Raw genomic sequence first — 57,671 nt, forward strand, 5'->3', positions numbered from 1 at the left:
GTACGGGAGTCATGGTGTTGGTAGTCACGAGCTCTTCCTCCAAAGTTGGTCGTTCTGCGCGTCTCTTTTCGAATTTTCACCAACGCGTTCGAACATCTATTTCGAATATATCTTCGAAGCTTCGAATGCACAACTCTGATATTCGACTTCTTTCGAGCGACACTCGAACACATGTTTGCCGGATATGTCTTTGCAAGTTAGGGTTTCGAAACAACACCCCCACCCAAACACCCACCACCGACATTCCAACTTTTGCCCCGAGTTGCGGGCTTTGTTCGAAGTCGAGAGGAACGGATTCACCATGGCCGATGGCACTGCACGCACCAAGCCCCTCACTGAGAAGCAGCGCGCAATCCTCGAGTTCATTTGCCGTTCGGTTGAAGGCCGGGGGTACCCGCCGAGCATGCGTGAGATCGGCGACGCTGTTGGCCTATCCTCGTTGTCGAGCGTGACGCATCAGCTCAGCCGCCTCGAGGTTGCCGGCTACATTCGGCGCGATCCAAACCGCCCACGCGCGCTCGAGATCTTGATCGAACTTACGGAAACCCGCAACGCTTTGAGTGATGAGCAACCAACCGAGGTTGCAGAGACGAGTTTTGTTCCACTTGTCGGCCAGATCGCCGCAGGTGTACCAATTACCGCAGACCAGCAGGTAGAAGAAGTCTTCCCGCTCCCCCGCCAGCTGGTGGGGGATGGAAACTTGTTCATGCTGAAGGTGGTCGGTGACTCAATGATCGACGCAGCTATCTGTGACGGCGACTTCGTCGTCGTCCGCCAGCAGCGCGAGGCCCAGAATGGCGACATGGTCGCTGCAATGCTCGATGGCGAAGCGACCGTCAAGGTCTTCCGTCGACGCGATGGTCACACCTGGCTACTCCCCCGCAACAGCGCGTTCGAGCCGATTCTTGGCGACCACGCTGAAGTCCTCGGCAAGGTGGTCTCAGTGTTCCGTTCGGTGTGATCCGGCCACCGAACCAGCAAGCAACAGGCGCGGCTCTGCATCATGCAAAGCCGCGCCTGTTGCTTGTCTGCTAGCCAAGCGGATCGCGGAGGAGAAGTCCGAGTTCACGCAGCACCGCGAGCACCTGTTCGTGTCGGTTGAACGTATAGAGGTGGATCGACGGCGCGCCACCAGCGATGAGTTCCTGTGCGAGTTCAACGGTGTGCCTAACGCCGAGCTCCGGAGCAAAACCGCCTGCCTCATGCATAGCTCGTTCGAGGCTGGCGGGAGCTGGTTGCCCCGCCAGCTCGGCAACTTTTCGAAGCTGTGCGCTCGTAGAAACCGGCATGAGTCCCGGCAGGATCGGCAGCCGAACGCCCTGCGCACCCGCATCCGCAACGAAACTCAGGTACTCCTCTGCGTGAAAGAACAATTGCGTGATACCGAGAGATGCACCCGCCTCCTGTTTTGCGAGTAACCATTCAATGTCAGCATTTCGACCGTGTGAGTGTGGGTGCCCATTCGGGTATACCGCGACTGCAGTTCGGCCAACACTCGTGAGCGCAGGTCGCTCTGAGCGCGCCTGAGCGGCGAGCTCAACGAGATCGCGTGCAGACAGCGAGCCGGCAACCTCTGGTGAGGACTCCGTCATGCCGCGCGGCGGATCGCCACGTAGCGCTAAGAAGTCATGAATACCAGCGTCCATGAGTTCGTGAATGATCCGCAAGAGCGACTCACGGTTTTCACGCACCGTTGTGAGATGCGCGAGCGGCAACACATCTGTGTGGCTGCGAAGGTACTTCAGCAGATCAACAGATTCGTCTCGGTGCGATCCGTTCGCCCCATAGGTGACTGAAACAAAGTCTGGGTTTGCTGCAGCAAGGTGTTGCACGGCGTGGCCGAGCGCGAGCGCGGCCGCTCCGGTGCGCGCTGGAAACACCTCAAACGAGAACCTCGTCTTGGTGGGTGCGGATCCCGTGAGCAGTGTCGTGTGATCCGCACTCATTGTGCTCCCCCAGACAGCCGCTCACTTGCCATGTGCGTTCCACGCACGCGGGCAGCAATCTTCGCGAACGCAACGTCACGGGCGTAGTCAGGTGAACCGTGACGAGGCTTTTCATCAATGAGGTACGGTGAAAAGCCGCAGTCATCGGTAGAGCCGAGCAGCTCTGCAGGGATGAAGCGCGCGGCGTTCACCAGTTGATCGCGAACATGTTCAGCAGTCTCGAGGCGTGGGCTCGTCGGGTCGGTCACACCGAGCAGTACCCGCGGGAGCTCACGACCCGCCTCGGCAAGGACGTCGAGTTCGTGACCAACAAGTCGCGCTACGCGGCCAGGGTCCTTCTCACTCGCTGCTTGCATGAGGAAGTAGCCAGCCTCAATCTGGAAGAGTTCGGGAATGAGCGCCGCATAGTCGATATCGGCGCTGTGGGCTGAATCGTTCGCGTTTCCCGGGCAGGTGTGCACGCCAGTTGCCGCTCGCTGCGCCGGTGTCAGCCGATCAAGTACCGCGTTGATGAGATCAATGAAGCCGCCAAGTGCCGCTGGGCCTGCCCATGGTGCCCGGAGATCCCGACGGAGCGCGAGTCGACCCTCGGTAAAGTCGATCGATACGCGACTTGCGCCAGCGGCAAAACAGCGTTGGATGTCTTCGGTGCAGCCAGCAACGATGTCTTCCAGGAGCGCTGAGCGCGCCGATCGGTCAACATGTTCAGCTGGCACCATCAGTGACAGCATTGATGGCGAAATGACCGCTTGCTTCACTGGCAGTTGGGTCAGCGGGCGGATCGCAGACACGTCGTCAGCAGCCCACCCTTGGAAGCGAAACGGTGGTGACGAGATCGCGGGCACCACGCGGTGATGTCCGTCCGCGAAGACCGCAAACACCGGCCCCTCCTCCAGGTCCTCCGCTCCGAGGGGATAGCTTGCAAAGCTCTGCCGTCGCTGCTCACCGTCCGACACAATGGGCGAGCCAGTTTCAACGAGTCGAGCGAGTGTGTCTGCGACGGCGGTGTCCTGGATCCGCGCGAATTCTTCGCGCGCGAGGACCCCGATCTCGAGGTCAAGGACTGCTGCTTGCAGCGCAGCCGGTCGCGGCAGGGAGCCCACCTGTTCGGTTGGGAGTACCCCGACTTCCCAGGGAACCCCTGGGAAGTCGGGGGCGGCTACTGCCCCATCAGAACTAGTGTGCGCGCTCACGTGATGCTCCGCGCACAGCCTTTGCAGCCGCGACAAGGTTACTCAGGCTCGCAACGGTCTCGTCGTACCCTCGGGTTTTCAGACCGCAGTCAGGGTTCACCCACAGCTGCTTACCCGGGATGTGTGCTGCCGCAATGCGAAGAAGTTCGGTCTGCTCTGCAATACTTGGCACTCGTGGCGAGTGGATGTCATACACCCCAGGGCCAATGCCGCGGCTGTAGCCGTGGTCACCGAGTGGCACGACCACGTCCATACGGCTGCGCGCTGCCTCAATCGAGGTGACATCCGCGTCGAGCCCGTCAACCGCATCGATAATCTCACCGAACTCCGAGTAACACAGGTGCGTATGGATTTGAATGTCGGGCGCCGCACCAGCTGTAGCGAGTCGGAACGAGCCGACGGACCAATCGAGGTATTCAGCCTGGCGATCCGCGTCAAGAGGAAGCAGCTCACGCAGCGCTGGCTCATCGACCTGCACGATCTTGATACCCGCTTCGACGAGGTCATCGATCTCATCACGAAGCGCAAGCGCAACCTGGTTCGCCGTGTCAGCGAGCGACTGGTCATCGCGAACGAACGACCATGCGAGGATCGTCACCGGCCCCGTAAGCATGCCCTTCACAAAGTGGTCCGTGAGTGACTGCGCGTAGCTGCTCCATGCAACGGTGATCGGCGCAGGACGTGACACGTCACCCCAGAGAATGGAGGGTCGGGTTGCCCGGGTGCCGTAGGACTGCACCCATCCGTTCTCCGTCACCGAGAAACCATCGAGGTGCTCAGCAAAGTACTGCACCATGTCGTTACGCTCTGCTTCACCGTGCACGAGCACGTCCAGGCCAATTTCTTCCTGAAGCTTCACGACCGTTGCGATCTCCGAACGCAAGAATTCGTTGTATGCCGCACCATCAATCTCGCCCCGCACATACGATGCACGCGCCTGACGGATCTCCGTTGTTTGCGGGAATGATCCAATAGTCGTCGTCGCAAGATCTGGAATGCCAAGTGCTCCCTGCGCCACACGCCGCACGTCCTCAGAAGCCCGGCTCCGGTCTGCATCAGTCACTGCGCCAGTACGGGCGCGGATCGCATCGATGCGGACACCTGGCGCCGAAGCGCGATCAGCAAGTACGCGATCCACTGCAGCGAACTCCGCTTCGATGGCCGCCGCGCCTTCGGTAAGACCTTTCGCAAGGATAACGGTCTGCTCTACCTTTTGGTCTGCGAATGCGAGCCAAGATTTGAGACGAGCATCGAGCTGAACCTCAGCGGCAACGTCGTGCGGGACATGCTGGAGGTTATTCGAGGTGCCAACAACTGTGTCAACACCAGCACGCTGCACCGCCGCCGCTTTCTCGAAGGCCGCGCGAAGATCAGTGCGCCAGATGTTGCGCCCATCAACCACACCGGCAACGAACTGCTTGCCGGCGAATGCCGAGGCGAACGAGCCGTCTGCGATTGCCGCGGTAGGAAGCGATCCGCGCACAAGATCTGCGTGCACGGCCTCGATCGGGAGGTTGCCCAGTGCGACTAGCGCATCAGCAGCGTTGCCGTAGGGGGTAGCAAGAAGAATGCGCGGACGGTTCGACACCTTGCCAAGCTGCGTGTAGGCCTGCTCAACAAGCGCGAGTGTTGCCGCTCGATCGCCTGGCACCGAATCAGAGACGAGCGCGGGCTCGTCAAACTGCACCCAGCTTGCTCCAGCTGCGGCGAGCGCATCAAGCAGGTCAGCATAGACTGCGACGACCTCGGCAAGGCGACTGATGGGTGTGAAGCCTGGAGCTGCGTCGTCAGCGGCCTTAGCGAGAAGCAGGTAGGTGACCGGGCCAACGATGACCGGGCGGGTCTCAACGCCTTCTTCCAACGCTTCACGAACCTGCTCAACGAGCGAAGCTGGGTGTGCTTCGAACGGTGTGTGCTCAGAAATCTCGGGGACGGAGAAGTGATAGTTCGTATCAAACCACTTGGTCATTTCGAGTGGCTGGTGGTCGGCGTTGCCGCGAGCGAGCGTGAAGTAGACGTCGAGGTCGTTGCCTGCGATGTTCCCGAAGCGCGCGGGAATCGCCCCGAGTGCAAGCGTCGCATCGAGCACCTGGTCGTAGAAGCTGAAGCTCTCTGGAACAGCGCCGCCAGCTGCGGAAAGACCAAGCTCAACCAGACGGGCACGGGTTACTGCGCGGAGCGCCGCTGCGCGGCGTCGCAGCTCGACCTGGTCAATAGCACCCTTCCAATAGGCTTCGACAGCGCGCTTGAGCTCGCGATCGCGGCCGATTCGGGGATAGCCGAGAATGGTTGCGGTAGGTAGTGCGTGTGCGGTCATGATGACTTCCTCTAAGTAGAACTCAAGGATCAGACCGCCGCTGCTGCGCGAGGCCTTCCCCGTGGAACGCTTAAAAAGTAACCGCCGAGCATTGCACAACGCACGAATATTTCTTTATATGAATAACGTGAACTTATGCAATAACCCCGCCTTATGAGAAAAGCGGGGTTATTGCGAGACGCGTGGAAGTATCAGCCAGTTACTGGCCGCCACCCTCCAACAAATATGGCTCCAGCTTCGAGTACATTTCATCACTCACGAGCGCGCGGATCTGCGTGCCAGCCTCGACGTACTCCGTTTCGAGCACACGGTTGCGTTCATGCATCTCTGCAACAAGTTCGCCTCGCTCGTACGGAACCACTGCGGTCACTTCACGATCCGAGACCGGAAGCGCGGCGTACACGCGCGCCTTGAGTTCTTCAAGCCCCTCACCAGTACGTGCTGACACGAATACCGCGTCAGGTACGAGTCCGTGCAGGAGCATACGCTGCGCATCATCAAAGAGATCACTCTTGTTGAATGCGACGACCTCAGGAACGTCCTGTGCATCTACTTCCGCAATAACCTCGCGAACGGTCTTTAGCTGCCCCTCCGGGTCAGGGTGCGAACCATCCACCACGTGGAGAATCACATCGGCATCCGCAACTTCCTCGAAGGTAGACCTGAACGCCTCAACGAGCTGATGCGGCAGGTTTCGCACGAAGCCAACGGTGTCGGTGAACGTGAATTCACGACCATCGGTCGTCTCTGATCCGCGCACCGCGGTATCCAGCGTTGCGAAGAGCTGGTTCTGCACGAGCTCTTGAGTTGAAGTCAGGCGGTTCACCAGGCTCGACTTACCAGCGTTCGTATAGCCAGCAATTGCGACCGAGGGAACCTCACCGCGCTTACGATTCGCGCGCTTTGCCTCACGGGCAGGTGCGAACCCAGCAATTTGCTTGCGGAGTTTCGCCATGCGCGTGCGGATCCTGCGACGGTCGAGCTCAATCTTCGTCTCACCTGGACCACGCGAGCCCATGCCAGCGCCACCGGCACCACCAGCGCCAACCTGGCCACCAGCCTGACGAGACATCGATTCGCCCCAGCCACGAAGGCGGGGCATCAGGTATTCAAGCTGCGCGAGCTCGACCTGCGCTTTACCCTCACGGCTCTTTGCATGCTGGCTAAAGATATCCAGAATCACCGTGGTGCGGTCAATCACCTTCACCTTCACGACATCCTCAAGAGCACGCCGCTGGCTCGGTGCAAGCTCGGTATCAGCGATCACGGTGTCCGCACCAGTCGCTGCAACGAGATCTGCGAGTTCACGAGCTTTGCCCTTGCCAAGGTATGTCGCAGGGTCGGGGTTCGGTCGCCGCTGCAGCAAGCCATCAAGCACGTTTGCACCCGCTGTTTCGGCGAGGGCAGCAAGCTCGCGGAGCGAGTTCTCTGCTTCCTCGGAACTCTTCGAGGAGTAAATTCCGATGAGAATAACGTTCTCGAGACGGAGTTGGCGGTACTCCACCTCCGTGACATCCTCAAGCTCGGTTGATAGGCCTGAGATACGCGTGAGCGCAGCTCGGTCTTCTCGCTCCATACGGATGGAGTCATACTCATCGTGCGCAGCGTCGTGCGCGTCATCGCCAAGCGCCTGCGCCTGCAGTCCCGCGCCAAAACGACGCAACGGCTCTTCGCCGAGATCACGGGTGATCTGCGCGGACTCTCGGTCAGCGCGGGCAAGCAAGCGCGCAAGTGGATCTGCTGCGTCAAAACCGGTGTCATCGTTCCCGGCTACATCAGTGTCGGCCTCATTGTCGAACTCGTCGAACTCTGCCGCATCGAAATCGTTGTTCTTCGTCATCTGACTTCCAGTGTAGGCCGCGCGCGGCGTATCTCACACCCCTGTTCACCGCAAGCGCACGGTACCCGGCCAATGATTGCCGCGCAAGTGGGCCGTTTGCCACCGCATGGGGCACTCACCCGTCCCTTACTGAGATACTTAGACCGTGAATCAGCACTACTTCTCCGAAACCCCTACTGGCGAGATGCGTCTGCGCGACATCGAGGTCATCCTCGCGGGTGAGACTCGTACTGTCTCAACAGCCGGTGGCGTTTTCAGCCCCGAACATCTTGACCGGGGCACAGAGATTTTGTTAACCACCCTTCGGGACATTGAGGCTGACGGCACCGGCGATGCTGGTCCGATTCTCGACATTGGCTGTGGCTGGGGGCCCATCGCCCTCGACGCAGCCCTCGCCAACCCGGAAACACCCGTGTGGGCAGTCGACGTAAATGAACGCTCACGAGAACTCACGGCAGCAAACGCTGCCCGGCTCGGGCTCACCAATGTCCACGTTGCTGCCCCAGAAGATGTTCCTGCGGATCTGAAGTTCGCCCAGATCCGCTCAAACCCACCAATTCGCGTTGGCAAGGAGGTCTTGCACGAGATCCTCACCGCCTGGCTCCCTCGTCTCGTGTCTGGCGGATCCGCGTATCTCGTTGTCGCAAAACACCTCGGCGCTGATTCTCTCCAAAAGTGGATCGCCACGTCGTTCGAAGACCTCAGTGTCGAACGCATTGCTCGCAGCAAAGGCTTCCACATCATCGAGGCCATCAACGACTAACGCGCGCACTCGCGATTGCGTCGGTGATCGCTCCAATCTGAGCGCAGGCCGCAGTCCTGCGCTGCTCACACATAGCCCGTTCTCTTGAGGGCTCTCGTTTCATTCACTTGAGCGAGAGCCGTTCGAGGACGGGCTTTTTGTCTCTGTACGCGCGGCATCACCTTCACTCAACTTCGACTCGCTTGACGTACTACGACTGGCGTAGTACGGTTGCTGTAGCGAAAGGAGGCGAAGTGACCCAGCAAATGATTAGCGCTGACGCGATCCGCGGGTATGTCGATCTCATGGTGCTCTCCATCCTGCGTTCAGGGCCCTCATACGCCTACGAGCTCGTACAGCGCATTGGCACCACGAGCGAGGGGAGTTACAGCATCAAACAGACCACGCTCTACACCGCTGTGAAACGCCTTGAACAAGCGGCACTCGTGAGTTCCTATCCTGGCGAATCAGCAACAGGAAAAGCGCGAACCTACTACCAAATCACGCCAGAAGGCCGTGCCCATCTCATCGAGAAGATCGCAGAGTGGGAACAGACCAAGACAGTTGTCGACCGATTCATCGAAGGAGCAACAGCATGAACACGATCATCGCTTACCTCGAGACTATGTTCAGTGCTTACCCGCAGACTCCCAAGCTCCTTGAAGCTAAAGCTGAGCTCCGAACGATGATGGAAGACGCCTACCAGGGCTTCATCGCCGCCGGAATGTCCGAGAACGAAGCTATCGGCGGCGTCATCTCCGAGTTTGGCAACATCGATGAGATCGCCCCAACACTGGGAATCTCAGCCGAGATTCAGTCAAACATCGAGACCCCAGCAGCCAGCACCCCGTCGCCCGAGATGCAGTCGGGAACCGCTCAGTTCGCTGATACTCCTGCCAACTCTCAAGCTACCCAGACGAACACTTTCCCCCAGGTGTCGCTCGACGAGGCCATGGCGTACTCAGAAGCTCGTCAACAGAGCAACGGCCGCCTCGCTGCGGGGATCGCACTCTTCATCTGCTCGCCCGTCGCAGTGATATTCCTCCTCGCGTGGCACAACGCGGTGCCCGATGCAATCACCTCGGGCACCGCTCTCGCCATCGGACTGGTTGCACAGTTCGTGTGTATCGCGCTTGGGGTCGTCGTCATGATTGATGTTGCACGCACGCTGAGTCCGCATCGCAGACTTCGCGAGCTACGATTCTCGCCTGATCACTCAGTGACGGCTTGGGCTGACGCCCGGGCGGAGGCATTTGAGTCGCGTAGGGTGCGCGGACTACAGATCGCGGTGCTGTGTTGGGTGTTTGCGCCGCTTCCCCTGCTCTTGCTCTCGCTTCTTGCAGAGCCTTCAACACGAGGCGCATGGTCACTCGTCGGTGTCGCAATTGTGCTCATCATGGCTGCATCGGGCGTCGCCATTCTGGTGACTGCATCGTGGGCTCGCTCGGTTGCACGACTCCTCAGCGGATCGGGACCGCTCGCCAACCAACGCATCGATGCAGAAGAAGACGGCAACGGTATCGTCGGCGTGATCGCATCCCTGTACTGGCCGATCGTTGTCATCGTGTATCTGCTATGGAGCTTTGCTGGAAACGCTTGGGGGATCTCTTGGATCGTGTTCCCCATTGCGGGACTGCTCTTTGGGGCAATCGCAGCAGGGACAAACTCGATCAGCGCCTACCGGAAGTCACGGGTCCAGTAACAGTCTCAGTGCCCTGGCTTCCGCCACCTACAGCGGCGCCGGCTCCCCCGGCTGCAGCCATGTCACGTCTGAATAGCGCTTGAACCAGCTCACCTGGCGCCTCGCATATCGCCGGGTGAGGAACTGTGTTTCGGCGATCGCCTCCTCTTGCGTCTTCTCACCACGAATCTGCGCGATCGCCTGCGCATAGCCGATGGCGCGGCTCGCGGTGGGCCCGGCTTCAAGACCGAGCGGGAGGAGGCTTTCGACCTCTGCGATCAACCCGTCTGCCCACATCTGCTCAACCCGCTCGTCCAAGCGCGCAACCAGTTCGGCTCGCTCGCAATGCACGCCCAAAATGCGCGTGGGTTCATACCAATACTGTTGCTCAGCGGGGAGCGTGACCTGCGGATCGCCACCGAGTTCTGCAACTTCCAGGGCGCGAATGACCCGCCGAGGGTTTTGCGCGTCAACCGCCGATGCCGTCTCTGGAGACAGCTCAGCAAGTCGGGCAAGCAGGGGTGCTACCCCGTCACGAGCACACTCCGCTTCAAGTCGGGCGCGGATCACCTCATCGCGTGGCGGGAACTGAAAATCAAAGATGACGCTTGAAACGTAGAGGCCCGATCCGCCGATAAGGATCGCATCATTGCCGCGCGCGTGAATCTGTTCGATGAGCGCACGCGCCGTTGGCTGATACCACGCGACCGTCGCTTCCTCGACAGGGTCGAGCGCTGCAAAGAGGTGATGTGGGATACCGCGACGCTCAGACTCTGGCAGCTTCGCTGTACCAATGTTCATCCCGCGATAGAACTGCATCGCATCGACGTTGATAATCTCAGCAGTGACGCCAAGCTCAGCACTGAGCCGAGCCGCCAAGTCAAGGGAGAGGGCGGTTTTGCCGGTGCCGGTAGCGCCAACAACAGCCCACACGTGTGGTCGTCGACTCAACGCATAATCTTCATTCATCGCGGAGGTGCTCACATCTGGGGTGCGCCGACGCGGATGCTCGGGAGCCCAAGATTGACGGTGGCTCCAGCATTGGTTGCGCCTCCCCCACTCACGCTCGGGACGCCGCAACTGTCTGCCTGCCTGCGATCCCATGCGTCGCCTGCGCGGGTGCGTCGAACAGCGTAGGTTTCGGCATCATCAGCGATGAGGAAGTAGGGTGCCGCGTCGCTGACACGTGCGGTCACCATATCGCCAGGCCGTGGGGTCTCTGCGCCTGCGGGTACCAAGAAGTGCACGAGACGATTATCAGCGGCACGACCGTGCAGACGATGCGTGGCTTCACCTTTTCGGCTCGCACCGGCTGAGACGAGAACCTCAACAGTGGTGCCGATGAGCTTCTGGTTCTCTTCCTCTGCGACGCGGTCTTGGAGCGCGATCAGACGTTCGTAGCGTTCTTGGACGATTTCCTTTGGAATCTGGTCGTCCATCTCTGCCGCTGGAGTACCAGGGCGGATTGAGTACTGGAAGGTAAATGCATTCGAGAAACGTGACGCTTCTACGACGCGGAGCGTATCTTCGAAGTCTTCCTCAGTCTCACCAGGAAAACCGACGATGAGGTCAGTGGTAATGGCTGCGCCTGGAATCTGTTCACGAACTGAATCGAGAATGCCGAGGAACTTCTTTGACCGGTAGGACCGGCGCATAGCTTTCAACACGGAGTCTGAACCCGACTGGAGTGGCATGTGAAGCTGCGGCATAACATTGTGGGTCTCTGCCATGGCTGCGATCACGTCTTCAGTGAACGCAGCGGGGTGTGGGCTCGTGAAGCGCACACGTTCCAATCCCTCAATCTCGCCCATCGAGCGAAGGAGCTTGCTGAACGCCTGACGGTCACCGAACTCAACCCCGTACGTGTTGACGTTCTGACCGAGCAATGTCACTTCAATGGCACCGTCATCCACGAGCGCCTGAACCTCAGCAAGGATGTCGCCAGGGCGCCGATCCTTCTCTTTTCCGCGGAGCGATGGCACGATGCAGAACGTACAGGTGTTGTTGCACCCCACCGAGATTGATACCCAACCGCTCGATGCGGAATCACGCTTCGTCGGAAGCGTCGATGGAAAACGCTCGAGAGATTCGAGAATCTCAACCTGAGCTTCTGCGTTATGACGCGCCCGTTCGAGGAGTTGCGGGAGTGAGCCCACGTTATGCGTACCGAACACCACGTCAACCCACGGCGCAGCTTCGATGATCGAGTTCTGGTCCTTTTGCGCAAGGCAGCCGCCTACAGCAATCTGCATTCCCTCACGCGCCAGCTTCGTGCGATTCAATGAGCCAAGTTGGCCGTAGAGCTTGGTGGCCGCGTTTTCACGCACTGCACAAGTATTAATGACGACAACGTCAGCGCTCGCTGGGTCCTCTGCGGGGACGTACCCAGCAGCCTCAAGCGAGCCTGACATACGTTCTGAGTCATGCACGTTCATCTGGCACCCGAGTGTGCGCACGGTATAGCTTCGAGCACTACCGTCAGCGTGTACGGATGCCGGAGAATGGTCAATCGTAACGGGGTCAGAAACTGGGGCGGTCATAACTCACAATTGTACCGAGGAGTTCTACTCGAAGCGTACGTTGCCTGACCGGCTTCCGCTACCACGGCGCTGAGCGCCGCCATCAAGCGCGTCACGCACTGCACTTCGCGCAGCTTCGCCGCCCCAACCGCGCCGGGCGAGGAACCCAAGTAGTCGTCGCTCGGCAGTCGCACGGTCGAGCGAGCCCATCTTTCGTGCGCGATCACGAGCGGTCTCGCGGAGGAGCACGTCTTCATCTGCTTCATCGAGCTCATCAATCACCAACTCGATGACCGAATCAGGAAGGCGGCGGTCACGAAGCTTCTGCCTGATCTGACTGCGACTTGCACCCTTACCGTCACGGAGCTTGGCGCAGAGCGCACGAGCCAGACCTTCGTCATCGACGTACAGAGCTTCAACTGCGCGCGCGACCGCATCCTCGGCATCAAATTCGAGGTGCCCGAGCGCAGTGAGCTCACGTTGAAGCTCGCCGCTCGATCGAGCCTTTCGCGCCATAATTCGGACGACGTCCTCGTCGATATCATTCAACGGAGTCTCGTCTAGCTCGTCGGATTCGACAACCTTGTTCGGTGTAGCGCGGCTGCGGCGGGAGACTGCTGGTTTCGAGACTGGCCCGGTTTCAGGAACACCCTGCGAGTCGGAGGGTGGGCTAGTGCGTGCTCGCCGCTCAGCAAGAGAAACCACAACAGGGGCTTCGAGCTGATCAACCTCATCGCGATGTTGCTCAGCACTGGCACCTGAATCGAGCAGTGCTGCCGCTGAAATCGACGAGCCCGCGACGGGCGTAGAGGCCCCAGAGAATGAGTCCTCCACGTCCGTCTCGCTGTGCAGCTCAGGCTCCGTTACAGGGACGGCCCAGCTTGAGCTGAATCTTGCGCGAAGCTCAACAACCTCAGCGAGATTCTCGCGATCAGGCCGAGCAGGTGCCGGTTCACCATCGGGAACCGGCAAGAACCGAACGACCATGAGCGCTAAGCGCTCTTCTTTGCTGCGGCGGGTGCCTTCTCCGCCGCCGGGGCCTTCGCTGCGGCTGCCTTCGCGGGTTCTCCAACAGCCGATTCTGCACCCCTCGACTCAGCGGCAGGTTCTTCCTTGCGGCCATTGACGCCAAGCTTTGTGAGAATCTTCTCCTCGATTTCAAGAGCTACATCAGCATGTTCGATGAGGAAGCGGCGCGCGTTCTCCATGCCTTGACCGAGCTGGTCACCTACGTAGGTATACCAAGCACCACTCTTCTTAATGAAGCCGTGCTCGACGCCGTAATCGATGAGCGAACCTTCACGCGAAATTCCGTGGCCGTAGAGAATATCGAACTCTGCCTGCTTGAAGGGAGGAGCCATCTTGTTCTTCACAACCTTGACACGTGTGCGGTTACCCACAGCGTCAGTGCCGTCCTTGAGGGTCTGAATTCGACGAATGTCCAGACGAACTGAAGCGTAGAACTTCAGCGCCTTTCCACCAGAAGTCGTCTCGGGGCTGCCGAAGAAGACGCCAACCTTCTCACGAAGCTGGTTAATGAAGATCGCGGTCGTCTTCGTAGCGTTCAAGCTACCCGTAATCTTTCGGAGTGCCTGCGACATCAGACGCGCCTGAAGACCAACGTGACTATCGCCCATCTCACCATCAATCTCGGCCTTGGGAACCAGTGCAGCGACGGAGTCGATAACAACGAGGTCAACCGAACCTGAGCGAATCAGCATGTCGGCAATTTCAAGCGCTTGCTCGCCGGTATCTGGCTGAGCAACGAGCAAGGCGTCGATGTCAACGCCGAGCTTCTGCGCATAGTCGGGATCAAGCGCATGCTCAGCATCGATGAAAGCAGCAATACCGCCCTGCTTCTGTGCATTGGCGATTGCGTGAAGCGTCAGTGTGGTCTTACCTGATGATTCAGGACCGTAGATCTCGATAATTCGACCTCGGGGAAGGCCTCCAATTCCGAGCGCAACATCAAGAGCAACCGAACCAGTCGGAATCACTTCAACAGGGGCGCGTTCTTCACTACCCATGCGCATGATAGCGCCTTTGCCAAACTGACGATCAATCTGCGCAAGGGCGGATTCAAGTGCTTTTTCACGATCTTTTGGTGCGGCCATGTTCCTGCTCCTGGTGTTCTCGGGTTGGACTCTCATGAGCCTCAACTGTTTGCTGCCTACCGACTATCGCTACCCCAGACGGGGCCGACAAGGCATGAATGTCTTCAGAACAGAATCTAAAACCCACCACTGACATTTCAAGATGCCGAGGTGAAGATGTGGATATTTGTCCGATCAGACCTTCGAGAACGACAGTAACAAGTATCGAACACACATTCGAAGAATGTTTTGGCGTGTCGTAGAATTCCGCGCGCATCACGCTCAACCGACAGTCACGACCCACATCAGCTCAACGCACAAGTGGGGCCCTGTCGCATACGACAGGGCCCCACTTGCCACTCACGAGGGCTGCGGATCCGCAAGTCCACGTCCATGTCGACGTGACTCGGGAACATCAAATTCCAGACAAAGCGCCAACCACACATCCCGTGGCGCAACGCCGCGCGTCAACGCCTCTTCTGGTGTCCCGCCGAGGGCTGCCACCCAATAGTCTCGAAACAGCACGCCTGCATGGGCAGCACCGAACTCTTCAGCGGCTGCCGTTCGCAGCGCGCGCATGCGCATCGGTCGGACTAGCTAGCGACGAGCGATGAGCTGAAGTCAGTCACCAGCGCATCGGGAACAGTGTCAGGGAATCGCGACGCGAGGGGCATCGAGATGCCCTCCACCAACGCGAGTCGCTCACTCACTTCTCCAAGGATGACAGACAAGGGCGTATCAAGCGCATCAGCGACAGCGGCGAGAATTTCACTCGACGCTTCCTTCTGGCCGCGCTCAACCTCACTCAGGTAACCAAGTGCTACGCTTGCGTCACCCGCAACCTGACGCAGGGTGCGACCCTTCTGCTGCCGAAAATCACGCAGAACGTCTCCGAGCTCCTGACGCATCAGTACCATCGGTAACCTCCCCTTCGCAGTGGCCTATTGGCCATGTCTTGTAAGAATATCCAGCTTGTGCGCTTCTCGCACTCGCCACGACACAATTGCCGGTCATCGAATACAACTTCGACACTACTGGATATATTCCCAATATTTCTGAAACCTGAGTGCGATGGACTCAAGTTCTAGGATTTCTCTCAGCTGTTACGAAGCTAAAGCTTCGCCTGTGAGCAACTCGAGCACACTTGCTAGAGCGCCGTTGACTGCCGCGGATCGAATCTGTTGGCGAGTTCCCGGATCAATGTCGAGTAAAACGGCTCTCGATTCATCGCGCACACTCACGCCCACCCATACCGTGCCGACTGGTTGGCCGGTCTGCGGGTCAGCATCTGGACCGGCTACACCTGTCGTCGCGACGCCAATGTCGGCGGGCTTTCCATTCACAGCACAGGCTTCGCGCACTCCCGCTGCCATAAGTTTCGCCACTTCAGCATCGACCGGCCCCCGGTCACGAAGCAGCTCGGCATCAACGCCAAGGAGCGAAGCTTTGAGAGCTGTGTCGTAGGCAACCACACCACCGCTCACGACACGGGATGCTCCTGGTACGGACACGAGCTCTGCGCACAGGAGTCCCCCGGTTAGCGACTCCGCAACAGCAAGCCTCAACCCGAGCGTTGCAGCACGCTCAATGACAACAGATGCAAGTGTCAACGCAGTTACTTCGCAGAGTCGTTTGCGCCGCGCCCACGGACGTACGCAACGATGTAATCGATACCACTGGCGATTGTAAGAAATACGGCGACGCTCATTGTCACAATATTGATCCACTGGAAGACCGTGCCTGCAGCTCCAGCAAGCTGCGAAAGCGGTGTCAGCGCCAACGCGATTGCGACCGACTGCGCAACCGTCTTCAGCTTGCCCATCCAGTCAGCTGCTACGACCGCGTCACTCACAATCATGAGCCGGTGAATGGTGATGCCAACCTCACGGATGAGCACGATGATGGTCACCCACCAAGGAAGCTCAGCGATGATCGACAGACAGACAAGCGCGGCGCCCGTGAGCACCTTATCCGCAATCGGGTCGAGGAGTTTTCCGAGGTCCGTGATAAGCCCCCTGGAACGTGCAAGGTAGCCATCGAGGGCGTCAGTCGCGATCGCCACAACAAAGAATGCGGTAGCCCACCAGCGCATGACGCCGGAATCACCGCTCGCAAGGATCAACCACACAAAGAGCGGCGTTGCAAGGATCCGTGCAGCCGTGATGATGTTCGGAGCGTTCCAGTTACTCTGGCGTTCCGTGGGCACATTCGTCATTGCGTTCATCTCGTTTGCTAGTCCCTACCAGTGAGTTGCCAGGCGTCTTCATCGACATCGTCATCGTCATCGTCATCCGAAGAATTCAGGAGCGGGTCGTTGTACCGATCGTCAGTTTGGCCCGCATCCACTGAGCCGCCCCCACGTCCCGCGCCTTCGTCGGCAGCAATGGACTGCTGCCCGTGATCAGTCATCGCCATGCTTGCTGTTGGAGCTGAGGCAGCGGCATTCTGAACGGCTGAAGGAGCAGGCGTTCCATTGATCCGAGCAAGAATCTCAGGCAACTGCTCGGGTGACACGAGTACGTCTCGGGCTTTTGAGCCTTCGGAAGGGCCGACGATTTCACGGGACTCCATGAGATCCATAAGGCGGCCCGCTTTCGCGAAGCCCACTCGAAGCTTTCGCTGCAGCATAGATGTCGAGCCAAACTGTGAGGTCACTACAAGGTCGATAGCTGCGATGAGCACCTCGAGATCGTCGCCAATGTCAGCGTCAATCTCCTTCTTCTCAACGACCTGCGCAACGTCCGCACGGTACTCTGGCCGCGCCTGCGTCTTGACATGCTCGACTACACGCGCGATTTCAACCTCATTCACCCATGCACCCTGCACACGCATGGGGCTTGACTCGCCGTTCAAGAGCAGCAGACCATCGCCCTGGCCAATGAGACGCTCCGCGCCGACTTCATCAAGGATGACTCGCGAGTCAGTACCCGAGGCAACCGCGAAGGCGTAGCGACTCGGAACGTTCGACTTAATCACGCCCGTGACAACGTTGACCGAGGGTCGCTGGGTCGCGAGAACCAGGTGGATGCCAGCCGCACGAGCAAGCTGCGTGATTCGCTGAATTGAGTCTTCAACGTCTCGTGGTGCGACAAGCATGAGGTCCGCGAGCTCGTCGACGACGACGAGGAGGTACGGGTACGGTTTCAGCTTCCGCTCGCTCCCCTCGGGGAGAATGATCTTTCCCTCGCGGATTGCAGCATTGAAGTCATCGATATGACGGAAGCCGAAGCTTGCAAGATCGTCATATCGCATGTCCATCTCTTTCACGACCCACTGGAGGGCTTCAGCAGCCTTCTTTGGGTTAGTGATGATGGGCGTAATCAAATGCGGAACGCCTTGATAGACCGTCAGTTCTACTCGCTTCGGATCGACGAGTACCATTCGAACTTCTTCGGGCTTCGAACGCATCAGGATACTCGTGATCATCGAGTTGATGAAGCTTGACTTACCTGAGCCTGTTGCACCGGCAACGAGAAGGTGAGGCATCTTGGCGAGGTTCGCAATCACGAACCCACCCTTGACGTCTTTGCCGACGCCGATCGTCATGGGATGCGTGGACCGCTGAGCTTTCGCCGAGCGCAACACATCGCCAAGGGCAACATTTTCGCGATCGGTGTTCGGGATCTCAATGCCAATAGCGCTCTTACCCGGAATAGGCGAGAGAATGCGCACCTCGTTCGAGGCAACCGCGTAAGACAAATTGCGTGATAGCGCTGTGACCTTCTCAACCTTGACACCAGGGCCAAGCTCAACTTCATACTGCGTCACCGTCGGGCCGCGCGAGAAACCGGTCACATGGGCATCTACCTTGAATTCTTCAAACACCCGAGCAATTGCTGCCATGATCTGGTCGTTCGCCTCGGTGTGCGTCTTTGGCGTGCTGCCCTCCGAGAGAATTCGAGCGTCAGGCAAGTCATATGCTGTCGCAGCACCCGGATCATGTACGGGAGCTACTTCAAACGTCGGTGCAGATGGCTCCTCGGCATCACTGCCAAAGTCATCAAAATCGAGTACTCGAGTCTCCACCTGAGGTGAGTCGTCACCCAGGCCCGAGCCGCCACGAGCCCCAGTCACGCCAGCACTCAAGGCATCGGAGTCAATTCCGAGTGCTGCAAAGGGATCGCTGGTGGGAAGCGCTGTCGTCTGCGAGTCGTCTGTAGCGACAACATCGGTCTCGTCAGCGTCGTCGGTCGCAAACGCGCTGTCGAATGCCCCGCTGCGACCAGAATCTGCAGGAAGGACTTCGTCAAGCGACTCAGCTGCCTGAACGAAGTCAGGGTCTTCCTCACGGCCAGTGGCGTTACGACGCCACCACGGCAGTGAATCCGGTGAGTCATGGTCGAAGAGCTCCGTCTCGGGCTCGTCATTCTTCCGGCTGCTTCGTTGTACAGGTTCGCTCTGTTCAGGCGCCTGTTCCCCGAACAGGTACGCGTAGCCCTCGCGAATACGTCGGAAGATACGGCCAGGGGGCGTCTTCGTAATAATGAGCACCGAGAACACGAGGAGCAACGATAGGACCGGCACAGCGAACCACTTGGTCAGGAAGCCGAGCGGGGTGCCAACGAGCCAGCCGAGCAAACCACCAGCCGCAGAAAGCGCTGGCATTCCCTGCTTCGGCTGTGGTTCGCCGCCGTACAAGTGCGTCAGGCCAGAAGCGCTCGCGATCGCGAGGAACAGGCCAATTGCGATTCGGCGGTTATCGTTCACACTGAGCGGGTGGTTGAAAAGCCATAGCGCAAAGCAGAACATGATGATCGGGAGACCAAAAGCAATACGGCCAACGAGGCCACCGAACGTGTACGCAGTGATCTGCGCTGCAACATCATTGCCAATGGCAAACCACTCAAGAATGGCACCAATGAGGGCAAGCACCACAAGGAGGAAGGGGAAGCCGTCACGACGGTCAGCTGGGGCGAGTGGCTCAGCACGGAATGTACGAGCTGTCCCGCCAACGGCATGCGCAATGCTCTCCCAAATGCGCACGATGAGCGGAGCCGCGGGCTCGGCTTCCATGAGCACACGGGTGCGCGCGGTTGCCTGAGCGCCCGAAGAGTTACGACTCTTTGCGGGCGACTTTCCGGCTTTGCCGTTCGCTGACGAGTTTTTGGCCATGTGAATACGGTACAAGGCGCCACCGACAAGCGGGAGTTTCAAGTCGGCGCGCCTATGATTCAGCCGCGTACGGCACCCGTACGCGGCTGAATCATAGTGTCATCGTACTGGCTTAGAAGTAGACGCCACGTGCGGCCATGAAGCCACGAGGATCGACTCGGCTCCAGGAGTTTGGCCAAGTCTCGAAGTGCAGGTGTGGACCGGTCGACCAACCAGTGGTGCCGACATGGCCAATCTGCTGGCCCTTCTCAACCCACTGGCCACAGCTCACCGTGATGCCGCCGTAGGGCTGATGTGCGTAACGTGTCATTGATCCATCAGGATGCTGAATATCGACCGCATTGCCGTAGTTACTGAACTCGTAGCAGGCGCTCACGCGTCCAGCCGACACCGCATAGATCGGTGTCCACTCTGCACCGTCGAGATCGATTCCACCGTGGTTACGTGAACCGCCAAACTCTTCGTTGACGTTGTTCCAGGCCAGTGGGTAGCCCCAGCCACCGCCGCCCGTCGGCGGGTTCACTGTGCCACCGCCGTTGTTACCACCACCGCTGTTGCCGCCGTTATTTGCAGCGTTCTCAGCAGCCTTACGGGCGGCCTCTTCAGCTGCCTTCCGAGCTGCTTCTTGGCGCTGGCGCTCTTCCTCAGCTTCTTGGCGGACTCGCTCCTCGTAACCTTCAACAGTCTTTGCTGATTTGTCCTTCAGCGCATCGAGCTGAGCTTGGAGCGTCGCCTGCTGCTCTTCTTGCTTCGTCTGCTTGTCGACTGCAGCTGCTGCAGCCACCGTAGCCATTTCTTTACGCTCTGCCGCTTCATTCTGCAGACGTTCACGTTCGTTCGAAGCAGATTCGGCCTGCTGTCCGAGCGTATCTGCGTTGTTGCGAGCACGTGTCGCGTCATCGGCGACCTTCGAGTTTCGTTCTGAAGCCTTTGACATCACCGCAAGGCGCTCGAGCAACTGGTCGGCAGTAGAAGCGTCGCTCTCCAAGAACAGCTCCATGTTGCGGTCGACACCACCAGAGCGGTACATCTGCGATACGAGCGACGCCGCTTCTCGTGCTGCTGACTCAGCTTCTTTAGCGCTCTCGCTCGCCTTGCTTTCAAGCGCCTCCACGCGCTCATTTGCTGCGAGGAGGTCATCTTCTGCCTGCGCGAGAGCGTTACCAGCAGTAATCGACGCTTGTTTTGTCGTCTCAACTTCTTTTGCCACCTGCACGAGCAGTGCTTCGATCTCGGTGATCTTTGCGTCGGTGGCGTTGACATCTTGCTTCGCCTTCTCTACGTCGTCCCACGTTGGGAGATCAGCGTCGACGGCAAGACCTGGTGTCGACCCGAGCGAGAGACCACCAGCCACGAGGCAAGCCGCAGCAACCAGCCCGACCACGCCCGTCCATCTGCGTCGCGCAGAGCTATTGGCTGAAGTGCGAGATGTCATACGGCCTCCCAGGTCGATGTTTCGGCATACAGTGTTCGAAAACACTACGCATTGAACGCTAGCATCCTCAGCGCGAACGCGCTTTCAGACGAGTCAAAACAAGACGAAGATCTGGCGAACGCGTGATTGCGAGCACCGCAACAAAGACCACTCCGGCAACCACGGTGATGACAACTGAGCGCCAAATTGCGCCAGCCACCGTCGCAAGCCCGAGGTTCATGTCAAAGACCGAGACCATCGCGATGCCCGCAAGTGCTGCGAGCAGGCCAGCTGGAATAGCGCTCGCAAGTGTTCGCAGGATCCGCCTGCCACCGAGCATGCCGACCTTACGGCGCAGCAGAATAGCCGCCAGGATGCACTCGATGATCGTCGATAGCGCCCACGTCACAGTCAAGCCGACAACAGTGAACTGCTTGGGGAGCATAAGTGAGAACAGGCCGCCACCTGAATACAACACAATCTGCACAAGATTGAAATAGAACGGGGTCTTCATATCGGTGAGTGCGAAGAAGCCACGCTGCACCACGTACAAGAAGCTAAAGGCGGCAAGACCGATGAGGTACCCACGAAGCACAAGAGCAAACATCTGCACCTGCGATTCGTCTGTGCCAAAGAGCACAACGCGACTCACGTATGGCGCAACGGCCATCATGAGCGCAGCGGAGAAGAGCATGACGATGCTGATCGCGCGCGTGGCAGATTGGAAGTTTTCACGATATCCAACCATGTCACCCGACTGCCCAGCAGTTGCGAGCCGGGTAAAGAACGCAGTGCCAATCGACATCGCGATAACAGAGTGCGGGAGCATAAAGAGCAGCCAAGCGCTCTGCATAGAAGCCGCAGACGGGCCGCCACCGGAAGCGCTGTTCGCAACGTTCGTCGTGATGATGCTGCCGAGCTGCATTGCGACGACAGAACCGAGACTCCAGCTCGCCACACGTGCGGTCTCGCCGAGGCCCATGTTTCGCCACTGGAAATCAGGACGGTAGCGGATCCCCGACTTCGTCCACGCAATATAGAGAATTGCAGACTGGATCGCAACACCAAGCGTTCCACTCCCAGCAAGCAGCGCGATGCTCCATCCATTCCAGTCAAAGACCGTGCGGAGGCCGTCAGGGTCGGCGCCGAAGATCACAATGAACGCCGCGATACCGGCAATTCCCACAAGGTTATTGATCGCGGGTGCCCAGGAGAAAGGCCCGAAGACACTGCGTGCGTTCAGCACTTCACCGAGCACAGTGAAAAGTCCATAGAGCAGAATTTGAGGCAGGCACCAGTACGCAAACGCAGTCGCAAGCGCCCGCTGATCCGCGCCCCAATCAAGCGTGAAGATGTGCACGAGCCAGGGGGCAGCCGCCATCGCCAGCACAGTCACCGTGCCGAGGATGACCAAGATCAGCGTCATGATCTTGTTGATGTAGGCGGCGCCCCCATCTGGCCCACGCGAGGCTTTGACGATGAGTGGCACGAGCACGGAGCTCAACATGCCACCCACCAGCATGAGGTAGAGGGTGTTCGGAAGCATCGAGCCGTTTGCAAACGCGTCGGCAGAAACCGACTGTGTTTGCCCGATCGCGAATGCGAGCAATGCAGTTTTTACAAAGCCCAGCACACGCGACACCATCGTGCCTGATGCCATCAGCGCGCTTGCGCGCGCGATTCCAGAAGCCACCCTCTGACCTTTCGTTCCCGCTTGGGAGTTAGACGACGACCACAACCGGCACGATCATTGCCTTACGGCGGAGCTTGGTGCCCACCCAACGGCCGATCGTGCGGCGCGTGATCTGCTGCAACTGCTTGTGGTCAGTCACGCCATCCTTCATCGCTGCTTCAAGAGCATCTGCGATCTGCGGCTTGATCTTGTCGAAGACGCGACGATCTTCCGCAACGCCCTTAGCGTGAATGTCCGGTCCGGAAACAATGTGTGCTGTCGTTGGCTCGACGACGGTGATCACCGAGATGAAGCCTTCTTCAGCGAGGGTCATGCGGTCCTTGAGGTCATCCTCAGTTACGCGGCCGACGCTCTTACCGTCAACGTAGATGAACTCCGTGTCGATCTGACCAACCGCGCGTGCAACACCATCAACAAGGTCGACTACCGTGCCGTTCTCGGCGATGACCGTGCGGTTCGCGGGAACACCGGTCTCAATCGCGAGGGCAGCATTTGCCACCAGCATGCGATATTCGCCGTGGATCGGCATAACGTTCTTCGGGCGAACGATGTTGTAGCAGTACAGGAGTTCACCTGCCGCTGCGTGACCTGAAACGTGGACCTTCGCATTGCCCTTGTGAACCACGTTGGCACCAAGCTTGATCAGGCCATCAATCACGCGATACACGGAGGTCTCGTTGCCAGGAATGAGGCTCGACGCGAGAATGACCGTGTCATCCTTGCCAACCTCGACCTGGTGTTCCTGATTCACCATACGGCTGAGCACAGCCATCGGCTCACCCTGTGAACCTGTCGACATGTAGACGATGCGGTGGTCAGGAATGTCGCCGCTCTTCTTCAGGTCGACGAGCACGCCCTCTGGCACATTGAGATACCCGAGGTCTGCCGCAATCTTCATATTGCGCACCATTGAGCGGCCGAGCAGCACGACACGACGACCGTTCGCGTGCGCTGCATCAAGTACCTGCTGCACGCGGTGCACGTGACTCGAGAAGCTCGCGACAACGACCTTGCCAGGGGTGCGCGAGATGACCTGCTCAATCACAGGACCAATGTTCTTCTCGAGCGGCGTGAAGCCTGGCACATCAGCATTCGTTGAGTCGGTCATGAAGAGGTCCACGCCCTCTTCACCGAGACGCGCGAACGCACGGAGGTCGGTGATGCGACCGTCAAGCGGGAGCTGATCCATCTTGAAGTCACCGGTACCAATGACGAGACCTGCATCGGTGCGGATCGCAACCGCGAGCGCATCGGGAATCGAGTGGTTCACCGCAATGAACTCAAGATCGAACGGGCCGTACTTGGTACGCTCCCCCTCGGCCACGACATTCGTAACCGGGCGGATCCGGTGCTCCTTGAGCTTTGCTGACACGAATGCCAGGGTCAGCTGAGAACCAACCAAGGGGATGTCTTCGCGCATCTTGAGGAGATACGGGACGCCACCGATGTGGTCCTCGTGGCCGTGCGTGAGCACGACAGCGACGATGTCCTCGAGACGATCCTCAACCTTCGAGATGTCGGGAAGTATGAGGTCAACGCCGGGGTGCTGCACCTCAGGGAAGAACACACCACAGTCGACGATCAGCAGTTTGCCGTTGATCTCGTAGACAGTCATGTTTCGGCCAACCTCGCCAAGACCACCGAGTGGCGTGATGCGAAGCGTACCCTCTTCGAGGGCTGGCGGAGCGTACGGGGGGTTCGGCACAAAGCCTCCTGTGTTTATCGGGTGGTGCCTGCGATTTTCGGCAGAGCACCGCCGGCAGCCGCATTGCGGTCCGGTCGGAAGTTCGTAAAGTCAACACCGGGCACATCGCGAACCAACGACAGTTCATCTTCGATGACTGCCGCTTCCCACTCTTCAGGTCCAACGAGCGGCAAACGCACACGCGGGCTCGAAATACGACCGAGGCCGTGGAGAATGTACTTCGCTGCAACCGTCCCCGGGACGTGAGTCATCACTGCACGTACAAGCGGTTCAAGATTCTGATGTACTGCCGTTGCTGCATGCAGGTCGCCCGCGTTAACTGCGTCGACCATCGCACGGTACGGTGCAGGCGCAATATTTGCGGTGACACCGATGAGGCCAGAGGCACCGATGGAAAGATGCGGAAGCACATTTGCATCGTCGCCTGAGAAATAGAGCAAATCCGTCTGGTTCAGCACACGGCTGACCTCACTGAGATCACCCTTTGCATCCTTCACCGCCACAATGTTCGGGTGCTTGGCAAGACGGAGGATCGTCTCGTAAGCAATCGGCACACCCGTGCGACCGGGGATGTCGTACAAGATTGTGGGAAGGTCGGTCGCGTCTGCAACCATACGGAAGTGAGTGAGCAAGCCCGCCTGCGTGGGCTTGTTGTAGTAGGGCGTCACGATCATGACGCCGTCTGCACCCGCGCGCTCACTCGCGCGGTAGAGCTCAATTGCGTGTGCGGTCTCGTTCGATCCGCCACCAGTAATAATCTTTGCGCGGCCGCTCGCCACAGATTTTGCAACCTGGACGAGCTTCAACTTTTCGGGGTCGGTGAGGGTAGACGTCTCACCGGTCGTTCCAGTCACGACGATGCCGTCAGCACCACCCTGAATGCAGTTTTCAATATGCTGCTCCGTCGCAGCCCAGTCAACTTCACCGTCAGCATCGAACGGCGTTACAAGCGCGACCAGGACCTGCCCGAAGGGGTTTTCAATATTTGCCACTTACTTAGGCTACCCGACTCGGGCTGGTCAGATTATCCAGATTACGTGTCAGTTGCGCACCCAGCGCTCGAAAACATACCCAAGACCGGTCTTCGACTGCTCCTGAGAACCGCGTTCAGCAAGCACCCACTCCGAGCCAATCTCAGGCGCATAGGTGTCTGCATCGTCAACATCGATGTCGATCCGAGTCACGACCAACTCATCAGCGATCGGCATTGCCGCGCGATACAACTGGCCACCACCCATCACCCAAGCTGCCCGGCGCGGTCGAGTTTCAGCCGCAACGGTCTCGGCACCAGCCTCGGACACACGAGGTTCTTCTGCGACGGTTTGCGCGTCTCGTGCCAAGTTTTGAGTCAGCGAAATAGCCTCATCAAGTGTCGTAACAGTGGTCGCACCCTGGGCTTCGTAGTGGGCGTCACTCGTAATCACCACGTTTGTTCTGCCTGGTAACGGCCTGAAACTGTTCGGGAGGGACTCCCACGTGCGCCGTCCCATGATCACCGGGGCGCCCCAAGTCGTACGCTTGAAGTGTGCAAGGTCCTCAGGAAGATGCCACGGCATGGTTCCTGAGCGCCCAATAGCTCCGCCATTCGCTTCGGCCCAGATCATGCCGATGCCCTGGCCTACCGGCTGCAATGTGTGGTTCACGATCAGACCGCTACAGGCGCTTTGATACCGGGGTGATGCTCGTAGCCCACGATTTCAAAGTCTTCAAGCGTGTAGTCGAAGATCGACTCTGCCTTATTGATCTTGATCTGCGGATACGCGTACGGCTCGCGCGAAAGCTGCTTCTCAACCTGCTCGACGTGGTTGTCGTAGACATGGCAGTCGCCGCCGGTCCAGATAAACTCACCTGGTTCAAGCCCCACCTGCTGAGCGACCATCAAAGTGAGCAGCGCATAGGACGCGATGTTGAACGGCACGCCAAGGAACATGTCTGCTGAGCGCTGGTACAGCTGGCAAGACAGCTTGCCGTCAGCAACATAGAACTGGAAGAACGCATGGCACGGCATGAGCGCCATTTCATCAAGATCTGCGACGTTCCAGGCAGAGACAATGATGCGGCGGGAGTCCGGATTCGAACGAAGCTGCTCGATAACACGAGCAATCTGGTCAATGTGCTCGCCGCCCGGTGCCGGCCACGAGCGCCACTGCACCCCGTAGACAGGTCCGAGATCACCCTGCGCATCAGCCCACTCGTCCCAGATCGTGACCCCGTTATCAGTGAGGAACTTCGTGTTTGACTCACCGCGGAGGAACCACAGCAGTTCAATCGCGACTGACTTGAAGTGCACGCGCTTCGTGGTGAGCAGCGGGAAGGACTCAGCTAGGTCGTATCGGATCTGGCGCCCAAAGAGACTGCGCGTTCCAGTACCGGTGCGGTCACTCTTCGGAGTACCAGTTTCGTACACCTCGCGAAGCAAATCTTCATACGGAGTCGGGATCGCAGCAGTCATGAAGCTAAGCCTACCGAAACTCGAACCGTGTGTGATCTGAATTCTCTCGCCTGTCGCAGTGTCGCACCGGTCCTCACAAGACAGCGGTGGCCCGACGAATTCTCGCCGAGCCACCGCTGTCTACGTAACGCTTGTTGGAAGGAAGGTTAGCTTCCGAGTCCGTCGTCGAACACCTCAATGATCGAGGTATCGTTCGTCGCGTCAACACGCTCAAGGACCTGCCCCTTGAAGAAGCGAGGCGTCTTGCGTGACTGGATCAGCATGAGAACGACACCAAGTCCGAGAACGACAACGCCGATAAGACCGACAAGACCGATGCCAGCAATGTTGCTGCCAGAGCCCGCTGCGGGATCCATGCTGTCGATGGTGGTCTGGATGAAGACCAGGAGCAAGAGGACGCCACCGATGCCAGGAAGGATGACCTTCGAGAGCATCGAGCCGAAGCCCTGCTTTGGTGCCAGTTTGCGGAAGTACCAGGTACTCGCAAGCGCGGTGATGCCGTAGTAGAAGCAGACCATCATGCCGAGCGCGGTAATCGTATCCCAGAGCACGTCCTCACTGATGAAGCGCATGACTGCGTAGAAGACCGAGGCGACAATCGATGACAGCATCAGCGCGATGTGCGGCGACTTGTACTTCGGGTGAATCTTCTTGATCGCTGCAGGAATTGCACCGTAGTGCGCCATCGCAAGGAGGGTACGTGCCGGTGAGATGGCGGTCGAGTTAATCGAGGCCATCGCCGAAACGAGGATTGCAAGTGACAGGAAGATTGCTGCACTGCCCATTACAGGATGCGCGAGTGCTGCAAAGACGTTCTCCGCGATTGCGTCGTTGCCAAGTCCGGTTGGTCCGTCACCAACACCAGCGAATGCAACGGTTGCCGCTGCAGTTCCGACGTACATCACCACGAGGATTGCAACGAGAATCATTGCGGCCTTGCTTTCGGTCGACATACGACCCTTTGAAGGCTTGGTCTCCTCACCCATGGTGAGGATCGTGTCCCAGCCCCAGTAGACGAAGATCGAGACCGCGATACCAGCGGCAAATGCGCTGACGCTCGATACCTCGAGGGGGTTGAACCAAGACAGCTCAGGCATCTTGCCCTCAGGGTTTGCGGGATCTGCCGCACCCACGAACATTGCCACAGCGAACCAGATCATGACACCCATCTGGAAGATGACAGTGATGTACTGGAAGATCTTGGTCGAGGTCATACCTCGGTAGGAAATAAAGGTTGCCATCGCCATGAACGCGAGGCAGACCAGAATATTGATGAACTTGTTCTCAGAGATCAGCGCGATGTCTGGGTTGTTCGCGAGAATCGCGATCGACTGGAACAAGAATTCAACTGCGATACCCGCAAGGTTTGACAGCACGAGAACGGTTGCGGCGATGAGACCCCAACCAGCCATCCAGCCTACCCACGGACCAAATGCACGGGTCGCCCATGTGAACGAGGTACCCGAGTCAGGCATAGCCGAGTTCAGCGCGCGGTAGCCGATCGCAACCAGCAGCATGGGGATGAAGCCCATGAGGAAGATTGCGGGCGTCTGATAACCAACTTCACTCGCCGCCGGGCCGATTGCCGAGGTCAGAGTGTACGCAGGTGCACACACCGAAAGGCCGATAACCAGTGCGCCGACAACGCCGACAGTGCCTGATTCCAAGCCCTTCTTGCTAATACCAGTGACCGAATCCAGGGTGCGGGTAGCACCTTCTGGAACGCTCTGGTCATACTTAGAAGACATGCGTCTACTCCGTCTTTCTCTCGCATCAGTGCGAGAAGATCCCATACGCATTTGCACAGAGCAAATGCTTCCCACAGCAATACGTATGGCTAGTTAACTTGCTCAGAGAATCTTACGCCTAGACTTCGGAAAAGTCGCATCGACGAGAGAATCGCCACTGATTTAGTTGTGTTCTACAGAAATTGCTTGTCTTGTGGCCTGTCTTGCACGCTTTCGATCACCCGCAGCGTCGTAGACAATCGACAAACGCATCCAGTTGCGCCAGTCTTCAGGGTGCTGATCCGCCGCATCACGATACTTCGGGAACACCGCATCAACCTCGTCACGATCCGGGCGCGTACCGCCTGGAACGACAAAGAGATCGTCTGGCAGGTTTCCTTCTGCTTCGAGACGGTCGACAAGCTTCGTGGCGCTGTACCCAAACACGATCTCCCGAATCAACGCCCAGACGCCGATGATCGGCAGGATGATGAGCGCAAGACCCATCGCGATTGCAAGGGCATCCCCTGAGCCGAGCATGGCGATCGCTCTGACACCGGCGAGGAAGAAGTAGAACACCAGGAGAGCGCTCATCGTGATGACGCCGAAAATGGCTCGTACGCGTGGCTTCATCGTTACTTCCCCACTCCGTCTAGGCCAAGCAGCGCATCAAGACCAACGGTGAGGCCGTGTGTCGAGGGAGCCGCAGCGAGTGCAGCACGAATGCCTGCGGCATAGGACTCACCCGAAAGCGTGTCGTGCGTAATGGTGAGCACCTCACCGGCGCCGCCCAGCCGGACCTCCTGCTTCGCCATGACACCCGTCATCCGGAGACTGTGCACTGGCACACCCGCCACGAGTTCACCTCGTGCCTGCTGGTCTGCATAGGGGGCATTCACTGGTCGACCCTCACGAGCTGCTGACATGAGTTCTGCTGTCCGCACCGCAGTCCCGGACGGAGAATCGACCTTCTTATCGTGGTGCGATTCAATGATCTCAATCGAGTCAAAGAACGGGGCAGCCATTTGCGCGAGAGCCGTCCCCATCACAGATCCGAGCGAGAAGTTCGGAACCACAATTGCACCGGCGTCTGGCAGCTCGGAAATCAGCTCGGCAAGTCCTGCCAAACGTTCTTGTGTCCACCCGCTCGTGCCGACAACGACCTTCTGACCGTTGCGAAGCGCGCGCTCAACGACGGCTTGCGACGCATCCGGAGTCGTCACATCAACGAAAACGTCTGCATCAGCGCCTTCCTCGGGCGCAGAGGTACTCCGTAAACGCGCGACGAGCTCGAAGCGCGGATCCGCCTCAACGACGTCGCATATGAGAGAACCAAGCCGACCGGTTGAACCGGCCACCGCTACTGAAATTGCCATGCACTTAGCGTAGCGGTGACCGCCGATAGGTCGCTTACAGTCCGAGCCCTTCAACAGCACCAACCGCAACTACCTGCAGCGGGTGTGCGACGAGTGACTGCGCCATCGACTTGATTTCGTCGTTGGTCACGGCCGCGTAGCGCTCGAGGGACATGTCGAGGTCATAGAACTCCCCCGAGGTCATCTCGGCGCGTGCCAAACGACTCATGCGCGTGTCTGAGTCTTCGAGCGCGAGCGCTGAAGAACCGGCGACCTGTCCGAGGGTGCGTTCAAGTTCGTCTTCGGTAATACCCTGATCCGCCATTCTTGCGAGCTCAGCCTCGGCAAGCTCCATGACCGAAACGGCGTTCGACGGGGCCATGCCCGCATACATTCCGAACAGGCCTGCGTCGGTGTAGCTCGCGCCAAACGAGTACGCCGTGTATGCGAGGCCTCGCTTCTCGCGGATCTCCTGGAAAAGACGGCTCGACATCCCTCCGCCGAGCACCGAATTCATGATGCCGTATGCGTATCGTCGCGGATCACCGTTGCGCAGTGCGGGAGTGCCAAGCATGAGATTCACCTGCTCGCTCGTACGCTCAACCAACGCAGGCGCTCCGTGGGTACCTGCCCAGTCCAGGGTGCTCGCAGGACGTCGCACAGGCGTTCGATCAACGTTGAGATCCCATTGCGCAGAGTCAGCAAGACCCAATTCGCGAAGCACGATGTCGACAAACCGATCGTGATCAACGGCACCAGCTGCCGTCACGATCAGTGTCGACGGATCATACTGTTCCTTGTAGTGACGAAGCACGTCATCACGCTTTGCGTCGCGGATCGTTTCGTTGTTACCACCGATCGGTCGCCCGAGTGCGTGCCCACGCAAAACCTCTTCAAAGAGTCGTTCGCTCGCAACATCGCCCAGATCGTCGGCAGCCATCGCGAGTTCTTCCAGGATGACGCCCCGCTCAGTCTCGAACTCTTTCTCGTCGAGCACCGAGTTCGCAACCATATCGGTCAGCACGACGGTTGCGTGCTCAAGGTCTGCGTCGCGAACCTTTGCGTAGTAGCAGGTGTATTCTTTGGCGGTCAACGCATTGTGTTCAGCGCCGATCCGGTCGAAGCTCGTTGCAATCTCATACGCATCACGCGACGGTGTTCCTTTGAAGAGCAGGTGCTCGAGGAAGTGTGTGGATCCGAGGCTCCCCGGAGCATCATTGCTGACCGCTTGCTCGTCTGCCGAGCCGACCCCAACCCAAAAACCGATGGATGCGCTACGGGCCGCTGGCATGCGCTCAGTCAGAATCCGGAGTCCGCTCGGATGTACCGTGCGGCGAATCTCACCGCCGCCAAGATCAATCGTGAGTTCTGGCTGGTCGAGGGGAAACTGAATCGGCTCGCGCATTGTTCCAGCCTATGCCCTTCGGTCTGAACACTCGCCCAGGGGCGCGGATCGATCCGCTCCCCCAAACGCATCACGCCCGCGATCACCATTACTGGGACCGCGGGCGTGATGCGTGACGTTACCGTCGAAAGGCGAGATTACTCAGCTTCGGGAGCCGCTTCCTCTGCTGCCTTCTCTTCGAGAACAGGCTCGAGCGAGAGCTTGCCGCGATCATCGACCTTCGTGATCTTCACGAGAATCTTCTGACCGACCGAGAGAACCTCGTCGACAGACTCGATACGCTTGCCACCGACGAGCTTGCGCACCTCTGAGATGTGCAGCAGGCCATCCTTGCCGGGGAGGAGTGAGACGAACGCACCGAATGCTGCGTTCTTCACGACGGTACCGAGGTACTGTTCGCCAACCTCAGGGTTCTGGGGGTTTGCGATCGCGTTCACCTGTGCGCGTGCAGCCTCAGCCGAGGGGCCGTCAACTGCGCCGATGTAGACGGTGCCGTCGTCATCGATCGAGATGTCAGCGCCGGTCTCGTCCTGGATACCGTTGATGGTCTTGCCCTTAGGACCGATGAGCTCACCGATCTTGTCAACGGGGATCTGCACGCTGATGACGCGAGGCGCGGTGGGAGCCATCTCATCAGGAGTGTCGATTGCCTGCTCCATGACCGAGAGGATCGCGGTGCGAGCTTCCTTTGCCTGTGCCAGTGCACCAACGAGAACATCCGAGGGGATGCCGTCGAGCTTGGTGTCAAGCTGCAGAGCGGTGACGAACTCAGGCGTACCTGCGACCTTGAAGTCCATATCGCCGAGCGCATCCTCTGCACCAAGGATGTCGGTGAGGGTAGCGAAGCGCGTCTCGCCATCAACCTGGTCAGAAACGAGGCCCATTGCGATGCCCGCAACTGGTGCGCGCAGCGGAACGCCTGCGTTCAGAAGCGACAGCGTCGATGCACAGACCGAACCCATCGAGGTCGAGCCGTTCGAGCCGAGCGCCTCGGAGACCTGACGGATTGCGTACGGGAACTGCTCGCGGCTCGGAAGAACCGGAACAAGTGCACGCTCTGCAAGGAAGCCGTGGCCGATCTCGCGACGCTTCGGGCTGCCAACGCGGCCGGTCTCACCGGTCGAGTATGGCGGGAAGTTGTAGTGGTGCATGTAACGCTTGCTCGTTGCGGGCGACAGCGAATCGATCTGCTGTTCCATCTTGAGCATGTTCAGCGTGGAGACACCCATGATCTGGGTCTCACCGCGCTGGAAGATTGCGGAACCGTGCACACGAGGAATGACCTGCACCTCTGCGTCGAGTGCGCGAATGTCGCGGAGACCGCGACCATCGATACGAGCGCCCTCGCTGAGGATACGACCGCGAACGATCTTCTTCGTCACTGACTTGTACGCAGCCGAGACCTGACCCTCTGCCGAAGCATCGAGTTCACCGGCCTCGATCTTCGCAGCGATAGCTTCCTTGACGCGTGCCTTGAGTGCATCGTCTGCGTCCTGGCGCTCGACCTTGTCAGCGATCTGGTAGATCGACGACAGCTCAGCCTCAGCGAGCTCGGCAACTGCAGCGTAGGTCTCGTCCGTGTAAGGCAGGAAGACGGGGTACTCAGCGATTTCCTTCGCCGACTGTGCCGCAAGTGCTTCCTGAGCCTTCACCAGCTGGGTCAGGAAGGGCTTTGCCGCCTCGAGACCAGCAGCTACAACGGCCTCGTCAGGCTTGACAGCGCCAGCCTTGATGAGGTCCCAAGAGCCCTCGGTAGCCTCAGCCTCAACCATCATGATTGCGACGTCTTCAGTTCCGTCGGCCTTGGTTACCACGCGGCCAGCAACCATGAGGTCAAAGACTGCTTCCTTGACCTGCTCATCGTTCGGGAATGCAACCCACTGGTCTGCGTCCGAACCGAAGCCGGGGATAAGCGCGAGGCGTACGCCTGCGATGGGACCCGAGAACGGAAGACCCGAGATCTGGGTCGACATCGATGCAGCGTTGATCGCGAGTGCATCGTAGTACTCACCTGGTGCAATCGAAAGCACCGTCACAACGATCTGTACTTCGTTGCGGAGACCGTCGACGAACGACGGGCGCAAGGGGCGGTCGATGAGGCGGCAGACGAGGATAGCCTCGGTCGAGGGACGACCCTCGCGACGGAAGAACGAGCCGGGAATCTTGCCAGCAGCGTACGAGCGCTCTTCAACATCAACGGTCAGTGGGAAGAAGTCGAAGTGATCCTTCGGCTGCTTCGATGCGCTGGTAGCCGAGAGGAGCATGGTCTCCTCATCGAGGTACGCAGCTACGGCGCCCTGTGCCTGCTGCGCGAGACGGCCAGCTTCAAAACGGATGGTGCGCTTGCCGAAACGACCGTTGTCGAGCACGGCCTCCGCAAACTTAATTTCAGGACCCTCCACGGGTACTCCTTTACTCCAGGCGAACGCCACGCAACTACTCCTGACAAGGTCAGGCTGCTGCACGGGCGACCACGGACTGATGTTCAGTAGAAGACCACTTGCTGTGCGACGCTGACGAAATCAGCCCACCGCGAATGCCACCGCGTGCACTCAGCAAGGAATCCACCACCGAAGACCAGAACGTAGGTCAGGCTCGTTCGCACTTCGTTGGTGTGGGCAAATGCCCACGCTGCCAGGTTATCAGTTGCGACAGAAGATTGGCTCGTTGGGTTTCGTGTTCTACACCCTGGCGTTTTGGGGCGCGGATCGGGCCCCCTTCGCATGCTCGATGCCGGCATTTCAGCAGTAACAAAATGCTTCTTCGCTACTCACGCCTGGGTCGCCACTTCTTCGAAATGAACCCTTGCCTGCGAAAACCTACGTTTCTGCCGCCAATAGCGCAGTGTTTCGAGAGAAAGCCCCATTCTCAGCGTTGTTCCCCATGCGCAAGCGTTTGGAAGCGCGCAAGCGTTTGGAAGCGCCCAAGCACTGAAAACGCGCCCACAAACAACTGGTCCGGGCTGAGGAAACCCTCAGCCCGGACCAGTCCAGCGGCCTCACGGCTAGCGAACGCCTCTTATGCGTCGATGTCGATCGCGTGCAGGCGATCCGCACCAATGTTCGCGCTGAGCTGCTCGAGCAGGTCAGCCTCAATTGCGGTGTCAACAGAGAGCACCGAAAGCGCGGTGCCCTTCTTCTCGTCGCGGGCGATCTGCAGGCCAGCAATATTCACGCCAGCATCGCCGAGAAGCCCACCGTACGCTGCAACGATGCCTGGGCGATCGGTGTAGCTGAAGACAATGAGGTGCTCTGAGATCGGAAGCTCAAGATCGTAGCCGTTGATCTCAACGATCTTCTCAACCTGCTTCGGACCGGTGAGCGTGCCCGAGACCGAAATCTGAGTGCCGTCGGTCAGCGCACCACGGAGGGTGATGATGTTGCGGAAGCTCTCTGCAACGGTGTCGGTCGAGAAACGCACCTCGACGTCACGCTGTTCAGCGAGGAGCGGCGCGTTCACGTACGAGACAGGCTCGCTGACGATCTTCGAGAAGATGCCCTTGAGCGCAGCGAGGCGAAGTGCCTCAACACGGTGCTCGGCAAGCTCGCCGTGCACCTCGATGTCGACCGAAGCGAGCGGTCCCGCAGCGAGACCAGCGAAGATCTGGCCGAGCTTCTCGGTGAGTGGCAGGCCGGGACGAACGTACTCGTCAATGACGCCACCCGCCACGTTAACTGCGTCGGGAACCAGGTCGCCAGAAAGTGCAAGTCGAACCGACTTCGCAACTGCAACGCCAGCCTTCTCCTGAGCTTCAGCGGTCGAAGCGCCAAGGTGTGGGGTGACATTGACCGTGGGAAGACCGGTGAAGGAGTTATCTGCCGGGGGCTCCTGCATGAAGACATCGAGAGCCGCGCCAGCAATCTCACCATCGTTCAAAGCAGCAGCGAGTGCAGCCTCATCGATGAGGCCACCACGCGCAACGTTCACAACGTAAGCGGTCTTCTTCATCGCCTTGAGCTGGTCCGCGCCGATCATGCCAAGCGTTTCTGGGGTGCGGGGCATGTGGATCGTGAGGAAGTCGACGCGCTCAACAAGCTCCTCAAGCGAAACGAGCTGTACGCCAAGCTGCTGTGCACGCGCTGCCGTCACGTAGGGATCAAACGCGATGAGTTCAACGCCAAAGCCACGGAGACGCTCTGCGACGAGAGCACCGATGCGGCCAAGGCCGACGATTCCGATGGTCTTTTCGTACAGCTCTGTACCCGAGAAGGACGAGCGCTTCCACTCACCTGCCGAGAGCGAAGCGTGTGCGCGCTGCAGGTTGCGAGCGAGGCCCAGGATATGAGCAACGGTCAGCTCAGCAGCGCTGATGATGTTGGAGGTAGGAGCATTCACTACCATGACACCGGCCTGCGTTGCAGCCTTGATGTCAACGTTGTCCAGGCCAACGCCCGCGCGGGCGACGACCTTGAGTTCGGGAGCCCAGGCAAGAGCTTCGGCATCGATCTGAGTTGCCGAGCGCACAAGCACAGCGCTCGCAGTCGCGAGCTCCTTGCGAAGTGCGTCACGGTCGGTTCCGTCGACGTGAACCACGTCGAAGTCGGGGCCGAGCGCGGCGATAGTAGCGGGCGAGAGTTTTTCGGCGATCAGCACGACCGGCTTTGACACGAGCGGTTCCTTCTCAGGGTGGCGGTCAGAAATTGTCACGCGAGTCGCGCGAACCGTTCCAGTCTATAACCGTTTCCCCTGCGAAGGTCCGCTCGCGATCACGAGAACTCTCCACTATTACTGAAACAAATACCCGATCTGTTCGATTGGGAAGAGCAGGTGGAACACATCAAGCTGAACGACAGCCACGGCGCAGAGTGCCGCAGTGAGGAGCAGCAGCTTCGATCCGCCGCCCCGCTTGCGCCCAAGGAGCAACGCCGCGAGCAGTGCAATCACTGGTGCAGCTACGTTCAGAATCAGGAGTGCCCAGGCAAGCCCGGAGAGTGAGTCACCACGAACGCTGGTCACACCGACAAGGTTCGCGACGGCGAATACCGTCGTTGAAACAAAGAAGACGAGCAGCACAGCTGCGTACGCCCAACCAATAATGCGCTTCGCCATTAGAGAGCGACTCCGATCGAGAAGAGGAAGGGCACTGGAACGAGAACGATCAGACCGAGCACGAGGGCGATGATGAGCTTGATCGGCTGCTTGCGGTACAGCATGAGGGCAGTGATGAACCACATGATCGCCCCGAGCGGCGCCAACCAATACATGGTCTGCTGCAGGAATGCGCCGATGGCACCGCTTCCAGCGACGGTTGCTTCAATTGCCTTTGAGTAAGCCTGCACCCAGGTGAGTGTTACCCAGGCATAAAAAATGTAAATTCCGCCGACGAGGCCGAGAACGACGAGCATAATGCTGCTCATCTGCTTTGGACCTTCGTTGGGGTCTGCTGTGGCAGTGTCCGCAATGGGGGCTGCCCCCTCGCTGGCTTCGTCAGTGAGTTCAACAGCAGTGTCAGCAACACCCTGCGACTCGACCTCAGGAGCACGCGTGCTTAATGCGCTTGCGCTGCCTTGTACCGTTTCAGCCGCACCAGTCGCTGGCTGAGCATTTGCTGTTGCTTCAACGGTCCAGCCTGCGCGGATCGAACGAGCTTCGCTCTCGTCCCCTGTGTTCTTCTTCACGGGATTCAGTGTAGCCATCTCTCGCTGAGGTTCTCTGAGGGTTTCGTCATGACCTAGCGCTTCAACAAACCCCACCCAAGGAAGTCCCTCTCCCATTCCCAAAGACTTTGAATTACCATTGAAGCACCTACGGCCAACGGAGACAGCGCATGACGAACGAGCAGCCAGACGGCATCCAGCCAAACGGAGTTGAACAGCCCACCCCAACAGGAACCGCACAGCCTCCTGTTCAGTCACCGCAATTGGGGATGCCACTTCCTCAGCCACAACAAGCTCCGGTGAACGTCCTCGCAATCGTCTCCCTTGTGCTTGGCATTGTCGGACTCTTCACCTTCGGGATCTTGTCAGTCGTTGCAGTCGTTCTTGGCCATATCGCGCTGAACCAGATCAAGAAGCGATTCGACCGCGGTCGAGGCCTTGCAATCGGTGGCCTGGTGACTGGTTATATCGGAGTCGCCCTGTGGGCAGTGCTGGTGTTCCTCGGCATTATCCTTGGCATCGGTTTTCTCGCGATGGCCGGGAGCTCTGGCTCCCATATCGAAATCGGTGATCGTGATACTCAGGCCACGACCGAAGATTTCGTTCGTGAATTCACCACGGAAATCGCTGTTACAGGGGAAACGGCAATCGTGACGGACCTCACCGGTCACGATGAGGTCTTCTGGGTGCCAGGAGGGGTGTCTGGGGCGGCCGTTTGCCAGACAGCTTCGTCGCTTGCCTCAGACGTAAACAACGTCGGTGGTTCGATTGTCTCGGGCACCGTGCTCGACTCATTCCGCGATACCGGCAGCTTTGGCCTCAGCACGAATTGGCAAGAGGTTGCCATCACGGAGTGCGGGTACACAGCCGATCAGATCGACCACGCAACCGATGCCGGTGAAGACGCAGTTGACGCATACATCGAGGCAAACATCACGGCAGGTTAGTCACGCTCGCCCGGCGGGGAGGGCGGATCTTTTCCCACTTTGCCCTCCGCATCCGCACGAAATCACTCAGTCACACCCCGGAGCGAACCGCGTTGGCTGGCTTGTGGCCGCGACATTGCCCCCTCTATTGGAATATCCTCGGAGTAACCAATCAGCAGTTGGAGGCACTGTATGACGAACGAAAACACCGAGCATCTTGGGAGTGTAGACCCGAACTCGGCTGGCGATCACGCCACCCCTGCTCCCCCTGCGCCCCGGCAGTATGAGGCTCCGCCTCAGGACGCCCCGGCGTATGTCCCGTCTACGGGTGTACCTGCTCCGCCGACACAGCCTCCAGCTGCGGCATTCACCCCGCCGTCGTACCCGCAGCCGGTGTATCCCCCGCTACATCCTGGCAACGCACCCCAGACAAACTCCTTGTCCGTCGTGTCGCTCGTGCTCGGCATTGTCGGGTTCTTCACGGTGGGGATCCTCTCGGTTGGTGCCGTGATCACGGGTCACATGGCGCTCAACCAGATCAAGAAGACCGCGGCAAAGGGACGCGGACTGGCCGTCGCTGGTCTGATTACGGGCTACATCGGAAGCGCGATTCTCGCGCTCTTCGTTGTGGGCTGGCTGTTCCTTGGGATAACGGCCCTCACGCTCTTTGGCGCGGGTGTATCAAGTTACGGGTCAGGCTCTGACTACGGCTACTCAGACGACTATTCTGATTACTCGGAATTCCAGGAGAGCGATGACTTCTACGATGAGTGGCTGATCGCAGAAGAGACCGCAATCGTGACCACGCTGACAGGAAAAGACGAGGTTTTTTGGGTAGAAAATAGTCTCGGCACTTCGGCGGTATGCGCCGAAGCTGATTTTCTCGTCCGTGATGCATCGACCTTTGGCAAGAACATCGTGAGCGGCACCGTCCGCGAAGCGTACAGCGATGACAACTACGCCACACTGGACTTCAAATGGCAGTACTCTGCCCTTGCAGACTGCGGCTACACCAAGGAAGAGATCGAACTCGCCGAGGAGGCAGGCGACAAGGCCTCGACAGAGTTTTATGATCTGAATCGCTAACGCATTGCATCGCAAGGTGGGCGGGCTGGAGCTTTCCATGTCCGCCCATCATTGCGCCAGAGCGCGGATCGTGTTCATTGATCCCGCCGATTTCACCTTGGGTGAACCCCACACACTTGAATTCAATATCTGATCGCTGGAGGCACAGCATGACCAACGAGAACGAAGCACAGCCCGAGGGTGCGCAGCCAACCGAGGCAGCTGCGGCGCCTCAGGAGCCGAATGCACCCCAGGCCCCAACAGCGTCTGTCTCAGGAGAGACCCCTCAGGCAGCACCAGTTTCTCCTGCGCCACCCGTATACCCCGCGGGAACGCAGACTCCCGGCTACGCTGCGGCACCGCCCGCACCTGGCTATGCTGCGGCACCGCCCGCACCTGGCTATGCTGCGCCCCCTGCGGCTCCTAGCTACCCCGCCGCACCTAGCTACCCTGCGGCTCCTGCCTACCCTGCAGCTCCAGGCGGACCCAGCCAGCCTGGCCAGCCGTACGTCGCGCAGTATGGTCAGCCCCAGGTTCCGCGCCCGATGAACGTACTCGCGATCATCTCGCTCGTTCTGGGAATCTTGGGACTGTTCACCTTCGGCTTCCTCTCGGTTGTTGCGGTCGTTCTCGGCCACATCGCTCTCGTCCAGATCAAGAAGCGCATCATGCGTGGACGCGGCTTGGCTATCGCTGGTCTCGTGACGGGCTACTTTGGTGTTTTCATTTGGGGAATCCTGCTCGCGCTCGGCATGTTCTTCGGTCTCGGAATGCTCGCTGCTGGCTCTGCCGGGCTTTCGGGCTACAGCTACGACGACTACCTCATGGAGTCGGAATCGGGTTCCAGCTCGAGCGAATACTACGAGAGCGATGGGCTCTACGCTGAGGCGATGATGGCAAAAGACATCGCAATCGTGACTGAGCTGACCGGCGCGAATAAGGTGTACTGGCTCCCAGAGGGCATCCCCGGTACCACCGTGTGCGCAGACGCTCTCCTCGAAGACCAGGAGATCTTCGGGGGCGAGATCACCTCAGGAACCGTTGAAGAGGCATACGACGCAAACCTTGCCATCGGTCTCTCATATGACTGGGATTCCCAGGCGGTCTTTGCATGCGGGTTCAGCGCTGACAAGGTTGAGGCAGCGAAGACTGCCGGTGAACAGGCCTCTGAGGACTACCTCACGAGCCGCATCGGCTAATTCGACGTTCAGGTGAGGGCGGTGGGGTCTATGACCTCACCGCCCTCACCTGTGTCAGCGTCGATCGGGGCAGCGTCATGGCCCGGACTCGAACGCACCACCCCAGAACTCTAAGATGAACTCCGTGGCTACTCACCGTTTCGACCTTGCGCGCATTGGCGCTGGCCTCGTGGTTGCTGAGGCAGGCTCCGCGATCACATCCGCGGCCGCCACTGGTGCCGCGGTCATCACCGCTCCACCAGGCACAGGCAAGACCACATTTATCCCACCCCTGATCGCGAACATGCTTGCCGATCACAACGGCGGCACCGTGCTCCTGTCCCAACCCCGCAGGGTCGCCGTACGCGCAGTAGCACATCGCATTGCCACGCTCGATGGCGGATCAGTTGGCGGCTCCGTCGGATTTACAGTGCGAGGCGAGCGTCGCGTGAGCGATGCCACCACAATCGAAGTTCTCACTCCAGGCGTGCTGTTACGCAAGCTCATCGCTGATCCAGAACTGACAGGCGTCGGCGCCGTCATTCTCGATGAGGTACATGAGCGCTCCCTCGACGGCGACCTCCTCTTTGCGCTCGTCGCAGAGGCTCGTGCACTCCGCGATGACCTCATGGTGGTCGCGATGTCTGCCACGCTCGACGCCGGGCAATTTGCGGAGCTTTTGGGATCCGCGCCCACGGTCGAAATTCCTTCGGTGTTACACCCGCTCACCCACAGCTATGCCCCTTTCGCGAGCGGTCGTCTGGATGACCGCGGTGTCACCCGAGGCTACCTCGAACACATCGCACAGGTCGCGGTTTCTGAGCAACGCACACACGGTTGTGACGCACTCGTCTTTGTGCCTGGTGCGCGCGAGGTGGACGAAGTTGTGCGGCTCATCGATGCGCGTCTCTCGTCGCACGCGAGTGATTCGCACCCGGTACGCGTCCTCCCGTTGCACGGACGTCTGTCAGCGGCGGATCAGGACCTTGCCGTGCGTGGTCGGGCCGCAGGCGATCCGCCTCGGATCGTCGTCAGTACCTCTCTCGCCGAGAGCTCACTCACGGTTCCCGGGGTGCACCTTGTTGTCGATTCGGGATTATCTCGCGAGGTGAGGCGCGACCGTGCACGCAGTATGAGCGGTCTCGTCACCGTGAGTGCCTCGCGTGCAAGCGCAGAGCAGCGTGCTGGCCGCGCAGCACGTCTTGGCCCCGGCCACGCAGTCCGCGTGTACAGCGAGGCGGAATTCGCACGGATGCCTGCCGCGGCCGCCCCGGAGATCGCGTCAGCTGATCTTCTCGATGCGGCGCTGCTCCTCGCCGTCTGGGGCACTCCTGGCGGGCGTGGACTCGCCTTGCCAACGACGCCGCCGTCAGCAACCATGGCCGAGGCAGAGCAACTCCTCAACGCGCTTGAGCTTGTCGATGCCGATGGCAGGCCGACGCCCACGGGCACTCGAGTTGCACAGCTGCCCGTTGGTGTTCGCGAAGCTCGGGCGCTGCTCGTTGGCGCGTCAACAACCGACGATCTGCATCTGACGGCCGAGGTCGTTGCGGCGATCTCGGACGACCATCGTGAGTCTTCTGCGGATCTCGCGAAGCTCCTCACAGACCTCCGCTCAGGGCGCGCACCAGGTGCACAACGGTGGAAACGTGAGACTCAGCGTCTTGCGCAAATTGCGCGACAAGAGCGTGACATATCAACAGACACACGTCGGCACCATCGTGATCCTGCCACGAGCAACGCACCTGCAACAGTGAGAACAGACCCTGGTGAGATACTCGCGCTCTCCCGGCCAGAGTGGCTTGCGCGACGCACAGGCGTCAATTATCGCACCTATCTCTTCGCTTCTGGGACTCGTGCTGCGTTGCCCGAGGGCAGTCCGCTGCTGTCTTCTGAGTGGATTGCAGTGCGCGATGTGCAGCGGGCAGAAGGCAAAGTTGCAGATGGCACGGGTGCAGTCATTCGGCTCGCCGCGGCGATCTCATCCGCGGCAGCGCTCGAGATAGGTGCGGGGTTGATCGCCGCGAACCGCTCCGCACGCATCGTCGATGGTCGGGTACAGGTGCGAGAGGAACGCCAGCTCGGCGCCATCACCTTCGCTTCACAGCCTGTCGCTCCACGGGCAGAGGATACCGCCCTCGCGCTGACACATCATGTTCAAGAAGAGGGGCTCCAAGTTCTTCACTGGACCGATGAAGCACTCCAGCTACGCGGCAGACTTGCGCTTATGCACCGTGTGTTTGGTGCACCTTGGCCAGCGGTCGACGACGACGCTTTGCTCACACAGCTAGACCTATGGCTCGGTGCAGATCTCGCAGGAGCACAACCCTCAACGAAGCTCGACAAGATCTCACTCCAGGCCGCGCTTCGACGGCTCCTCCCCTGGCCAGAAGCTGCACGCTTCGACGAGCTCGCGCCAGAGCGTTTGGCGGTGCCTTCAGGATCACACGTGCGAATCAACTACGCACTCCCAGACGCAAGCAATCAGTCACCAGTCGTCGCAGTGAAGCTGCAGGAGCTCTTCGGATACGCGGAAACACCCCGCCTCGTCGACGGCAGGGTACCCATCCTGTTTCATCTCTTGTCGCCCGCACGACGTCCGCTCGCCGTCACCGACGACCTCGGGTCATTCTGGAATGGACCCTACCAAGATGTCCGCAAGGAGATGCGTGGGAAGTACCCCAGGCATCCCTGGCCCGAGGATCCATGGACCGCGGTCGCCACGGCCAAGACGAAGCGCGCCCAGGCACGCGTTGACGGGTAGCGTTTCGACGCCAGCGCACACGCACACGCACAAAACAGCGGTGCCCCAGAACCGAAGTTCTGGGGCACCGCTCAATCTGAACGAGTTCAGTACACGTGCTTAGCGTGCAACCGAGCCGTCGACGTAGTCCTCATCGGTGGTCTTCCACGAGAAGAGCTTGCGGAGCTCGCGACCGGTGGTCTCGATGGGGTGCTGCTCGCCCTTCGCACGGAGCGACAGGAACTCAGGCGCGCCTGCATCCTGGTCGTTGATGAAGCGGGTTGCGAATGCGCCCGACTGGATGTCAGCGAGGACAGCCTTCATGTTTTCCTTGACCGAAGGATCGATCACGCGGGGGCCCGAAACGTAGTCGCCGTACTCAGCGGTGTCCGAAACCGACCAACGCTGCTTAGCGATGCCGCCCTCCCACATGAGGTCAACGATGAGCTTGAGCTCGTGCAGAACCTCGAAGTATGCGATCTCGGGCTGGTAGCCAGCCTCGGTGAGGGTTTCAAAGCCGTACTGGACGAGCTGCGAAGCGCCGCCGCAAAGAACAGCCTGCTCGCCGAAGAGATCGGTCTCAGTCTCTTCAGTGAAGGTGGTCTTGATGACGCCTGCGCGGGTGCCACCGATTGCCTTAGCGTACGACTTCGCGGTCTCCCAAGCGGTGCCCGATGCGTCAACCTCGACTGCAATGATGTCGGGGATGCCACGGCCAGCTTCGTACTCGCGGCGCACGGTGTGGCCGGGAGCCTTGGGAGCGACGAGGATAACGTCAACGCCCTCGGGAGCCTCAATGTAGCCGAAACGGATGTTGAAGCCGTGTGCGAATGCAAGCGTCTTGCCAGCAGTGAGGTGCTGCTTGACCTGATCGTTGTAGATCGAGCGCTGGTGCTGATCCGGCGCAAGGATCATGATGAGGTCTGCCCACTCCGAAGCCTCGTCAACCGAGAGCACCTTGAAGCCAGCCTCTTCAGCCTTGGCGATCGACTTCGAGCCAGCCTTGAGTGCAATGACGACCTCAACGCCCGAGTCGCGAAGGTTCATCGCGTGTGCGTGACCCTGCGAGCCGTAGCCAACAACGGCTACCTTCTTGCCCTGGATGATCGAGAGGTCTGCGTCTTTGTCGTAGTACATTTCAGCCACGAGTGGCCTCCTTATATTCGTATGGAATGTGAAAAATTAGCTTTTGAACACGCGTTCGGTGATCGACTTTGAGCCACGGCCCATCGCGATGAGGCCAGACTGCGCGATTTCCTTGATACCGAACGGCTCGAGGACACGGAGGAAGGCTTCAATCTTGCCACTGTCGCCAGTAACCTCGATCGTCAACGCTTCGGGCACAACGTCAACAACGCGTGCGCGGAAGAGTGACACAGACTCGAGCACGTGCGAGCGCGTCTGGTTATCAGCACGCACCTTCACGAGCACATGCTCGCGCTGCACAGAGTTCGACTCTTCGAGTTCAACGATCTTAATGACGTTGACAAGCTTGTTGAGCTGCTTCGTGACCTGCTCGAGGAGCACCTCGTCTTCGTCAACGACGACGGTGATGCGGGACAACCCCTCCACCTCAGTCGGGCCAACTGCAAGCGACTCAATGTTGAAACCGCGGCGGGCGAAGAGACCAGCGACGCGGGTGAGCAGGCCGGGCTTATCTTCGACGAGCAGACTCAAAACGTGACGTGCCATGGCTTACTCTCCTTCCCATTCCGGGCTGTGTTCAAGTGCATACTGAATATCGCTGTTCGACGTCCCCTGGCGGACCATTGGCCACACCATCGCGTCAGCGCTCACCACGAAGTCGATGACAACGGGACGATCATTCGTTTCAAGCGCAAGCTTGATCGCCGCATCAATCTCTTCTTCACGTTCGACGCGGATCGCAAGGCAGCCGTACGCTTCACCGAGCTTCACAAAATCCGGCACGCGAACCGATCCGTGACCGGTGTTGAGTTCGGTGTTCGAGTAGCGGCCGTCGTAGATCAGCGTCTGCCACTGGCGCACCATGCCAAGCGAAGAGTTGTTAATGACCGCAACCTTGATGGGGATGTTATTCACCACACACGTCGCGAGTTCTTGGTTGGTCATCTGGAAGCAACCGTCGCCGTCAATGGCCCACACATGGCGTTCCGGCTCTGCCACCTTTGCGCCCATTGCTGCGGGTACCGAGTAGCCCATGGTGCCAGCACCACCAGAGTTCAACCAAGCGCCTGGGCGCTCGTACTTGATGAACTGTGCAGCCCACATCTGGTGCTGACCGACGCCGGCGGCGTAGATACCTTCAGGACCGGTGAGTTCACCGATGCGCTGGATAATGTGCTGCGGCGAAAGCAGGCCGTCACTCGTCGGCTGGTAGCCGAGCGGGAAACGCTCGCGGAGCATATTCAGGCGCTCCCACCACGCAGTCTGATCCGCGAATTCACGGGTCAGCTTTGCAGTCGATACCGCGGCAATAAGATCTGCAATCACCTCGGCAGCGTCGCCAACAATCGGGACATCAGCAGCACGGATCTTACCGATCTCTGCCGGGTCGATATCTGCGTGGATCACCTTTGCGTCGGGAGCGAAGAGTGCAGCCTTGCCGGTCACACGGTCATCGAATCGAGCGCCGAGAGTGATGAGCAGATCTGACTCTTGCAACGCAAGCACTGCAGGAACCGTGCCGTGCATGCCAGGCATGCCGAGGTGCTGCTGGTGCGAGTCAGGGAACACGCCACGCGCCATAAGAGTCGTAACGACCGGCGCACCAACGAGCTCTGCAAGCTGCAAGAGCTCTTCAGATGCGCCAGCACGGTTCACGCCACCACCGACGTAGAACACTGGTCGTTCTGCAGCAGCAATGAGGTCAGCAGCTGCCTGAACCTGCTTGCTGTTTGCCTTCGTGATCGGACGGTAGCCGAGAAGGTCTACACGCGGATCCCAGACGAAGTCGAGTTCGCCCTCCTGCGCATCTTTGGTGATGTCGACAAGTACTGGACCGGGACGGCCAGTCGTCGCCAGGTGATGCGCCGCGGCGATTGCGCCAGGGACATCCTCAGGCTTCTTGACAAGGATCGAATGCTTCGTGATTGGCATGGTGATGCCGACAATGTCGGCTTCCTGGAATGCGTCAGTTCCCATGAGGTGGGAGAACACCTGACCAGTGATTGCCAGCAGTGGGACAGAGTCCATGTAGGCATCTGCAATTGCCGTCACCAGGTTGGTTGCACCGGGGCCTGAAGTCGCGATACACACGCCGACCTTATTGGTCGCTGCCGCATAGCCTTCGGCAGCGTGGCCTGCGCCCTGCTCGTGGCGAACGAGAATGTGACGAAGTGAGTTGCCGTCCATGAGCGTGTCATACAAAGGCAGAACTGCGCCGCCGGGAAGGCCGAACACATCGCTGACTCCGAGACACTCCAGGCTGCGTACAACTGCCTGAGCACCGGTCATGCGCTCGCCGCGCTGGCCGTGCTTGAGTTCTTCACTCGATTCCAATGACATTACGTGTCTTTCGTGAGTAGTGGATTGATCTGTGTCGCGTTAGGCGCGCACTGCGGGGCTTGAGGTGCGTCGGCGCCAGCGAAGGCTGCCACCATGACCGTGCCGGACGCTTCTGTCTTGGGATTGCCAATGGCCTGAGCAAAGCGCTGAGGCGGACGGAAGTCGCGCATGATGCGGGCGCAGGGACGCCGTAGCGAGAAGGAAGCGAGCCCAACTGTCTTGTCGGGCTACAAGCTCTGCGGGATCTACCAGCACGTCGAGCGTATACGGTGCGATACCGACCCGATTCAGGTCGCTATCGCCGATCACAAAGCGCGAAACTGTGCTCAGCGCTTCTGATTCCAAATGTTCAAGCATCGGTTCGGTTGTGCCAACCGAGGCCTGTCCATCCGTCAATGCTAGTGCATTCACGCCCGCACGCGAACACGTTCGCGTGTCGCCGCGCGTGCGCGAGTGATTGCACCCCATTGCCATGTTCCCAGCATAGAGGCACCCCACATGCCGGCGCGCGTTCATGACGGAAATCCTGCAGAACAGACAAAGGAGCGAATCGGAAAGCCCCGATCCGCTCCTTTTACGACAACCGGCTGAATTCCGGTGTTGCTGTCATGCGCTGCGTTCGTGCGTTACTTACCGATCGCGGGGAGAACGACGAAGGGAATACCCCAGCCAACAAGCTGCGCGAGGAGGCCACCTGAGAAGATCGCAAGCTGCGTCATCTGCGGAAGCTCAGCATTAAAGCCCGCACCAAAGAGGTAGAAGCCACCGAACACGAACACGCACGAAATCACGAAGCCGATAACGGTGATCGCGCTGGTTGCACCCTGCGAGCTCTCTTCAAACAGCTGCTCGTTCTTTGCCATGACTGCCCTCCATAAGGAACTAATTACGCACTGGAGCCAGCGGCTCCATGAAGTCTTTTCACGCGTACGCAATGTTCGCGTGAACCAAACCAAGCGTACCCCACGACGGCGCGGTAGTGTGTTCTCACCCACCCATGCGTGGCCGAGGCCCCTGTCACACCAGGGATCACCACCAGGGCAACTCACTTCAGCAGCGGAGGAACTTCGATGGCTTCGATCGGCAAGTACGTCACCAACCCCGGAGTGATCGGCGCAGCGGCCGGCGCATTCACCACGGTACGTCGCACGCAGAGCATGCGAAAGGACTGGCGCATCGCATTGGTCTGGGGCGTCTGGGCCGCGGGTCTCGCACTCGCAATTGCCAGCGTCGCAATGCAAGACAAGGACGCTGACTTTGAGGAGTTCGGGGCGTAAACCGCTCAACATGATTGGCGCGGATCGTGGGTTCACTCTGAACGACACGCTCGGGCCAGGGAACTGATTTTGTGCCCGTTCCAAGTGCCGTGTTAATGTATTCCTCGTTGCCAAGCACGGCAGCGAGCGCCTCTAGCTCAATTGGTTAGAGCATCTGACTCTTAATCAGAGGGTTCGGGGTTCGATTCCCCGGGGGCGTACAATTCAGGCTCGAGACCATTGATCTCGAGCCTTTCTTGTATCTTCACGCGACGCCCCCGCCTTCCCCCGTGCGCTTGCAGCTAAAGGTCATTACGCTCAGCCGTTCACAGCAACGACAATCGTTGAATTCACGCGCGACACTTCGGTAAATCAGGACGATTTTGCGCCTCCTTCAGAGTCCGTGTTAGAGTATTCCCTGTTGTTCAAACAACAACGTGCGCCTCTAGCTCAATTGGTTAGAGCATCTGACTCTTAATCAGAGGGTTCGGGGTTCGATTCCCCGGGGGCGTACAAAGTAGGGCGAGATCTTCACGATCTCGCCCTTTTTGTTTCTGCGGCGGCCCCGCTCCCTGCTGCAACAGCTCCTGTCACTTTCGCCAAACTTTGAATCCTCCGAGAAGCCCTTGTTTTCGTGGCTGCACCTCATCAAGACATGACACGCTATGAGCATGAAGTGCCCTACAGATGGTTCAACGCTCGTAATGACCGAGCGCCGCAACGTTGAGATTGACTACTGCCCCGAGTGCCGCGGCGTCTGGCTCGACCGCGGTGAACTCGACAAGATCATTGCGCAGGTAGAAGCAGCGAGCGCCCTGCCCGCCGCTGCGGCTTCGCCCGCCGCACCACCTGTGCAGCAGCAACAACCGCCCCAGCAGTACCAGCAGCCTCAGCAGTACCAGCAGTCACGCGACCGGCACTACGACGATCGCGGGTACACGAAACAGCGCAAGAAGCAGAACCCCTTCGAGCTCCTCGGCGACATCTTCGGCTAGTCACCGCTTGTTCTCTCATACTTCAGCGCCCTACCAAGATCAACAACGATAGGCTTCGATCATGAACGCGTACTCGGATGACCTCGTTTTCGCTCTCGAATTGGCTGATCTGGCCGATGCCATCTCACACGAACGTTTCCAGTCCGCTGACCTCACCATTGAGACGAAGCCGGATCGCACGTTTGTGACCGATGCTGACAAGGCCGTCGAGGACGCGATCCGCACTCGCATTGAAGCGGATCGCCCAGACGACAGTTTCTTTGGTGAAGAGTCGGGCCGTACCGAAAAGGGCTCACGCCGCTGGGTCATTGATCCCATCGATGGCACCTCAAACTTCCTTCGTGGTGTCCCCAACTGGGCAACGCTTATTTCGCTTGAAGTCGATGGTGTACCCACCGTTGGTGTCGTCTCAGCGCCAGCATTCGGCCAACGTTGGTGGGCAGAGACTGGCGGTGGCGCCTGGGGTTGGCGACGGGGCGAAGATCCGCGTCGTCTGAAGGTCTCTGGAGTCGAGGGTATCGAGAACGCGTCACTGAGCTTCCAAAGCATCGAACAGTGGGATCTTGCTGGCTACCTCAATCCGCTCATCACACTCACACGCGCAGTATGGCGTGACCGTGCATATGGCGACATGTGGTCATACATGATGCTTGCAGAGGGCCTCGTTGACGTTGTGGCGGAGTTCGACGTGAAGCCCTACGACCTTTCAGCTCTCGTGCCGATCGTGCGTGAAGCTGGCGGCACCTTCACCGATATCACCGGCGCAGACTCGGCTTGGAATGGCAGCTCGCTCGCAACCAACGGCAAGGTACACGCGGCAGTGCTTGACGTCGTTACCCGGGCAAAGCAGGCGCAGGATGCCGCTGCATCGCAGGACGGTCAGCAGGCGTGAACCAAGACGTCAAGCAGGTCGCACCTGCTCCTCGTACTGTCGTAACGGCTGCGCTTCTCGACGTCGTGCTCGTGCTCATCTTCGCAGCACTCGGACGTAACAGCCACGCTCGTGAGGCGACCGCACTCGGCCTCCTCGAAACCGCGTGGCCGTTCCTCGCCGGCTTGCTTGCCATGTGGCTGGTCACTCGCGCATGGCGCGCACCGGGCGACGTCATTCGTGTTGGTCTCCCAGTCTGGACCGGAACAGTGTTTATCGGAATGATTCTTCGTGCAGTCACCGGCTCGGGCACCGCGTTCGCGTTTGTCCTCGTCACGACTGCGACGCTGTGCGTCTTCCTTGTGGGTTGGCGCCTCATTTCGGCACTCATTCGTCGACGCCGAGCCTAGCTAACTCCCAGCAATGGGCTGAGAGAATGAAGACCATGTCGCAGCTGTCACGCCTCCCGCACGTTGTGCGTGGATCGACTGCCGCTGTCGTCGCAACATTCGTGGCCTTGCTATCGCACGTTTCTGCGGGTGGTGCGATGCCGGGTTCGCTCGGCATCATTGCCCCACTCGCACTCTCACTTTTTGTCTGTGTACTCCTCGCAGGACGAAAGCTCTCAGTACTTCGACTGAGTGTGTCGGTCATCGCGAGTCAGACGCTCTTCCACTCCCTCTTTGTGTTGGGCACCGAGCAAGCGGGACTGGCTGGCGGATCAGCGCACAGCCATCACATGATGACTGCCGCTGCGCTCCCCGCACCAATGCTCAGCGAATCGACGATCACCCTCATTCAGGGCGACACACTCATGTGGGCTTCACACGTGCTCGGCGCGATCGCCACGGTCGTCTTCCTCGCACAGGGCGAGCGCACGCTCCTCTTCCTTCGCGATCTCGCGGTTCGCACTGGCACCTGGCTGCAGCTTGCCTTTGCCCCGCAGCCGGATCCGGTCCCGCTGACCGCGCCGATCCGCGCACCTCGCATCGTCACAACGCACTGGACAGCGCTTGACCAGCTGCGTGCCTCATCGCTGTATCGCCGTGGCCCACCGCGCCTGACGGAGCACACAGCGTAAGTCAGCGCTGATGCTTCGTAACTCCAGCATTCTCTCTTCGCGCCCGCCAGGTCGGGCGCATTCGGCCTGCCCACGGGCGGCCATTGATTCGCAGGTTGAAAGGCGAAACACATGAACAAGTTCCAGACCCGTACCGCACGCGCTTCAATCGTTATTGGCGCAGCTTTGCTCGCACTTACCGGTTGCAGCACTGCCGGTTCTGATGCAGGATCAAACACCTCGCAGGAGGCAACGGCTCAGACTCAGGCTGACGCCGTGAAGCTGCACGACTTCTGGCTCAAGGCATCGGACAAGGGCATGACCGGCGCATTCGGCACGATTGAGAACACCACCGGTGAGGAACTCCAGATCGTTGCCGCTAAGTCACCGCTCTCTGATGACGTCGAGCTTCACGAGACCGTCGCTGACGGCTCGGGAAACAACGTTATGCAGGAAGTGAAAGACGGGTACAAGATCCCCGCAAAAGGCAAGTTTGAGCTCGCACCCGGCGCAAACCACATCATGCTCATGGATCTCAAGCAGGCCGTCCCAGCTGGCGAAGACGTCGAGTTCACGCTTGTCTTCTCAGACGGCTCGGAGCACACCTTCAACGCCATGGTGAAGGATTACTCCGGCGCCAAGGAGAACTACCGCGATGAAGACGGCACCATGAGCCACGATGAGATGGACATGGACCACAGCTCAATGGAGCACTAAGCACACTGACAGCGGGTGGGGCAGATCACATTGATCCGCCCCACCCGCTGCGTTTTTGCAGTGATTCTGAACGTTCGCGGAGCTTGCCCTGGTAGCATCGTGAACTCACTGCCAATCGTTGAGAGATTCTAGGAAGGAGCAGACACTTGATGAAACGAGCACCACGCAAACTCATCACGGTGCTGCTTGCGTTCTTCCTGTTTACCCCGACGTTCTGGGTCATTGACATCCTTGAGAGTGTGGCCCCCGTACCCACTCCAGGCGCAACCTCTGAAACTTTGCGTTTTGACGAATCACGCACAGAGAAAGAGTCCCTCGAGAAGTCAGCATTGAGCTTCACGGGCGTACCCGATGACGAAGCCGATGCACTTGACCTCACTGGCAAGGTATTCTCCGGTCTGTCTGAAGAAGACCTTGGATTCATCGCACCGCAAGCAGACACCGCCGTGGCTGCAACCGCGGTGAGTGCGCAGGCACATACGCATGATGCCGCGCCGATGCAATGGATGACGCCCGAAGTCCGCTTGCCGCGGCTCACCCCTGGTGAGCGCGTCCGACTTGGCCGCGTACTCATTCCTGCACAACCCGTCGGTGACGTTCCGACAACTCCTCCGTTGATCGCTGCTTGAGCAGCCCCTTGCGCGTGGAACACACGCGTGCGCTCGCTGCTCACACGACACTTCCCCTGTCGCGCGGCATTGCCGCAGCATCGAACGGATTCTCATGCACGCTCAGCGTCCTACCGACCCCATGTACGCCCTTGACAGCACCTCAGTTTCGACTGCACGAAGGCCACCCCGCAGTCGTCGTCGCAAGATCACGATCACTATTGCCAGCGTCCTGACCGGTGCCCTGGTACTCACGGGCGCAGGCATCGCCCTTGCGTACAAGAACTTTAACGACAACATCAACCGTTCGGACTTTTCGCTCCCCCTCGTCGACGATGTGCTCGACGATTCTGGCGAGCAGAACATCCTCATCATGGGTATGGATACGCGTCGTGATCAGAACGGTGACCCGCTGCCGGCCGAGATCTACGACGCAATCCGCGCAGGTGACGAGACCGATGGCGGGTACAACGCCAACGTGCTCATGCTCTTACACGTTCCAGAGGACCGTTCCAAGGCGGTTGGCATCTCCATTCCTCGTGATGACTACGTCGAAATTGTTGGTGCGCCGCTTGGCGTAGAGCAGTCAAAAATCAAAGAGGCGTACGGCCTTGCGCTGCAAGAGCGAATGAACGACCTCTACGACTCTGATACCGAGCTCTCAGATGCTGAGATCTACCAGGAGGCACGCGCTGCCGGCCGTCAGACACAGATTGAAACGGTCTCGCACTTCCTCGGTGACGTACGCATCGACCACTTCGTCGAGATGACGATGGGCGGCTTCTACCACGTTGCCCAAGCTGTACAGCCGCTGACCGTATGCCTCAATCAGGCCACCGTCGACACCTACTCAGGCGCAGATTTCGCCGCTGGTGTCCAGGAGATCGACGCGGAGCAGTCGATGAGCTTCGTCCGCCAACGTCGAGATACGAGCGAGGATGGTCCGTTCCTCACAGATCTTGATCGCTCGCGCCGCCAACAGGCATTCATGATTTCACTCGTCGACAAGCTCAACACGAAGAGCACCCTGACCAGCCCGAAGACGATCGCCTCGCTCATGGACGCGACAACGACCCACGTCGCACTCGATACGGGCTTCGACGTGCTCAGCTTTGTCAAAATGGCCAGGGAGGTGTCAAAGACCGGTGTTGAGTTTGTCACGCTCCCGATCCTCGACTTTGACATCATCGATGGTTCGTACGTGAATACCGTCGACCAAGATGAGATCCAGCGAATCGTCGCTGCCATCTTCGCAGGCACCTACTTCGATGGCGGCTACGAGGCAAGCGCTGCCAGCGACGCGGTCGAGGATGTCGAAGATGCATACGCCGACGATGAGTACACCGACGACGACGACGTCGACGAATCAAGTGAGGCTCCCGCAGCAAGCGATTCAACCCCGCAACTCAATGAGACCGGTCTCCCCGTGTATGACAGCTGGGATGCACCGATCCGCGCTGGCGCTATTCCCTGTGTGAACTAAGTCTCGTTCCGATGACGCACACGCAACAGCGGCGGATCCTGTTGCCCGGTTCCTCGTCTGCGCGGTTCTTACTCGTTCCTGCGCAGGCGGGGCCGCTCCGCACGCTCGCTATCATCCTCGTCACCGTCGTTGGCATTCTTGTTGCGCTCGGAGTCGCCATGGTGCAATCGGCGGGTCAGGTCGTTGCCGTCGCCAACGGCCTGAATCCTTGGGCTGGTGCGCTCCGCCAGGGCAGCTATGCCCTGGTTGGGCTGCTCGGCATGGTGCTCATGAGCCAGGTCTCGACACGTTTCATGCGTCGTGCATCATGGGCGCTCCTTGCGCTTGGCTTCCTCTTTCAGATTCTCGTCTACACGCCGCTCGGGTACGAAGCTGGCGGAAACCGAAACTGGCTCCAGATTGGGCCGTTCTCTGCACAACCTGCGGAGTTCATGAAGTTTGTTCTTCTGATCTGGGTCGCGACCATACTGACGGCTAAGGAGCCACTCCTCAGGCGCTGGCAGCACGTGTGGATCCCGGTCGTCCCTGTTGTCGCTCTCTCGATGTTTATCAATGTGCTTGGCGGTGACCTTGGCACACTGATGATTCTTGGTGCATTGATTTTCGGCTGCTTGTACTTTGCGCAGATTCGACTTCGAATTCTTGCCGGTGTTGCAGCGATTGCTGTCGCAGGAGTCGCGGTCATGACCCTCATCAAACCGAATCGCGTCTACCGGCTCACGCATTTCTTCGAGGTGGATTGTCTCACCGATGTCGAACACGCAATGGACATGTGCTGGCAGTCGCTCAATGGATTCTGGGCGCTGTCTGCTGGTGGCGTGTTTGGCGTTGGATTCGGAAATTCGAAAGCGAAGTGGCAGTGGCTACCCGAGGCTGAGACCGACTTCATTTTCGCAATTATTGGTGAAGAGCTCGGTCTCGTCGGCACACTCGCGGTGCTGTGTTTGTACCTGGTACTCGCGGTGGTCTGTATCGCACTTATCAACCGGTTCACGACCTCATTTGCGCGGATCCTCACCGGCGGTGCTGTCGTGTGGATCTCGGTGCAGATGATGGTGAATATCGCTGTGGTGCTTGGGTATGCACCGGTGCTGGGTGTGCCGTTGCCCTTCGTGTCAGCGGGAGGTACGTCCCTCATTTCAACGCTGCTGTGTATCGGTGCCGTACTCGCGTGTGTGCGTGAAGAGGCAAATTGTGTGGCAGATGTCACCGATGCTTCAACTAGTGACAGTTCTGTTAAGCCCGGTGCTGTCAACGGGAGCGAGTGCCGCAATGACAGCGAAATGATCGCTGTCTCCCGCGCGGAACGCTTCCCCACCACGTGAATCGAAACCGCGCTGGAAAATGTGGTCAATGCGCACGACTGGGAACGCAGCTGGCCAAGTGAACGATATGCCCGGCGCTTTCTGTTTCGCTTCACTGAGAAGCGTGCGTACAGCAGAAAGCGCTGGGTCAGTCGTCGCAGCATTAAAGTCACCGAGGGCGATAACCTGCTCTGCGGGATCCGCAGCAATCTCATCGCCAAGTGCCGCAAGCATCGCATCTCGATCGGCCTGCTCGCCAGGTCTGAACGAGGCAGCATGCACGACGTACACGCTCACGTTGCCTGTATCAGTCGCTATCTCTGCGTTGAGCGCGCGCTGCCACCCGAGTCCAAGCTCGAGCGGTCGGGCGTCAACGATGGGAACCGTACTCCACAGGCCGACGGTGCCGACTAGGTATGAGTACGGGTGTGATTCCTCAAGCGTCTCCTCTGCGAGACGACGCGAATCGGCATCAAGTTCAGTGAGCGCGATGACATCAGCTCCTCGAGCAGCAAGCGCGTTCGCCGACGCATCAGCGGTACCAGAATCCGCTTCAACATTCTGGCTCGCAACCACCAAGTCTGTCTTCGCGTCAATTTCCCCCATGGCCGCAGGAATCCAGGTAACAGCGGGAGACACGGTAATGACCCACACCAGTACAGGGGCGACAACCAGCCACCAGCGCCGACGGAGGGTGAACGCAAAGAGGACCAGAATAGCCGCAACACATCCCAGCCATGGCAAGACGACGGCTATCGCCGTACCGACGACACCATGAACGCGTCCGAGCAGCACCACAGCAATGAGCAGCACACCGAGCACAAGGACACACGCGCCTCCAGCCCCAAATCGCCGCGACCCTCGCCCACGTCGCTGTGTGCCCGAAGCGGGTGAAACACCCGGCGACGGGCGAAGGGATGATGCTGACATTCGAGCCAGCTTAGTAGAACTCAGCTATGAATCTTCTCGGCACAGGCGATTTTCAATAGAGCCAGAAATGAGGTGAAACCTCATGGGCACCGCTTCCCGTTTACTCAGGCTGCAGCGGGTTGACTCCCAGTGGATCCTCGCTACATTCGGAGAGCACCGAGGCAGAGACGCCTGGCAGAATCGGAACTGCGTCGTTTGGCATGTCAATGCCATACTCGACCGCCGAGTAGTCTGCACGAACCGCGGCATGACGTAGGAGGCATTCCACAACGATCGTTGCGTCGTCAAGATGCTCTGGATTCCGCCTTATCCATGAGTACAGTGCACCAATTGTCGCCTCACCAGAGGTCTCAGAACAGTGCTGCGCACGTTTCAGCTGTTCCTCTCCGCTAATGGAGTCTGGTCCAACGACACTCATTCCTCCTCGCGGTGAGAACTCAACTTCCTCGAATCTCTGAGAGAACAGACAGCTTTGGAGACCTTCACGCATCTCAGCATATTCTGCCTCGGTAATCACACCGTCTTGCAAGATCTCTCGTTCGAACGAGGTCGTGGCTTCTGCATATGCGCTCTCGAATTCCGAGGCCCAGGGCCCGGAGAAGGCAGGAATTGCGGCGTCAGCGGCCTCGGAAGAGGGGATAGCGTCGGGATTCTCACGGACACCGGCGCAGCCAACGGTGCCCAAACCGATGGCCAAGCCAACGAGACCTAGAACGGGCGCACGGAGCCAACGCTCATGCTGACTTCTATCTACATCAACATCAGCTCTCATCGCGTAGACATCCCGAACGCTGCGACGTCAAGTAACCAAACATCACGAGTGCCCCAAATTCTCCCGAAATAACAACCTGTGAAGCCTAAGCGGTATGTACTCAGACAGGTCAAGCACGTGAGGTGAGGATGATGTGTTTTGACCCGCATAGCCGAGCAAAAACAGACTCAGCCAGCAGCGTGACAGAAAACACAAAGCCGCCGGTATGCCCATGATCTAGGCATACCGGCGGCTGATCGCGGTAACAACTGCATGATGCGACTGCGTTCGTGGAGCCGCGGGGAATCGAACCCCGGTCCACTTCGACAATTCCATGTCTTCTACGAGCGTAGTTTGTGTATGCGTTCTACTCGGCCCCGTTCTTTGCCACAAACATCTAGAACGACAGGCCCAGCATCAGTGTAAGTCCCGATTCGCCCTGACACTCAACGAACCAGCAAGCCCTCTAAATGACGCCAGGAACCGGGGCGAAGGCGTACCCGGCCTGACGGACTCGGTCTCGTGCTTAGGCAGCGAGAGCGAAGTCGGTGCGCTTAGCGTTTGCACCTGTGTTTTGCGAAGGGCGTTAACGAGATAACTCCGCGTCCTCGGCCCGCTTCCCACAGTCTTAAATCGACGTGTCGAAACCGATCGGCCCCGTATCGATCGCACGCGTGTGGCGTGGATCATGAGGCACTCGCATCATGCACTGTTGAATTACCAATCCCGATCTGATCACGGGAACCGGGAAGAACCCGGCATTACAGGATAGCAGCTTTCGCTACTCCCCCATACGGTTTTTATCGCGCATGGCCCGATCCGCCTCACGCTTGTCTTGACGCTCACGAAGCGTCTGACGCTTGTCGTATTCTTTCTTGCCCTTGGCAAGAGCGATCTCAACCTTTGCTCGTCCGTCCAAGAAGTACAGACGCAACGGAATGATCGTCATGCCGCCCTCCCGCGTCTTCTGGTACAGCTTGTCAATCTGCTGCCGGTGCAGCAACAACTTGCGCTTTCGACGCGGTGAGTGGTTGGTCCACGAACCGTTGAGGTATTCAGGGATGTAGGCGGTGTCGAGCCACGCTTCCCCACGTTCGATGAACACGTAGCCGTCGACGAGCGAGGCGCGCCCCATGCGAAGCGACTTCACCTCACTACCCGTGAGGACCATTCCGGCCTCATAGGTGTCGATGATGTGGTACTCGTGACGCGCCTTCTTGTTCGAGGCGATAAGTTTCTCGCCAGTCTCCTTAGGCATGGATATGACCCTATACCTTGAGGTACCGCGTAATTGCGATCTTGGCCGCAATCGCAGAAAGAATCACGCCAGCGCCAATCAAAATCGGCGGGACAACAAGCGCCTGCTCCATCGTGATGTAGCTCGTGAACGGCACCTCGGTCACGAGGAATCCCTGCACGAAGAACTTCACGATTGCGAGCGATGCCACGCTTGCAAGGACAGCGCCAACCAAGGAGGCAATTACGCCTTCGAGGATGAACGGTGTCT

At 59.1% G+C, this 57,671-nt stretch carries 52 protein-coding genes, 2 tRNA genes, 1 other RNA gene and 1 pseudogene (2 of these 56 cut by a window edge); 19 read left to right on the forward strand and 37 right to left on the reverse strand.

Going from position 1 to position 57,671, the window contains the following annotated elements:
- Positions 1–28: the beginning of a LysM peptidoglycan-binding domain-containing protein gene (locus tag FW756_RS08690; RefSeq protein WP_446429769.1), read on the reverse strand. Its footprint begins 404 nt before the window's first position; the window shows 28 of its 432 coding nt (coding positions 1–28); its start codon is at positions 26–28; the stop codon falls past the left edge of the window.
- 273 nt (positions 29–301) lie between these two features.
- Here FW756_RS08690 and lexA point away from each other — a divergent pair, with 273 nt between their 5' ends.
- Positions 302–961: a transcriptional repressor LexA gene (gene lexA / locus FW756_RS08695; RefSeq protein WP_446429770.1), complete on the forward strand. Its 660-nt coding sequence runs from the start codon at positions 302–304 to the stop codon at positions 959–961.
- 70 nt (positions 962–1,031) lie between these two features.
- On the opposite strand, the gene FW756_RS08700 is transcribed toward lexA, so the two are convergent.
- From FW756_RS08700 to hflX, 4 genes are all read right to left on the reverse strand, one after another.
- Positions 1,032–1,946 (reverse strand): methylenetetrahydrofolate reductase, encoded by a 915-nt coding sequence (locus FW756_RS08700; protein WP_446429771.1) that lies wholly within the window; start codon positions 1,944–1,946, stop codon positions 1,032–1,034.
- Positions 1,943–3,139, reverse strand: a complete 1,197-nt coding sequence (locus tag FW756_RS08705) for a hypothetical protein (RefSeq protein ID WP_446429772.1) — start codon at positions 3,137–3,139, stop codon at positions 1,943–1,945. The genes FW756_RS08700 and FW756_RS08705 overlap by 4 nt, the downstream gene beginning before the upstream one ends.
- On the reverse strand, positions 3,123–5,456 hold the full coding sequence (metE, locus tag FW756_RS08710) for a 5-methyltetrahydropteroyltriglutamate--homocysteine S-methyltransferase (protein ID WP_446429773.1): 2,334 nt from the start codon (positions 5,454–5,456) through the stop codon (positions 3,123–3,125). The genes FW756_RS08705 and metE overlap by 17 nt, the downstream gene beginning before the upstream one ends.
- A 199-nt stretch (positions 5,457–5,655) precedes the next feature.
- Positions 5,656–7,296: a GTPase HflX gene (hflX, locus tag FW756_RS08715; protein WP_446429774.1), complete on the reverse strand. Its 1,641-nt coding sequence runs from the start codon at positions 7,294–7,296 to the stop codon at positions 5,656–5,658.
- Positions 7,297–7,441: 145 nt separating this feature from the next.
- On the opposite strand from hflX, the gene FW756_RS08720 reads away from it, so the two are divergent.
- From FW756_RS08720 to FW756_RS08730, 3 genes are all read left to right on the forward strand, one after another.
- Positions 7,442–8,059, forward strand: coding sequence for a class I SAM-dependent methyltransferase (locus tag FW756_RS08720; protein ID WP_446429775.1), 618 nt, complete (start codon positions 7,442–7,444; stop codon positions 8,057–8,059).
- 233 nt (positions 8,060–8,292) lie between these two features.
- Positions 8,293–8,637: a PadR family transcriptional regulator gene (locus FW756_RS08725; protein ID WP_446429776.1), complete on the forward strand. Its 345-nt coding sequence runs from the start codon at positions 8,293–8,295 to the stop codon at positions 8,635–8,637.
- Positions 8,634–9,740, forward strand: a complete 1,107-nt coding sequence (locus FW756_RS08730) for a permease prefix domain 1-containing protein (protein ID WP_446429777.1) — start codon at positions 8,634–8,636, stop codon at positions 9,738–9,740. The genes FW756_RS08725 and FW756_RS08730 overlap by 4 nt, the downstream gene beginning before the upstream one ends.
- Before the next feature lie 27 nt (positions 9,741–9,767).
- On the opposite strand, the gene miaA is transcribed toward FW756_RS08730, so the two are convergent.
- The 23 genes from miaA to FW756_RS08845 form a co-directional block, all read right to left on the reverse strand.
- Entirely contained in the window at positions 9,768–10,688 is a 921-nt protein-coding gene (gene miaA / locus FW756_RS08735) for a tRNA (adenosine(37)-N6)-dimethylallyltransferase MiaA (protein WP_446429778.1), read from the reverse strand.
- An 11-nt stretch (positions 10,689–10,699) separates the two neighbouring features.
- On the reverse strand, positions 10,700–12,259 hold the full coding sequence (gene miaB / locus FW756_RS08740; RefSeq protein WP_446429779.1) for a tRNA (N6-isopentenyl adenosine(37)-C2)-methylthiotransferase MiaB: 1,560 nt from the start codon (positions 12,257–12,259) through the stop codon (positions 10,700–10,702).
- 24 nt (positions 12,260–12,283) lie between these two features.
- Positions 12,284–13,225, reverse strand: coding sequence for a regulatory protein RecX (locus tag FW756_RS08745; RefSeq protein WP_446429780.1), 942 nt, complete (start codon positions 13,223–13,225; stop codon positions 12,284–12,286).
- Between the two features lie 5 nt (positions 13,226–13,230).
- Positions 13,231–14,352: a recombinase RecA gene (gene recA, locus FW756_RS08750; protein WP_446429781.1), complete on the reverse strand. Its 1,122-nt coding sequence runs from the start codon at positions 14,350–14,352 to the stop codon at positions 13,231–13,233.
- Between the two features lie 339 nt (positions 14,353–14,691).
- Complete coding sequence (locus FW756_RS08755; RefSeq protein ID WP_446429782.1) at positions 14,692–14,910, reverse strand: DUF3046 domain-containing protein; 219 nt, start codon at positions 14,908–14,910, stop codon at positions 14,692–14,694.
- Between the two features lie 14 nt (positions 14,911–14,924).
- On the reverse strand, positions 14,925–15,248 hold the full coding sequence (locus FW756_RS08760; protein WP_446429783.1) for a helix-turn-helix domain-containing protein: 324 nt from the start codon (positions 15,246–15,248) through the stop codon (positions 14,925–14,927).
- A 186-nt stretch (positions 15,249–15,434) separates the two neighbouring features.
- The gene (locus tag FW756_RS08765; protein WP_446429784.1) at positions 15,435–15,941 is read right to left on the reverse strand and encodes a CinA family protein; all 507 of its coding nucleotides are present in this window, start codon (positions 15,939–15,941) and stop codon (positions 15,435–15,437) included.
- 5 nt (positions 15,942–15,946) lie between these two features.
- Positions 15,947–16,546: a CDP-diacylglycerol--glycerol-3-phosphate 3-phosphatidyltransferase gene (gene pgsA, locus FW756_RS08770; protein WP_446429785.1), complete on the reverse strand. Its 600-nt coding sequence runs from the start codon at positions 16,544–16,546 to the stop codon at positions 15,947–15,949.
- A gap of 17 nt (positions 16,547–16,563) precedes the next feature.
- Positions 16,564–19,443, reverse strand: coding sequence for a DNA translocase FtsK (locus FW756_RS08775; RefSeq protein ID WP_446429786.1), 2,880 nt, complete (start codon positions 19,441–19,443; stop codon positions 16,564–16,566).
- A gap of 112 nt (positions 19,444–19,555) precedes the next feature.
- Complete coding sequence (locus tag FW756_RS08780; protein ID WP_446429787.1) at positions 19,556–20,878, reverse strand: peptidoglycan DD-metalloendopeptidase family protein; 1,323 nt, start codon at positions 20,876–20,878, stop codon at positions 19,556–19,558.
- Between the two features lie 67 nt (positions 20,879–20,945).
- The gene (murJ, locus tag FW756_RS08785; protein ID WP_446429788.1) at positions 20,946–22,550 is read right to left on the reverse strand and encodes a murein biosynthesis integral membrane protein MurJ; all 1,605 of its coding nucleotides are present in this window, start codon (positions 22,548–22,550) and stop codon (positions 20,946–20,948) included.
- 28 nt (positions 22,551–22,578) lie between these two features.
- Positions 22,579–24,255, reverse strand: a complete 1,677-nt coding sequence (locus FW756_RS08790; protein WP_446429789.1) for a ribonuclease J — start codon at positions 24,253–24,255, stop codon at positions 22,579–22,581.
- Between the two features lie 14 nt (positions 24,256–24,269).
- Entirely contained in the window at positions 24,270–25,247 is a 978-nt protein-coding gene (gene dapA / locus FW756_RS08795) for a 4-hydroxy-tetrahydrodipicolinate synthase (protein ID WP_446429790.1), read from the reverse strand.
- 48 nt (positions 25,248–25,295) lie between these two features.
- The gene (locus FW756_RS08800; protein ID WP_446430035.1) at positions 25,296–25,859 is read right to left on the reverse strand and encodes a dihydrofolate reductase; all 564 of its coding nucleotides are present in this window, start codon (positions 25,857–25,859) and stop codon (positions 25,296–25,298) included.
- Positions 25,860–25,900: 41 nt separating this feature from the next.
- Positions 25,901–26,707: a thymidylate synthase gene (locus FW756_RS08805; RefSeq protein WP_446429791.1), complete on the reverse strand. Its 807-nt coding sequence runs from the start codon at positions 26,705–26,707 to the stop codon at positions 25,901–25,903.
- 146 nt (positions 26,708–26,853) lie between these two features.
- On the reverse strand, positions 26,854–28,455 hold the full coding sequence (locus FW756_RS08810; RefSeq protein WP_446429792.1) for an APC family permease: 1,602 nt from the start codon (positions 28,453–28,455) through the stop codon (positions 26,854–26,856).
- Positions 28,456–28,617: 162 nt separating this feature from the next.
- Positions 28,618–29,067, reverse strand: coding sequence for a hypothetical protein (locus tag FW756_RS08815; RefSeq protein ID WP_446429793.1), 450 nt, complete (start codon positions 29,065–29,067; stop codon positions 28,618–28,620).
- Positions 29,068–29,069: 2 nt separating this feature from the next.
- Positions 29,070–29,810 carry a 4-hydroxy-tetrahydrodipicolinate reductase gene (dapB, locus tag FW756_RS08820; RefSeq protein WP_446429794.1) on the reverse strand — a complete coding sequence of 247 codons (741 nt, stop codon included), beginning with the start codon at positions 29,808–29,810 and terminating at the stop codon, positions 29,070–29,072.
- A 34-nt stretch (positions 29,811–29,844) separates the two neighbouring features.
- The gene (locus FW756_RS08825; protein ID WP_446429795.1) at positions 29,845–31,194 is read right to left on the reverse strand and encodes a M16 family metallopeptidase; all 1,350 of its coding nucleotides are present in this window, start codon (positions 31,192–31,194) and stop codon (positions 29,845–29,847) included.
- A gap of 137 nt (positions 31,195–31,331) precedes the next feature.
- The gene (locus FW756_RS08830; protein ID WP_446429796.1) at positions 31,332–33,596 is read right to left on the reverse strand and encodes a polyribonucleotide nucleotidyltransferase; all 2,265 of its coding nucleotides are present in this window, start codon (positions 33,594–33,596) and stop codon (positions 31,332–31,334) included.
- 616 nt (positions 33,597–34,212) lie between these two features.
- Positions 34,213–35,802, reverse strand: a complete 1,590-nt coding sequence (gene serA, locus FW756_RS08835; protein WP_446429797.1) for a phosphoglycerate dehydrogenase — start codon at positions 35,800–35,802, stop codon at positions 34,213–34,215.
- Between the two features lie 117 nt (positions 35,803–35,919).
- On the reverse strand, positions 35,920–36,243 hold the full coding sequence (locus tag FW756_RS08840; RefSeq protein ID WP_446429798.1) for a hypothetical protein: 324 nt from the start codon (positions 36,241–36,243) through the stop codon (positions 35,920–35,922).
- A complete protein-coding gene (locus FW756_RS08845; RefSeq protein ID WP_446429799.1) occupies positions 36,243–36,812 on the reverse strand; it encodes a hypothetical protein in 570 nt (189 codons plus the stop codon). Before FW756_RS08845 ends, FW756_RS08840 begins: the two co-directional genes overlap by 1 nt.
- Before the next feature lie 149 nt (positions 36,813–36,961).
- Between FW756_RS08845 and FW756_RS08850 the strand changes: the two genes are divergently transcribed.
- The 4 genes from FW756_RS08850 to hrpB all read left to right on the forward strand — a co-directional run bounded on the left by FW756_RS08850 (position 36,962) and on the right by hrpB (position 42,724).
- Entirely contained in the window at positions 36,962–37,738 is a 777-nt protein-coding gene (locus FW756_RS08850; protein WP_446429800.1) for a DUF4190 domain-containing protein, read from the forward strand.
- Positions 37,739–37,909: 171 nt separating this feature from the next.
- Complete coding sequence (locus FW756_RS08855; protein ID WP_446429801.1) at positions 37,910–38,803, forward strand: DUF4190 domain-containing protein; 894 nt, start codon at positions 37,910–37,912, stop codon at positions 38,801–38,803.
- A 149-nt stretch (positions 38,804–38,952) separates the two neighbouring features.
- Positions 38,953–39,981: a DUF4190 domain-containing protein gene (locus FW756_RS08860; protein WP_446429802.1), complete on the forward strand. Its 1,029-nt coding sequence runs from the start codon at positions 38,953–38,955 to the stop codon at positions 39,979–39,981.
- Between the two features lie 115 nt (positions 39,982–40,096).
- Positions 40,097–42,724 (forward strand): ATP-dependent helicase HrpB, encoded by a 2,628-nt coding sequence (gene hrpB / locus FW756_RS08865; protein WP_446429803.1) that lies wholly within the window; start codon positions 40,097–40,099, stop codon positions 42,722–42,724.
- Positions 42,725–42,823: 99 nt separating this feature from the next.
- On the opposite strand, the gene ilvC is transcribed toward hrpB, so the two are convergent.
- From ilvC to FW756_RS08885, 4 genes and pseudogenes are all read right to left on the reverse strand, one after another.
- Positions 42,824–43,840, reverse strand: coding sequence for a ketol-acid reductoisomerase (gene ilvC / locus FW756_RS08870; protein ID WP_223160368.1), 1,017 nt, complete (start codon positions 43,838–43,840; stop codon positions 42,824–42,826).
- 45 nt (positions 43,841–43,885) lie between these two features.
- Positions 43,886–44,395 carry an acetolactate synthase small subunit gene (ilvN, locus tag FW756_RS08875; protein WP_446429804.1) on the reverse strand — a complete coding sequence of 170 codons (510 nt, stop codon included), beginning with the start codon at positions 44,393–44,395 and terminating at the stop codon, positions 43,886–43,888.
- Between the two features lie 3 nt (positions 44,396–44,398).
- A pseudogene (locus tag FW756_RS08880) lies at positions 44,399–46,198 on the reverse strand (acetolactate synthase large subunit); the annotation flags it as partial.
- A 617-nt stretch (positions 46,199–46,815) separates the two neighbouring features.
- Positions 46,816–47,052, reverse strand: coding sequence for a hypothetical protein (locus tag FW756_RS08885; protein ID WP_446429805.1), 237 nt, complete (start codon positions 47,050–47,052; stop codon positions 46,816–46,818).
- Between the two features lie 207 nt (positions 47,053–47,259).
- Here FW756_RS08885 and FW756_RS08890 point away from each other — a divergent pair, with 207 nt between their 5' ends.
- The 11 genes from FW756_RS08890 to FW756_RS08940 all read left to right on the forward strand — a co-directional run bounded on the left by FW756_RS08890 (position 47,260) and on the right by FW756_RS08940 (position 54,504).
- On the forward strand, positions 47,260–47,466 hold the full coding sequence (locus FW756_RS08890; protein ID WP_446429806.1) for a hypothetical protein: 207 nt from the start codon (positions 47,260–47,262) through the stop codon (positions 47,464–47,466).
- A gap of 126 nt (positions 47,467–47,592) precedes the next feature.
- A tRNA-Lys gene (locus FW756_RS08895) sits at positions 47,593–47,666 on the forward strand.
- Positions 47,667–47,884: 218 nt separating this feature from the next.
- Positions 47,885–47,958, forward strand: a tRNA-Lys gene (locus FW756_RS08900).
- A gap of 158 nt (positions 47,959–48,116) precedes the next feature.
- Positions 48,117–48,440 (forward strand): TFIIB-type zinc ribbon-containing protein, encoded by a 324-nt coding sequence (locus FW756_RS08905; RefSeq protein WP_446429807.1) that lies wholly within the window; start codon positions 48,117–48,119, stop codon positions 48,438–48,440.
- A gap of 61 nt (positions 48,441–48,501) precedes the next feature.
- On the forward strand, positions 48,502–49,332 hold the full coding sequence (locus tag FW756_RS08910) for an inositol monophosphatase family protein (protein WP_446429808.1): 831 nt from the start codon (positions 48,502–48,504) through the stop codon (positions 49,330–49,332).
- Positions 49,329–49,721, forward strand: a complete 393-nt coding sequence (locus FW756_RS08915) for a DUF3054 domain-containing protein (RefSeq protein WP_446429809.1) — start codon at positions 49,329–49,331, stop codon at positions 49,719–49,721. Before FW756_RS08910 ends, FW756_RS08915 begins: the two co-directional genes overlap by 4 nt.
- Positions 49,722–49,756: 35 nt before the next feature.
- A complete protein-coding gene (locus tag FW756_RS08920) occupies positions 49,757–50,392 on the forward strand; it encodes a hypothetical protein (RefSeq protein WP_446429810.1) in 636 nt (211 codons plus the stop codon).
- Positions 50,393–50,503: 111 nt separating this feature from the next.
- Positions 50,504–51,088 carry a copper chaperone PCu(A)C gene (locus tag FW756_RS08925; protein WP_446429811.1) on the forward strand — a complete coding sequence of 195 codons (585 nt, stop codon included), beginning with the start codon at positions 50,504–50,506 and terminating at the stop codon, positions 51,086–51,088.
- Positions 51,089–51,237: 149 nt separating this feature from the next.
- A complete protein-coding gene (locus tag FW756_RS08930) occupies positions 51,238–51,717 on the forward strand; it encodes a hypothetical protein (RefSeq protein WP_446429812.1) in 480 nt (159 codons plus the stop codon).
- A 94-nt stretch (positions 51,718–51,811) separates the two neighbouring features.
- Positions 51,812–53,179, forward strand: coding sequence for an LCP family protein (locus FW756_RS08935; RefSeq protein ID WP_446429813.1), 1,368 nt, complete (start codon positions 51,812–51,814; stop codon positions 53,177–53,179).
- 11 nt (positions 53,180–53,190) lie between these two features.
- On the forward strand, positions 53,191–54,504 hold the full coding sequence (locus FW756_RS08940; protein WP_446429814.1) for an FtsW/RodA/SpoVE family cell cycle protein: 1,314 nt from the start codon (positions 53,191–53,193) through the stop codon (positions 54,502–54,504).
- On the opposite strand, the gene FW756_RS08945 is transcribed toward FW756_RS08940, so the two are convergent.
- From FW756_RS08945 to ftsX, 5 genes are all read right to left on the reverse strand, one after another.
- Positions 54,397–55,413 (reverse strand): endonuclease/exonuclease/phosphatase family protein, encoded by a 1,017-nt coding sequence (locus tag FW756_RS08945; RefSeq protein WP_446429815.1) that lies wholly within the window; start codon positions 55,411–55,413, stop codon positions 54,397–54,399. The genes FW756_RS08940 and FW756_RS08945 overlap by 108 nt on opposite strands.
- Before the next feature lie 100 nt (positions 55,414–55,513).
- The gene (locus FW756_RS08950; protein ID WP_446429816.1) at positions 55,514–56,185 is read right to left on the reverse strand and encodes a hypothetical protein; all 672 of its coding nucleotides are present in this window, start codon (positions 56,183–56,185) and stop codon (positions 55,514–55,516) included.
- Between the two features lie 267 nt (positions 56,186–56,452).
- Positions 56,453–56,823: a transfer-messenger RNA gene (gene ssrA, locus FW756_RS08955) on the reverse strand.
- 122 nt (positions 56,824–56,945) lie between these two features.
- A complete protein-coding gene (smpB, locus tag FW756_RS08960; RefSeq protein ID WP_188023763.1) occupies positions 56,946–57,422 on the reverse strand; it encodes an SsrA-binding protein SmpB in 477 nt (158 codons plus the stop codon).
- A gap of 10 nt (positions 57,423–57,432) precedes the next feature.
- Positions 57,433–57,671, reverse strand: the end of a protein-coding gene (ftsX, locus tag FW756_RS08965; RefSeq protein WP_446429817.1) for a permease-like cell division protein FtsX. 676 nt of this gene lie beyond the right edge of the window; only the last 239 of its 915 coding nucleotides appear in the window; its start codon lies beyond the right edge, outside the window — the gene reads right to left on this strand; its stop codon occupies positions 57,433–57,435.

It is taken from the genome of Leucobacter sp. 1207-22 (assembly GCF_052850455.1).

What these genes read in the sequence shown, in the direction of transcription:
- lexA (WP_446429770.1), top strand. Translation starts at nt 302, where the DNA reads ATGGCCGATGGCACTGCACGCACCAAGCCCCTCACTGAGAAGCAGCGC.
- FW756_RS08700 (WP_446429771.1), bottom strand. Translation starts at nt 1,946, where the DNA reads ATGAGTGCGGATCACACGACACTGCTCACGGGATCCGCACCCACCAAG.
- metE (WP_446429773.1), bottom strand. Translation starts at nt 5,456, where the DNA reads ATGACCGCACACGCACTACCTACCGCAACCATTCTCGGCTATCCCCGA.
- hflX (WP_446429774.1), bottom strand. Translation starts at nt 7,296, where the DNA reads ATGACGAAGAACAACGATTTCGATGCGGCAGAGTTCGACGAGTTCGAC.
- FW756_RS08730 (WP_446429777.1), top strand. Translation starts at nt 8,634, where the DNA reads ATGAACACGATCATCGCTTACCTCGAGACTATGTTCAGTGCTTACCCG.
- miaA (WP_446429778.1), bottom strand. Translation starts at nt 10,688, where the DNA reads ATGAATGAAGATTATGCGTTGAGTCGACGACCACACGTGTGGGCTGTT.
- miaB (WP_446429779.1), bottom strand. Translation starts at nt 12,259, where the DNA reads ATGACCGCCCCAGTTTCTGACCCCGTTACGATTGACCATTCTCCGGCA.
- FW756_RS08745 (WP_446429780.1), bottom strand. Translation starts at nt 13,225, where the DNA reads ATGGTCGTTCGGTTCTTGCCGGTTCCCGATGGTGAACCGGCACCTGCT.
- recA (WP_446429781.1), bottom strand. Translation starts at nt 14,352, where the DNA reads ATGGCCGCACCAAAAGATCGTGAAAAAGCACTTGAATCCGCCCTTGCG.
- FW756_RS08755 (WP_446429782.1), bottom strand. Translation starts at nt 14,910, where the DNA reads ATGCGCGCGCTGCGAACGGCAGCCGCTGAAGAGTTCGGTGCTGCCCAT.
- FW756_RS08760 (WP_446429783.1), bottom strand. Translation starts at nt 15,248, where the DNA reads ATGGTACTGATGCGTCAGGAGCTCGGAGACGTTCTGCGTGATTTTCGG.
- pgsA (WP_446429785.1), bottom strand. Translation starts at nt 16,546, where the DNA reads ATGACGAATGTGCCCACGGAACGCCAGAGTAACTGGAACGCTCCGAAC.
- FW756_RS08775 (WP_446429786.1), bottom strand. Translation starts at nt 19,443, where the DNA reads ATGGCCAAAAACTCGTCAGCGAACGGCAAAGCCGGAAAGTCGCCCGCA.
- FW756_RS08780 (WP_446429787.1), bottom strand. Translation starts at nt 20,878, where the DNA reads ATGACATCTCGCACTTCAGCCAATAGCTCTGCGCGACGCAGATGGACG.
- FW756_RS08800 (WP_446430035.1), bottom strand. Translation starts at nt 25,859, where the DNA reads ATGATCTGGGCCGAAGCGAATGGCGGAGCTATTGGGCGCTCAGGAACC.
- FW756_RS08805 (WP_446429791.1), bottom strand. Translation starts at nt 26,707, where the DNA reads ATGACTGCTGCGATCCCGACTCCGTATGAAGATTTGCTTCGCGAGGTG.
- FW756_RS08810 (WP_446429792.1), bottom strand. Translation starts at nt 28,455, where the DNA reads ATGTCTTCTAAGTATGACCAGAGCGTTCCAGAAGGTGCTACCCGCACC.
- FW756_RS08815 (WP_446429793.1), bottom strand. Translation starts at nt 29,067, where the DNA reads ATGAAGCCACGCGTACGAGCCATTTTCGGCGTCATCACGATGAGCGCT.
- dapB (WP_446429794.1), bottom strand. Translation starts at nt 29,810, where the DNA reads ATGGCAATTTCAGTAGCGGTGGCCGGTTCAACCGGTCGGCTTGGTTCT.
- FW756_RS08825 (WP_446429795.1), bottom strand. Translation starts at nt 31,194, where the DNA reads ATGCGCGAGCCGATTCAGTTTCCCCTCGACCAGCCAGAACTCACGATT.
- FW756_RS08840 (WP_446429798.1), bottom strand. Translation starts at nt 36,243, where the DNA reads ATGGCGAAGCGCATTATTGGTTGGGCGTACGCAGCTGTGCTGCTCGTC.
- FW756_RS08850 (WP_446429800.1), top strand. Translation starts at nt 36,962, where the DNA reads ATGACGAACGAGCAGCCAGACGGCATCCAGCCAAACGGAGTTGAACAG.
- FW756_RS08855 (WP_446429801.1), top strand. Translation starts at nt 37,910, where the DNA reads ATGACGAACGAAAACACCGAGCATCTTGGGAGTGTAGACCCGAACTCG.
- FW756_RS08860 (WP_446429802.1), top strand. Translation starts at nt 38,953, where the DNA reads ATGACCAACGAGAACGAAGCACAGCCCGAGGGTGCGCAGCCAACCGAG.
- hrpB (WP_446429803.1), top strand. Translation starts at nt 40,097, where the DNA reads ATGAACTCCGTGGCTACTCACCGTTTCGACCTTGCGCGCATTGGCGCT.
- ilvC (WP_223160368.1), bottom strand. Translation starts at nt 43,840, where the DNA reads ATGTACTACGACAAAGACGCAGACCTCTCGATCATCCAGGGCAAGAAG.
- ilvN (WP_446429804.1), bottom strand. Translation starts at nt 44,395, where the DNA reads ATGGCACGTCACGTTTTGAGTCTGCTCGTCGAAGATAAGCCCGGCCTG.
- FW756_RS08885 (WP_446429805.1), bottom strand. Translation starts at nt 47,052, where the DNA reads ATGGCAAAGAACGAGCAGCTGTTTGAAGAGAGCTCGCAGGGTGCAACC.
- FW756_RS08890 (WP_446429806.1), top strand. Translation starts at nt 47,260, where the DNA reads ATGGCTTCGATCGGCAAGTACGTCACCAACCCCGGAGTGATCGGCGCA.
- FW756_RS08905 (WP_446429807.1), top strand. Translation starts at nt 48,117, where the DNA reads ATGAAGTGCCCTACAGATGGTTCAACGCTCGTAATGACCGAGCGCCGC.
- FW756_RS08910 (WP_446429808.1), top strand. Translation starts at nt 48,502, where the DNA reads ATGAACGCGTACTCGGATGACCTCGTTTTCGCTCTCGAATTGGCTGAT.
- FW756_RS08920 (WP_446429810.1), top strand. Translation starts at nt 49,757, where the DNA reads ATGTCGCAGCTGTCACGCCTCCCGCACGTTGTGCGTGGATCGACTGCC.
- FW756_RS08925 (WP_446429811.1), top strand. Translation starts at nt 50,504, where the DNA reads ATGAACAAGTTCCAGACCCGTACCGCACGCGCTTCAATCGTTATTGGC.
- FW756_RS08930 (WP_446429812.1), top strand. Translation starts at nt 51,238, where the DNA reads ATGAAACGAGCACCACGCAAACTCATCACGGTGCTGCTTGCGTTCTTC.
- FW756_RS08935 (WP_446429813.1), top strand. Translation starts at nt 51,812, where the DNA reads ATGCACGCTCAGCGTCCTACCGACCCCATGTACGCCCTTGACAGCACC.
- FW756_RS08940 (WP_446429814.1), top strand. Translation starts at nt 53,191, where the DNA reads ATGACGCACACGCAACAGCGGCGGATCCTGTTGCCCGGTTCCTCGTCT.
- FW756_RS08945 (WP_446429815.1), bottom strand. Translation starts at nt 55,413, where the DNA reads ATGTCAGCATCATCCCTTCGCCCGTCGCCGGGTGTTTCACCCGCTTCG.
- FW756_RS08950 (WP_446429816.1), bottom strand. Translation starts at nt 56,185, where the DNA reads ATGAGAGCTGATGTTGATGTAGATAGAAGTCAGCATGAGCGTTGGCTC.
- smpB (WP_188023763.1), bottom strand. Translation starts at nt 57,422, where the DNA reads ATGCCTAAGGAGACTGGCGAGAAACTTATCGCCTCGAACAAGAAGGCG.